We start from the raw sequence: 57671 nt of genomic DNA, 5'->3' as shown, positions 1-57671 counted from the left end.
GAAGCTGCTGGATGCCATCGAGGCCAGCAAGCGCCCGAGCCTGGCGCGCTTCATCTATGCCCTGGGCATCCCGGACGTGGGCGAGGAGACCGCCAAGGTGCTGGCCCGCTCGCTGGGCAGCCTGGCACGGGTGCAGCAGGCGTTGCCGCAGGTGCTGACGTACCTGCCGGACATTGGTCTGGAAGTGGCCTACGAGATCCACAACTTCTTTGAAGACGAACACAACTGCAAGGTCATCGAGCAGTTGCTCGCTTGCGGTATGCAGTTGCAGGACGAAGGCGAGTTGGCGGCAGAGTTCGCTGCGAGCACCACCCTGGCCGGGATGATCGCCAAGCTCGACATCCCTTCGGTCGGGCCCACCGGCGCGCAGAAGCTGGTCGCCAAGCTGGACAGCCTGGAAAAGATCATCGCCGCCGATGGCATCGACCTGCGCCAGGCACTGGCGGCGAAACAGGCCGAAGCCGTGCGCGAATTCTTCAAGGAGGAGGCCAACCAAAAGCTGGCCAGAGACATCGAAGCCCAGTTGCTGGCGTTCGGCATGCACTGGACCAGCCAGAAGAAGGTCGCCGAGGGCTTGCCCCTGGCTGGCCAGACCTGGGTGCTGACCGGCACGCTGGAGCGTATGAGCCGCGATATCGCCAAGGAGAAGCTGGAAAGCCTCGGCGCCAAGGTTGCCGGTTCGGTGTCGGGCAAGACACACTGCGTGGTCGCGGGCCCAGGCGCGGGCTCCAAATTGGCCAAGGCCAGTGAACTCGGGGTCAAGGTACTGGATGAGGATGCGTTCGTCGTGTTTCTGGGCGAGCAGGGCATTGCCATCTGATCGTCCAGGCCTGATCGCCGCCAGGCTCGGCGCCACCCCTGTGGAAGCCGGCTTGCCGGCGATGAGGCCAGGCCAGGCCCCTGGATCTGGACAAGTCATTGAGAAATGATGACTTTTTCTCCGGTTAAAGGTTGTAACTTCGCCCCAGACCGGTACAATGGCGCGGCTCGCTACTTGGCGAGCCGCGTAGTGGTGGCCCCATCGGTCCCCCCGCATTGATTACCCGTTAACCTGGTCAGGCCCGGAAGGGAGCAGCCATAGCGGGAACATCGAGTGCCGGGGTGTGGCTGGTGGGGCCGCCTCCATTTACGCCAGCCTCTCTCAAGAACCCCTCGCACTGCCCCCCTTTCAGATGTTCACTATTTTGCCAGTTCATGGCGCTTTAGCCTTTTCATCACCAGAATAACTGCCACAAGTCCAGCCAGCCCTAGCCCATGCCCATGCCCAAGGTAAACGGTATCAGGACCTGCCAGGGTGAACTCATTCTTGCTTTGCGCAGGTCTTCGTCGAGCGCTTCCAGTTCGCGTTGAAACCTGATCGCGCTTTCCTCGTTCAGGCGGGACATCGTCGTTCCTCATGTAATTCCATTGGGCTCGCGTCGCTTGGGTGGCTGGATCCCACGGGTATTTAAGAAAGGTCCTACTGCTATTTGACTGGTGTGGAAATATCCTACGCAACCTGTCGACGCCCGTCTGATTGTCCCTGGAAACCTCGCCCTATAGTCTTTTGCGGTCGCTGTCAGTTCAGCGATCGGGTGTGGAAGCCTGGGGTTCGGTTCTTGTCGTTATGACAGTTGTTCGCGGGAGGCCCTCGGGCCTGCCGGGTTCACCGTACCCCTGGTCTTCCACCCCGCGTACAACTGTCACCCTAAAGTGTGGAAGCGAATGGGTGCCCTCAATCCGGTACGGTGCTTTCATGAAAAAACTTGTCCCTGATCCACCACACACCTTCTAACTTCCTCCCGGCAAATCCCTCTCCCGCGCCATTAGCGACGGCATCGTGCCGATTGAATTCGTGATGATGAATGTCACCCATTACCTGATGTTCGCCTACAGCGACAGCCGGCGCGCGCTGGAGAGGATCGAGGATGAAGAGACGCGGCAGCAGCTGGAGCATGGATTGCGCGCGATGCAGATTGCCTGGGGGCAGGCGGATGCGGTGGCGATGGCGGTTGAGCGGCGGCGCTAGTTTTTCAGCGTTCGTACGCCCCATGAAGAAAGCCCCTACATCTATCCACCTTTGTAAAAAATAAGGTCATGCCTGCTGAAATAGGAGAGCAGGCATGGGAATGTGCAAACGGGATTTGACCATCGGTGTGCTGGTAACGGTGCTGTGGGGTTGCAACTACGGTGTGATCGAACTGGGCTTGAGCACGCTCGAACCCTCCGTCATGACACTGCTGCGTTTCACCCTCTGTGCGGTGCCGTTGGTATTCTTCATCAGGCGGCCGACGGGCGTTTCCATGGCGGTCATGGCGCTCTACGGCGTGCTGTTCGCAGTGGGGATCTGGTGGATGGTCAATTTTGCCATGTACCAGGGGCTTAGCCCCGGCATGGCCTCGGTCTTTCTGCAGTTCAGCGCATTTTTCACCATCCTGCTGAGTGCGGTCTTCCTGCGCGAGCGCATCACTGCCGCACACTTCTGGGGAATGGCGCTCGCGGCCTGTGGCCTGGGCATGATGCTGTTGTCGAGCAGCCAGTCGTCGACGGTGATAGGGCTATTTCTCGTGCTGCTCGCCGCGCTTGCCTGGGCATTTTGCAATCTGCTGATCAAGCTCAAGCGCCCTGGTGAGATGACGGCGTTCATCGTCTGGTCGAGCCTGTTCTCGCTGCCTTTCATCCTCGCCTTCATAGTCGTCTCGCAAGGCTGGAAGGCATTCGAAGGCCTTGGTCATGGCCTGGCGTGGGAGGCGCTGTTCTCCGTGCTGTTCCAGAGCCTGATCACCACCATTCTGGGTTATCGGGTCTGGAACAACCTGATGAAAAAGTATCCGGCTACCCAGGTCGCCCCTTTGTCGTTGCTGGTGCCGGTATCAGGGCTGGTCACCTCCTGCATGTTCTTCGGTGAAAGGCTGGGCGCGGGCCAGTGGTTGGCCATCGGCCTGATCTTGACGGGGATGATGGTATTTTTCGCTGGCCACTTGCTTCGGGGTATCGGGCGTCGGGTTGTGCGACTGCTTTGACGGAGTCTCCCGACGCCGTGGCAGTTATTCCCCAGGTTGTTGTGTAGTGACCTCATCAAAAACCGCCCTGGCACCGTAACGCTGCATGATCCGCGCGATCTCGCCAGACTGTTGCATGCGTACCAAAGCCCTGAGTATTCCCTGCGTCGGTATTGCCGGGTCGTTCCTCACCATGCACCCCAGCGCCTGCTCCTCTAGCACCGCCAGCACCTGCAGGCGCTGCTCGGCCGGCAGCCGCTGGTTGAACCACTGCAACGACAGCTCATTGCTGACCGCGTGCCGATAACGCCCTATTTGCAGCTTCTGCAGCGCCAACGCCTGGCTTCGGCTGTCCTCGCGGCGCAACTGCCCCTGCTCGAACAAAGGCTCCAGCGTCGTGTAGGTGTACCCCAGTACCGTGCCAATGGCCTGCCGCGGCAGTTGTTCCGGCCGGGTCGGGGCGTTGTCACCTGGCTGCCCGACCAGTACATCGCGCTGATGGAACAACGGTATGCTCCAGACAAAATGCCCTGGCCGGTCATTGAACCACTGCGTGCTCACATAGCAGCGCACGTCGATGTCGCCATTATCCATCGCCTGCTGCAGGCGCAGGCGGGCCAGCACGTGGTATTCGGGGCGGGCGCCGACTTCGCGAGCGATCCCTTGCATCAGGTCGAACAGCAGCCCTTCGACCGGCTGCTCGCCCTCGACGCGCACCAGCGGCATGCTCCAGCTTTCGGCGACGGAAAAGCGCAGCACCGGTGGATCGGCCAGGCTGCAAGAGGTCCACAGCAACAACAGGGCCAGCAGTCTTCGCAAAGCACATCCTCCATGAACAACGTGCGCCAGTTACTGAGCGTAGACGAACCATGCAGGGTGCAATTTCGGCCCCGCTCCGCTAGCATTAGCGATCTTCCGCTCGATCAGGCTGCGATGGTTTTTCGATGAGTTATCAGGTTCTTGCACGTAAATGGCGTCCGCGCTCGTTCCGCGAAATGGTCGGCCAGGCCCATGTGCTCAAGGCCTTGATCAATGCCTTGGACAACCAGCGCCTGCACCATGCCTACCTGTTCACCGGTACGCGGGGTGTGGGCAAGACCACCATTGCGCGAATCATCGCCAAGTGCCTCAACTGCGAGACCGGCATCACCTCCACGCCCTGTGGCACCTGCTCGGTGTGCCGGGAGATCGATGAAGGCCGTTTCGTCGACCTGATCGAGATCGACGCCGCCAGCCGTACCAAGGTCGAGGACACCCGCGAACTGCTCGACAACGTGCAGTATGCCCCCAGCCGCGGGCGCTTCAAGGTCTACCTGATCGACGAAGTGCACATGCTGTCCACGCACTCGTTCAACGCCTTGCTCAAGACACTGGAAGAGCCGCCACCCTACGTCAAGTTCATCCTCGCCACCACCGACCCGCAAAAGCTGCCGGCCACCATCCTTTCGCGCTGCTTGCAGTTCTCGCTGAAGAACATGAGCCCGGAGCGGGTGGTCGAACACCTGAGTCATGTGCTGGAGGCCGAGAACGTCCCGTTCGAGCCCGATGCGCTGTGGTTGCTTGGCCGTGCTGCCGATGGTTCGATGCGTGATGCCATGAGCCTCACCGACCAGGCTATCGCGTTCGGCGAGGGTAAGGTGCTGGCCGCCGATGTGCGGGCCATGCTCGGTAGCCTCGATCACGGCCAGGTCTATGGTGTGCTGCAGGCATTGCTGGAGGGGGATGCACGGGCGCTGCTGGAGGCGGTGCGCAACCTCGCCGAGCAGGGGCCGGACTGGAGTGGCGTGCTGGCCGAAATGCTCAATGTGCTGCACCGTGTCGCCATCGCCCAGGCGCTGCCCGAAGCGGTGGACAACGGCCAGGGTGATCGCGAGCGGGTGCTGGCGCTGGCGTCGGCGTTGCCTGCCGAGGATGTGCAGTTCTATTACCAGATGGGCCTGATCGGTCGCCGCGACCTGCCTTTGGCACCCGACCCGCGGGGCGGTTTCGAAATGGTCCTGCTGCGGATGCTGGCGTTCCGCCCGGCCGACAGCGACGATGCACCGAAACCGGTACTAAAGCCGGTGGGGATCAGCCAGGCCACAGCTGATCCTGCAACCCCGGTGGCAGCGCCTGCGGTGCTTCCCGGCGCGTCTGTCGTTGCTGCCCAAGCCCCCGCTGCAGTGGTGATGGCCCCGCAAGCCGAGCCTGCGGTCGTCGCCGAGGCGTTGTCGGCGGCGCCACCACAACCTGAGCCGAAGGCTGAGCTGGCAGAGCCAGAGCCCGAGCCCGAGCCCGAGCCCGAGCCGGCACCGGCACCGGAAGAGGAAGTCATCGACCTGCCCTGGGAGGAGCCTGCTGCACAGCCTGAGCCGCTGGCCGTTGAGCCCACACCTGCGCCGGCTGCCGCGCCACGGCCTGCAGTCGCCGAGCCGCAAGCTGCCCAGCCGGCCTATGATGCGCCGCCATTCGATCCGTCGGAGTACGCCTCGGTGGGCATGGAGCGTGATGACGAGCCGCCCATGGATGAGGATTATTACGGGGGCGAAAGCGACCCGGTGGGCTTCAGCTATCTGGACGAGCTGGTTGAGCACGTCCAGGAAGACGCCCCCATCGCTGCGCCCGAGCCGCTGCCGGCTGCCAAGCCCGCCACCGGCTTGGCCCTGCAATGGCTGGAATTATTCCCACAGTTGCCTGTGTCCGGTATGACAGGCAACATCGCCGCAAACTGCACGCTGATCGCTGCAGACGGTGACGATTGGCTGCTGCACCTTGACCCAGGCCAAGGCGCCTTGTTCAACGCCACCCAGCAACGGCGCTTGAATGACGCGCTCAACCAGCACCTGGGGCGCACGCTGAACCTGCGCATCGAGCTTATCCTGCCCGAGCAGGAAACCCCGGCCCAGGCAGCCTCGCGCAAGCGTGCCGAGCGCCAGCAGGACGCGGTGGCGTCGATCGAGCAGGATCCGTTGATCCAGCAGATGATCAAGCAGTTCGGTGCTACCGTGCGGCAGGATACTATTGAACCTGTAGCGGCCCTGGTCAGTCAGGGTCAGTAACGGATAACCATGCGGCCGCCCTGTGGCGGGCTGCATCACACGACCCAATCGAGGTATACCCCCATGATGAAAGGTGGCATGGCCGGCCTGATGAAGCAGGCCCAGCAGATGCAGGAAAAAATGGCCAAGATGCAGGAAGAGCTGGCCAACGCCGAAGTGACCGGCCAATCGGGTGGCGGCCTGGTCAGCGTGGTGATGACCGGTCGTCATGACGTCAAGCGCGTCAGCATCGATCAAAGCCTGATGTCGACGGATGAAGACGACAAGGAAGTGCTCGAAGACCTGATTGCTGCTGCGCTGAATGACGCCGTACGCAAGGTCGAGCAGAGCAGCCAGGAAAAAATGGGTGGCATGACTGCTGGCATGCAGCTGCCGCCGGGCTTCAAGATGCCGTTCTAAGGCGTTTGCTGTTCAAAAGCCGCCGTGGGGTTCCAAGGCGGCTTTTTTTGTGGTGTTGTTTACAGGGGCGTAGGGGTGTGGCCGTGCGCATGCCTGGATCGTTCTGGCGGCCTCAAGATGGAGCGCCGCTTGTGATGTGTGAGATTTGACGCTGTCACCCTGCGCCGGTATAAACCGCCTCTCATAGAATTATCAGGCCTTTCCCATGAGCTTCAGCCCCCTCATCCGCCAACTGATCGACGCCCTGCGCACGCTGCCGGGCGTTGGCCAGAAAACCGCCCAGCGCATGGCCCTGCAGTTGCTGGAACGCGACCGCAGCGGTGGTGTGCGCCTGGCCCAGGCGCTTACCCTGGCCATGGAAGGGGTTGGCCATTGCCGCCAGTGCCGCACGTTGACCGAGCAGGAGTTGTGCCCGCAATGCGCTGACCCGCGCCGCGACGATACCCAGCTGTGCGTGGTGGAGGGGCCGATGGATGTGTATGCGGTGGAGCAGACCGGTTATCGCGGTCGCTACTTCGTGCTCAAGGGGCACCTGTCGCCGCTCGATGGCCTGGGGCCTGATGCTATTGGCGTGCCGCAGTTGATGGCGCGGATCGAGGAGCAGGGCAGCTTCACCGAGGTGATCCTGGCCACCAACCCGACCGTGGAGGGTGAGGCAACCGCCCATTACATCGCCCAGTTGCTGGCCGAGAAGGGGCTGGTGGCCTCGCGGATTGCCCATGGCGTGCCGCTGGGCGGCGAGCTGGAGCTGGTCGATGGCGGCACCCTGGCGCATGCCTTTGCAGGGCGTAAGCCCATTGCGCTTTAAGAGCTGCAAGCTTCAAGCTGCAAGTAAAAGCAGGTCCGCGTACGCTTGTAGCTTGTGGCTTTGAGAGCTGCAAGCTGCAAGCTGCAAGTAAAAGCAGATCCGCGTTCGCTTGTAGCTTGTAGCTTGCGGCTTGCGGCTTGCGGCTTGCCGCTCAGTACTCGCTCAGGGAAAACTCGGTCAGGCAGAAGGTCGGCACACCCGCCGCCTGCAGTCGGCGCGAACCGTCCAGCTCAGGCAGGTCGATGATCGCCGCCGCCTCGAACACCTGGGCTCCGGTGCGGCGCACCAGGTTGGCTGCGGCCAGCAGGGTGCCGCCGGTGGCGATCAGGTCATCGAAGATCAGCACCGAATCGCCCTCGCACAGGCTGTCGGCATGCACCTCCAGGAAGGCCTCACCATACTCGGTCTGGTAACCCTCCGACAGCACATCAGCCGGCAGTTTGCCCTGCTTGCGGAACAGGATCAGCGGCTTGTTCAACTGGTGGGCGATGATCGAACCGATCAGAAAGCCACGGGCATCCATGGCGCCGATGTGGCTGAACTCCGCCTCTACATAACGTTCGATGAACTGGTCGGCGACATAACGCAGCCCGCGTGGCGACTGGAACAGCGGGGTGATGTCGCGGAAGATCACACCCGGCTTGGGGAAGTCCACTACCGGGCGGATCAGGGCTTTGAGGTCGAAGGCTTCGCTGTGCATTGTTGCAGGTATCCTGAAAAACGAATGCGCCAGTATACCTTTTTCAAGCAGCCTTTCAGGCCTCCATCGCACCACCGGCCAGCGCACACAACTGGATCGGATCAAGAATGTGCACTTCCTTGCCCTCGGCGCGCAGCAGGCCGTTCTGCTGGAAGCGGGTGAACACCCGCGACACGGTTTCAACGGCCAAGCCCAGGTAATTGCCGATTTCGTTGCGCGACATGCTCAGGCGGAACTGGTTGGCCGAATAGCCGCGGGCGCGGAAGCGTGCCGACAGGTTGACCAGGAAGGTGGCAATGCGCTCATCGGCGGTCTTTTTCGACAGCAACAGCATCATCTGCTGGTCGTCGCGGATTTCACGGCTCATCACCCGCATCAGCTGGCGGCGCAGCTGGGGGAGTTGCACAGACAGCTCATCGAGCCGCTCGAACGGGATTTCACAGACCGAGGTGGTTTCCTGCGCCTGAGCCGAGACCGGGTAGGCTTCAGTGTCCATGCCGGACAGCCCGACCAGTTCGCTGGGCAGATGGAAGCCGGTGATCTGCTCCTCACCGCTGTCGCTCAGGCTGAACGTCTTGAGGGCGCCGGAACGTACGGCGTAAACCGAGCCGAAATTGTCACCCTGTCGGAACAGAAACTCGCCTTTTTTCAGCGGGCGCCCGCGTTTGACGATTTCATCCAGTGCATCCATGTCTTCCAGGTTGAGCGAAAGAGGCAGGCACAGGGGTGCCAGGCTGCAATCCTTGCAATGGGCCTGGCCGTGGGCGCGCAGTTTGACTGGCTCGGACATTTGAATCGATCCTTGTGGGAAAGCACACATAAGTCGTAAGGGTAACCTACGGCATAGGGTGTAGGCCAGAGTGCGCGAGGATGATGCGCCTTGGCCGAACCCCAGCTGCATCATGCCGGGGGTCCGTTGTTGCCCATAGTGTGCCTGGCAAGCGGGCTTGTCCACACGGTCGAGGGTTCGCCTGGCTAGATCACTCGCGAAAAACGCTGACGGTCGTGCATCGCCAGGTACGCGTCGAACACCATGCAGACCGAGCGTGCCAGCAGGCGCCCGGCCGGCAGGATGCGGATGCCCTGTTCATCGAGGCGGATCAGGCCGTCCCGTTGCATGTTCAGCAGCGCTGGCCAAACGTCGTTGAAATAACCGCGAAAATCGATGGTGAAGGCGCTTTCGATGGGCTCGAAGTCGAGTTCGAAGTGGCAGATCAGTTGCTGGATCACTGCGCGTCGCACGCGGTCATCGTGATTGCACAGCAAGCCGCGCTGGGTGGCCAGCTGCGAGCCGGAGAGCGCGTCCTGATAGGTGATGAGGTCGCTGCTGTTCTGGCAGTACAGGTCGCCGATCTGGCTGATTGCCGAAACCCCCAGGCCGATCAGGTCGCAGTGGCCGTGGGTGGTGTAGCCCTGGAAGTTGCGCTGCAGGGTGCCTTCTTCCTGGGCGACGGCCAGCTCGTCGTCGGGCAGGGCGAAGTGGTCCATGCCGATGTAGCGATAGCCGGCGGTGGTGAGCTGCTCGATGGTGGCCCGGAGCATCTCCAGCTTGGCAGCCGGGGCCGGCAGGTCGTTGCTGTCGATACGCCGTTGCGGCATGAAGCGCTCAGGCAGGTGGGCATAGTTGAAGACCGAGATGCGGTCAGGCTGCAGGCGGATCACCTCCTCGATGGTACGGGCGAAGCCCTCCGGGGTCTGCTTGGGCAAGCCATAGATCAGGTCCAGGCTGACCGAGCGGAACTGCAAGGTGCGCGCCGCCTCGATCAGGGTGCGGGTCTGCTCCAGGCTCTGCAGGCGGTTGATCGCGCGCTGCACCGCAGGGTCCAGGTCCTGCACGCCGAGGCTCACTCGGTTGAAGCCCAGTTCGCGCAGCAGGCCCATGGTCGACCAGTCGGCCTCGCGCGGGTCCAGTTCGATGCCGTAGTCGCCGGAATCATCGTCCAGCAGGTTGAAGTGCTGGCGCAGGGTGGCCATCAGCTGGCGCAGTTCCACATGGCTGAGGAAGGTCGGCGTGCCGCCACCCAGATGCAGCTGTTCAACACGCTGTTTAGGGTCCAGGTGGCAGGCGATCAGCTGGATTTCATGTTCCAGGCGCTGCAGGTAGGGTGCGGCTCGGGCACGGTCCTTGGTGATCACCTTGTTGCAGGCGCAGTAGTAGCAGATGTTGGCGCAGAACGGCACATGCACGTACACAGACAGCGGGCGCACGGCCCGGCGGCTTTCGCGCAGGGCGTGGAGCAGGTCGAACGAGCCGACTTCGCTGTGCAGTTGCACCGCAGTCGGGTAGGAGGTGTAGCGCGGGCCGGCCAGATCGTAGCGGCGGATCAGGTCGGCATCCCAGCGTAGATCTTCGAGCATGTGGGCGGTCCCCGGAATGAGCAGCAGTGCCCCGGAGTCTATGGCCGTCTGTAGGAATCTGTGTTGATTTGTGTCAAGCGCTATGGGGGCCGCTGGGCAGCAGCCCGGTCAGTGCCCCATCAACCAATGCTGGTGCGGCCCCGGCAGGGTCCACAGGCCGAACAGGATGACCAGCAGGCCGCCTGCCATGCGTACGCTGCGCCGCCGCAACAGGGTGTTGACCCGCTCCGCCGCCAGCCCTGTGGCCAGCAGCACCGGCCAGGTACCCAGCCCGAATGCCAGCATCAGGGCCGCGCTGTACCCCGCGTTGCCTTGGCTGGCTGCCCACAGCAGGGTGCTGTACACCAGCCCGCACGGCAGCCAGCCCCACAGCGCGCCAAGCAGCAGGGCCCGGGGCAGGCTGGAGACCGGCAACAGGCGCGAAGCCACGGGCTGGATATGCCGCCACAGCCCCCGGCCCAGTGCTTCGATGCGTGTCAGCCCGCTCCACCACCCGGCCAGGTACAAGCCCATGGCGATCAGCAGCAACGCGGCCACCACCCGCAGTGCCAGGGCAGCAGGGCTGCTGGCTACGGCCCAGCCGGCCAGGCCCAGCAGCAGGCCGGCGCAGGCATAGCTGAGAACACGCCCGACGTTGTACGCCAGCAACAGACGCAGGCGCCGGCCGCGTTGCTCCGGCGGGATGGCCAGCGTCAGCGCGCCCATCAGGCCGCCGCACATGCCCAGGCAGTGGCCGCCGCCCAGCAGGCCGAGGACCAGCGCGGAGCCAAGCAGGGGAAGCAGGTCAGGCACGGGGTGGTTGGTCCTTGTCTTGCGGCTCGGCGGGCTCGGGGGTGACGGCAGCTTGGTGGCGGGGGTCCTGGTCGTCGAACAGGATGCTGTGGGCAGGGCTTTCAAGGTCGTCGTACTGGCCGCTGTCCACCGCCCAGAAAAAGATGTACACGGCGACGCCAACGAGCAGCAGGGCGGCCGGGATCATGACATAGAGGGCTGGCATGGGCGGCTCCTGATCAGGCAATGGCAGGTTGTGGGGCGCTGGCCCTGGCCGCCACGCCAGGCAGCCGGGTCAGGCGCAGGGCATTGAGGACCACGATCAGCGAGCTGACCGACATGCCGACAGCGGCCCATACCGGGGTGATCCAGCCGAGCGCGGCGAACGGCAGCATGAGGCCATTATACAGGGTCGCCCAAAGCAGGTTCTCAAGGATGTTGCGGCGGGTGCGGCGGGCCAGGTCGAAGGCATGTACCAGCGCTTGCAGGCGGTTGCTCAGCAGCACGGCATCGGCGCTGGTCTTGGCAAGGTCGGTGGCACTGCCCATGGCAATGCTGATATCAGCGGCGGCCAGCACCGGCACATCGTTGACCCCGTCACCCAGCATCAGCACCTTGCGCCCGGCGGTCTGCTGGGCCTTGAGCCGGTCCAGCTTGTCGTCCGGGCGCAGGCCGCCAATGGCCTGGTCGATACCCAGCTGGGCGGCCACCTCGGCGACCATCGGCGAGCTGTCGCCCGACAGCAGCAGGGTGCGCCAGCCACGCGCCTTGCATGCCGCCAGCAGGGCAGGGGCGTCATCGCGCAGGCGATCGTCCAGGCCGAACCAGGCCAGCGGGCCTTGGCGGTCGCCCAGCAGCAGCCATTGGCCGCGGGGTTCCGGTACAGGCGGGATTTCCGCGCCGCTGAGGGCGCAAACGAATGTGGGCTGGCCGATGCGCAGGCGCTGCCCGCCGACCAGCCCTTCCAGGCCCAGCCCGGGCACCGTTTGCACCTCGTCCGCGGGCTCGGCATTGCGGCCGAAGGCGCGGGCGATAGGGTGTTCGGAACGGTTTTCCAGGGCGGCGGCAAGCGCCAGGCAGCGGTCGGCGGCCACCGCGCCCAGCGGGCGAATGCTGCGCAGGGTCAGGCGGCCCTCGGTGAGCGTGCCGGTCTTGTCGAAAATGACCGTGTCGATCTGGTTGAGGCCTTCGAGCACGTGACCGCGGGTGACCAGCAGGCCGAGCTTGTGCAGCGTACCGGTGGCGGCGGTCAGTGCAGTAGGGGTGGCCAGCGAGAGCGCGCAGGGGCAGGTGGCTACCAGCATGGCCAGGACAATCCAGAACGCCCGTGTCGGGTCCAGGTGCCACCACCACAGGCCGATGACGATGGCGGCTACCAGGGTGAACAGCAAAAACCACTGCGATGCACGGTCGGCAATCTGGGCCAGGCGTGGCTTTTCGGTCTGCGCGCGTTCCAGCAGGCGGACGATGGCCGACAGTCGCGACGCTTGGCCGAGTGCTTCGATTTCCACGTTCAGCAGGCTTTCGACGTTCAGGGTGCCGCCGGTGACCCGATCGCCGACCCGCCGCGGTTGCGGCAGGTACTCACCGGTCAATAGCGACTCGTCGACGCTGGAACGGCCCTCGACAATGCGCCCGTCAGCCGGGATCACCGCACCGGGCAGCACCTGCACGGTGTCACCGCAGTGCAGTTCGCTGAGCAGGATGCGCTCGCTGCGGCCAAGGCTGTCCAGGCGCAGGCAAGAGGCCGGCAGCAGGTTGACCAGTTGCGCAGTGGCCGCCGCCGTGCGCTCTCGGGCGCGGCGTTCAAGGTAGCGGCCGGTGAGCAGGAACAGTGCGAACATGCCCACGGTGTCGAAATACAGCTCGCCACTGCCGGTAACGGCTGTCCAGATGCCGGCACCGAAGGCCAGGGCGATGGCCAGCGATACCGACACGTCCATGGTCAGGTGGCGGGTGCGCAGGTCGCGGGCAGCCCCTTTGAAGAACGGCGCGCAGCTGTAGAACACGATCGGGATGGTAAGAAACAGCGCCACCCAGCGCAGGATGGTGTGCAGCTCGGGCGACAGGTCGATGTTGAATTCCGGCCAGGTGGCCATGGTGGCCATCATTGCCTGGAACCACAGCAGCCCGGCCACGCCCAGCCTGCGCAGGGCACTTCGGTTTTCCCGGGCCAGTTGCTCGGCGGCCTGGTCGGGTTGGTAGGGGTGGGCGGCGTAGCCGATCTGGCGCAGCTCGGCCAGCAATCGCGAGAGCGGCAGGCGTTGGTCTTCCCAACTGAGCAGCAAACGGTGGTTGGACAGGTTAAGGCGTGCGTCGGCCACCCCGGGCAGGTTGCGCAAGTGCTTTTCGATCAGCCAGCCGCAGGCGGCGCAGCTGATGCCTTCGACCAGCAGGGTGGTTTCGGCCAGCTCGCCCTGGTGGTGGACGAAGGTTTTTTGCACGTCGCTACGGTCGTACAGGGTCAGTTCGTCCTGCAACTGCTTGGGCAGGGCCTCGGGGTTGGCGCTGTTTTCGCTGCGGTGCTGGTAGTAGTGTTCCAAACCACCGGCGACTATTGCCTCGGCCACGGCCTGGCAGCCGGGGCAGCAGAACTGCCGGGGCTGGCCAAGGACCATGGCGGTGAAGCGGCTGCCAGTGGGGACGGGCAGGGCGCAGTGGTAGCAGGGGGTGGGCTGGGTCATCACATCATTGCCTTGCATATTTGGCTGGCCGGCGCGTGGCTACAGGTGTTCAGCGCCCTGGATGGCTTCGTCACCCAGCTGCAAGGTCACACCGTGCGCCACCTTTTCCTCCTCGAACAAACGCCACACCTGGCCGTTTTCGCTACCCAGCAGTTCGACGAAGCGGCGCCCGTCGACCTTGTCTTCCAGTTGCCCCACATAGCGCCCCGCCTCGACCCGGCTCAGCAGCACCTTGCGGTCCTTCTCTGGCTGGGTGGGGGAAATCAGGTTCAGCTCCAGGCGCTTCGGGTCGCTGCTACCGGTCAGGCGCAGGTCCACTTCGCCCGTCAGTTCGTCCAGGTGCACGCTGGCCTGCAAACCCAGGTTGTGCGCCAGCAATTCACGGTCCAGCGAGCGGTTGATGCCTTTGCCGGCTTCGTAGTAGTTGTCGTTGACCAGGTTGTCCGGGTTGTTCACGGCAATGCTGACCATGGTCAGGCTCAGGCACACCGAGGTGGTGAGGATGCCGATAATGATCCAGGGCCAGAGGTGCTTGTACCAGGGGCTGGTGGCGGTGGCGGCAGGCATGGTTCGCGTTCTCTCTCAGCGGATCTGTGGGCCGATGAAGCGGCTCTTGGCTTGGACCTCGGCAGCGCTGTCATCGGCGCTTTTGAGGGTGAAGGTGATTTCGTTGGTGGTCGAAGGCAGTTTTTCGGGGGCGACCGACAACTGCACCGGCAGGCTGACGATATCGCCGGCGGCCACGCGGATTTCCCGCTGGCCTTCGAGCCGCAGGTCAGGCAGGCCGGCGGCGTCCAGCACGTAGACGTGGTCACGCTGGTCCTTGTTCATGACCTTGAGGCTGTACACGTTCTCGATCCGGCCCTGGGCGTTCTCGCGGTATAGCACGCGGTCCTTGCTGACGTCGAAGCCCACCAGCGAGCGGGTGGCGAAGGCGGTGGCCAAGGCGCCGATCATCACCACCAGCACCAGTGCGTAACCGATCAGCCTTGGGCGCAGCATGTGGGTTTTCTGCCCCGACAGGTTGTGCTCGGTGGTATAGCTGATCAGGCCCTTGGGGTAGTTCATCTTGTCCATGATGCTGTCGCACGCGTCGATGCAGGCAGCGCAGCCGATGCACTCGATCTGCAACCCATCGCGGATGTCGATGCCGGTGGGGCAGACCTGTACGCACATGGTGCAGTCGATGCAGTCGCCGAGGCCCTGGGCCTTGTAGTCCGTGTCCTTCTTGCGCGGGCCGCGGGTTTCGCCGCGGCGCGGGTCGTAGGAGACGATCAGTGTGTCCTTGTCGAACATCACGCTCTGGAAGCGGGCGTAGGGGCACATGTACACGCACACCTGCTCGCGCAGCCAGCCGGCGTTGCCGTAGGTGGCCAGGGTGAAGAAGCCGACCCAGAAGTAGGCCCAGCCATCGGCCTGGCCGGTGAAAAATTCGATGACCAGTTCGCGAATCGGCGAGAAGTAGCCGACGAAGGTCATGCCGGTGACGAAACCGATCAGCAGCCACAGGCTGTGCTTGGTGAATTTGCGCACGAACTTGTTGGCACTCATCGGGGCCCGGTCAAGCTTCATGCGCTGGTTGCGGTCGCCTTCGGTGACCTTTTCGCACCACATGAAGATCCATGTCCACACGCTTTGCGGGCAGGTGTAGCCGCACCACACGCGGCCGGCGTACACGGTGACGAAGAACAGGCCAAAGGCGGCGACTATCAGGATGCCCGAGAGCAGGATGAAGTCTTGCGGCCAGATGGTGGTGCCGAAGATGTAGAACTTGCGCTCAGGCAGGTTCCACCATACCGCCTGATGCCCGCCCCAGTTCAGCCACACCGTGCCGAAGTACAGAATGAACAGCGCCGCCCCGCCTACCATCCGCAACCTGCGGAACAGGCCGGTGAAGGCGCGGGTGTAGATTTTCTCGCGAGAGGCGTAGAGGTCGACGGAATCCTTCCCTTTGCTGGCAGGCGGGGTGACGTCATGTACCGGAATGTGCTTGCTCATCATCAAGTCCCACGGCAGTGGAGAAATGCCGCGGCCAGTGCGTGCCGGCCGCAGTCTCGCGCATTCTGCTAGCGCTGCGACCCATGATACGCCGCTGATGGCACGCCGGGGTCGATCTGCGACCTTTAGTCGCGTTGGTTTCGTGGTGTTTATCGTGGTAAGGCGGGTGTCAATTGATCCAGGTCATGCGGCGCTGAATCTACCGGCGCTATCGCCGGCTAGCCGGCCCACACAGCGGCCCCAGCGAACCTGAGTTCACGGGGTGACTGTGGCAGCCGGCGTGCCGGCGATAGCGCCAGTGCAGGCCTCACTCGGCCTTTTCAGGCTCCTGCCCTTGATGCGACAGGCTGTACACATAAGCCGCCAGCAGGTGCACTTTGTCATTGCCCTGCAGTTGCTCCTGCGCCGGCATCTGGCCCTGGCGGCCATAACGGATGGTCTGTTGCAATTGAGCGAAGCTCGAACCGTAGATGAATGCCTGCGGGTGGGTCAGGTTCGGCGCGCCCATGGCGGGTGTGCCCTTGCCTTCAGGGCCATGGCACGCCACGCAATTGGCGGCGAAGATCTTCTGCCCGTTCTCGACATCGGCCTTGGCCCCCTCGGGCAGGCTGCGGCCATCGAGCTTGCTGATCACGAAGGCTGAAACGTCGGCCACACCTTGCTCGCCAATCACTTGCGCCCATGCCGGCATCACGCCATGGCGGCCGCCCATGATGGTGGCCTTGATGGTCTCCGGCTCGCCACCCCAACGCCAGTCGTTGTCGGTGAGGTTGGGGAAGCCATAGGCGCCCTTGGCGTCGGAGCCGTGGCACACCGAGCAGTTGGAAGCGAACAGTCGCGCACCCATCTTCAGTGCCTGCGGCTGCTTGGCCACTTCCTCGATAGGCATGGCCGCGTACTTGGCGAAGATCGGCCCGAAGCGGGCATCGGCCTTGGCCATTTCCTTCTCCCACTCATGCACGCCGGTCCAGCCGGGCTGACCGTTGGTGAACTCGGTCTGCTTGTCGTTATCCAGGTACGAATACCCTGGCAGCACGCCTTTCCAGTTGCCCAGGCCCGGGTACAGCACCAGGTAGCCGAGGGCAAAGATGATGGTGCCGACGAACAGCCAGAACCACCATTTGGGCAGCGGGTTGTCGTATTCCTCGATGCCATCGAAGGCATGCCCGACGGTTTCGTCGGTGACCTCTTCGCGCTGGCCCTTGCGGGTCGACAGCAGCAGCCAGGTCAACGCGAAGATGGTGCCCAGGGTCAGGACGGTGACGTACAGACTCCAGAAGGTTGTCATTGTTGTTTGCTCCCAGAAGCGTTTGCTTGCGCTTGCTCGACGTGCGTTTTGGCCTCGGGGTCATCGGCGAACGGCAGTTGGGTCGCCTCGTCGAATTCCTGCTTGCGCCGTGGGTTGAATACCCACAGCGCCAGGCCCACGAAGGCCACCATCACCACGACGGTGCCCAGGCCGCGAATCATCCCGATATCCATCAGCGTCACCGTTTGCTTTTGATGATGGTGCCAAGACCCTGCAGGTACGCGACCAGTGCGTCCATTTCGGTCTTGCCCTTGACCGCGTCGCGGGCCCCGGCGATGTCGGCATCGGTGTACGGCGTGCCAAGGGTACGCAGCACTTCCAGCTTCTTCGCGGTGTCTTTGCCGTCGAGCGTGTTCTCCACCAGCCACGGGTAGGCCGGCATTTTCGACTCCGGCACTACGTTGCGCGGGTTGTACAGGTGTGCGCGGTGCCAGTCATCGGAGTAGCGCCCACCGACGCGGGCCAGGTCCGGGCCAGTGCGCTTGGAGCCCCACAGGAACGGGTGGTCCCACACGCTTTCACCCGCCACCGAGTAGTGGCCGTAGCGCTCGGTTTCGGCGCGGAACGGGCGGATCATCTGCGAGTGGCAGCCTACGCAACCTTCGCGGATGTAGATGTCGCGGCCTTCGACTTCCAGCGCGGTGCGCGGCTTCATGCCTTCGACGGGTTTGTTGGTGACGTCCTGGAAGAACAGCGGGACGATCTGGGTGAGGCCACCGACGCTCACGGCGATGACCATGAAGAAGGCCAGCAGGCCGATGTTCTTCTCGACAGCTTCATGCTTCATCAGTGGGCTCCCACAACGACGATCTTGGCGGCTTCATCCGCTTCTGCCGGGTTGGCGGCGCGTACGGTACGCAGCACGTTGTAAGCCATCAGCAGCATGCCGGAGGCGAAGAACGCACCGCCCAGTGCGCGGACGATGTAGCCCGGGTGGCTGGCCTGCAACGCTTCGACGAAGGAGTAGGTCAGCGTGCCGTCATCGTTGATGGCGCGCCACATCAGGCCTTGGGTGATGCCGTTGACCCACATCGAGGCGATGTACAGCACGGTGCCGATGGTCGCCAGCCAGAAGTGCGCGTTGATCAGGCCTACGCTGTGCATCTGTTCACGGCCATACAGGCGCGGGATCATGTGGTACACGGCGCCGATCGAGATCATCGCCACCCAGCCGAGCGCGCCGGCATGTACGTGGCCGATGGTCCAGTCGGTGTAGTGCGACAGCGAGTTCACGGTCTTGATGGCCATCATCGGGCCTTCGAAGGTGGACATGCCGTAGAACGCCAGGGATACCACGAGGAAGCGCAGGATCGGGTCGGTGCGCAGTTTGTGCCAGGCGCCGGACAGGGTCATCATGCCGTTGATCATGCCGCCCCAGCTCGGTGCCAGGAGGATGATCGACATCACCATGCCCAGCGATTGCGCCCAGTCGGGCAGCGCGGTGTAGTGCAGGTGGTGGGGGCCTGCCCAGATGTACAGGGTGATCAGCGCCCAGAAGTGGACGATCGACAGGCGATACGAGTAGATGGGCCGCTCGGCCTGCTTGGGCACGAAGTAGTACATCATCCCCAGAAAGCCGGTGGTGAGGAAGAAGCCCACGGCGTTATGGCCGTACCACCACTGGATCATGGCATCGGTGGCGCCGGAGTAGGCCGAGTACGACTTGAACAGGCTCACCGGCAGCGAGATGTGGTTGACGATGTGCAGCATCGCGGTAACCACGATGAAGGCGCCGTAGAACCAGTTGCCGACGTAGATGTGCTTGGTCTTGCGCTTGACGATGGTGCCGAAGAACACCAGCCCGTAGGTGACCCAGACGATGGCCAGCAGGATCGCCAGTGGCCACTCGAGCTCGGCGTATTCCTTGGTGGTGGTGTAGCCCATCGGCAAGGTGATCAGCGCGCCGACGATGACGGCCTGCCAACCCCAGAAGGTGAAGGCGGCCATGCTGTCGGAGATCAGCCGGGTTTGGCAGGTTCGCTGCACCACGTAGTAGCTGGTGCCGAACAACGCACAGCCGCCGAAGGCGAAGATAACCAGGTTGGTGTGCAAGGGGCGCAGGCGGCCGAAGCTGGTCCAGGGCAGGTCCAGGTTCAGTTGCGGCCACACCAGCTGCGAGGCGATGAAAACGCCCAGGCCCATGCCAAGGATCCCCCAGACCACCGTCATGATGGCGAACTGGCGGACGACCTTATAGTTATAAGCAGTCGGACTGATTGCTGTGCTCATTCTAAGGTTCCACGGTTTTGGTGTTCTTGTTGGTTGAAAAATCGGCGCCAGTATCGATAACCGCCAGGGTTATGGCAACGCAAGGAGCCCTGCGCCGACCCGTGTCCGGGCCCTTTTGCCGGTGTCCCGCGGCAGTAGGGTCTGGGCGATTGTACACAAATAAATATTTGTAATGTGTACCGTTTTTCGCCTTTTTCTGATCGATCGGTCAAGCTTTTTTTGCGGGCGGTGTCAGGCGATGCACCGCGTCTGCTGCGCTGGATCGACAGCGAAGGCAACTGTGCCAACAAGCTTAGTTCTGTTCGGAGGGGGTGCAAGGCGGGCGCGGGGCGGGGAATGCCGGGGCCGCTTGGCGGCCCCGGGGGTGTTACTTGGCAGTCACGGTTTCAGTCATACCACCCTGTGAAAGGCTGTACACATAAGCGGCCAGCAGATGCACCTTGTCATTGCCCTGAATTTCCGCCTGGGCGGGCATCTGCCCTTGGCGGCCATAGCGAATGGTCTGCTGCAGCTGGGCAAAGCTCGAACCGTAGATGAACGCCTGCGGATGGTTCAAGTTTGGCGCGCCCATGGCCGGGGTGCCATTGCCCTCGGGCCCGTGGCAGGCCACGCAGTTGCCGGCGAAGATCTCCTTGCCCCTGGCCACATCAGCCTTGGCCCCTTCCGGCAGGCTGCGGCCATCGAGGTTCGTCAGCACGTAGGCGGCTACATCCGCCACGCCCTGTTCGCCGATCACCTCAGCCCAGGCCGGCATCACGCCGTGGCGTCCATTCATGATCGACGCCTTGATGGTGTCGGGCTCGCCACCCCAGCGCCAGTCGTTGTCGGTCAGGTTGGGAAAACCATAGGCGCCTTTGGCATCCGAGCCGTGGCACACCGAGCAGTTGGAGGCGAACAGGCGGCCGCCCATCTTCAAGGCCTGCGGGTCCTTGGCCACTTCCTCGACCGGCATGGCGGCGTACTTGGCGAAGATCGGGCCAAACCGGGCGTCGGCCTTGTCCATTTCTTTCTGCCATTCGTTCGCGCCGGTCCAACCGTTCTCGTAGCCGGGCAGAACGCCCTTCCAGTTGCCCAGGCCTGGGTAGAGAATCAGGTAGCCAACGGCGAACACCAGGGTGCCGACGAACAACCAGAACCACCACTTGGGCAGCGGATTGTCGTACTCCTCGATGCCGTCGAAGCTGTGCCCCATGGTCTGGTCGGTGGTGTTGCTGCTCTGGCCCTTGCGGGTCGACAGCAGCAGCCAGGTCAGGCCGATCAGGCTGCCGATGGTCAGTACGCAGATGTACGTACTCCAGAAGGTAGTCATTGGGGATTACTCCTCATGCCAGTGTCCTGCCCGGCAGGGGGCAGGCGGTCGTCGACGAAGGGCAGCAGGCGCGCTTCGGCGAAATCATGGTCGCGGCGGCGGTTGAAAACCCACAGCGACAGGCCGATGAAGGCAATCATCACCACCAGGGTGCCCACGCCACGGATCATGCCGATATCCATTTCCATCGCTCTTACCTCTTGTTCTTGATCGCGGTGCCGAGCACCTGCAGGTAGGCGACCAGGGCGTCCATCTCGGTCTTGCCCTTGACCGCATCACGCGCACCGGCAATGTCCTGGTCGGTGTACGGCACCCCCAGCGTGCGCAGGGTGCGCATCTTGGTGTCGGTGTGGCTGTTGTCGACCTGCTGGCCGACCAGCCATGGGTAGGACGGCATCTTCGACTCCGGTACCACGTTGCGCGGGTTGTACAGGTGCGCGCGGTGCCAGTCGTCGGAGTAGCGCCCACCGACCCGGGCCAGGTCCGGGCCGGTGCGTTTGGAGCCCCACAGGAACGGGTGGTCCCACACGCTTTCACCCGCGACCGAGTAGTGGCCGTAGCGCTCGGTCTCGGCGCGGAATGGGCGGATCATCTGTGAGTGGCAGCCCACGCAACCTTCGCGGATGTAGATGTCGCGGCCTTCAAGCTGCAGCGCGGTGTAAGGCTTCATGCCTTCGACCGGCTTGTTGGTGACGTCCTGGAAGAACAGCGGGACGATTTGGGTCAGGCCGCCGATGCTGACGGCGAACACCATCAACAGGGCCAGCAGGCCAACGTTTTTCTCGATGACTTCATGTTTCATCAGGCAAGTCTCCTCAGGCCAGCTGGGCGTTGGCAGGGGCGGCCTCGGCGGCCGGTGCACGGAGGGTGCGCCAGGTGTTCCAGGCCATCAGGAACATGCCACTGAGGAAGATCGCGCCACCGACGAAACGCACGATGAAGCCCGGGTGGCTGGCCACCAGGGTTTCCACGAACGAGTAGGTGAGCGTGCCGTCGCTGTTCACCGCGCGCCACATCAGGCCCTGGGCGATGCCGTTGACCCACATCGAGGCGATGTACAGCACGGTGCCGATGGTGGCCAGCCAGAAGTGCGCGTTGATTAGGCCGATGCTGTACATGCGTGCCTTGCCGAAGACTTGCGGGATGGTGTGGTAAAGCGCGCCGATCGAGATCATCGCCACCCAGCCGAGGGCGCCGGCATGCACGTGGCCGATGGTCCAGTCGGTGTAGTGGGACAGGGCGTTGACCGTCTTGATGGCCATCATCGGGCCTTCGAAGGTGGACATGCCGTAGAACGCCAGGGACACCACGAGAAAGCGCAGGATCGGGTCGCTGCGCAGTTTGTGCCAGGCACCGGACAGGGTCATCATGCCGTTGATCATGCCGCCCCAGCTGGGGGCCAGCAGGATCAGCGACATCACCATGCCCAGCGACTGCGCCCAGTCGGGCAGCGCGGTGTAGTGCAGGTGATGGGGGCCTGCCCAGATGTACAGGGTGATCAGCGCCCAGAAGTGCACGATCGACAGACGATAGGAATACACCGGGCGCTCGGCCTGCTTGGGCACGTAGTAGTACATCATCCCCAGGAAGCCTGCAGTGAGGAAGAAGCCCACGGCGTTGTGGCCGTACCACCACTGCACCATGGCGTCGGTGGCCCCCGCGTAGACTGAGTACGACTTGGTCAGGCTGACCGGCAGCTCCAGGTTGTTGATGATGTGCAGCATGGCCACGGTCAGGATGAAGGCGCCGAAGAACCAGTTGCCGACGTAGATATGCTTGGTGGTGCGCTTGATCAGGGTCCCGAAGAACACGATGGCGTAGCAGACCCAGACAACCGTGATCAGGATGTCGATCGGCCATTCCAGCTCGGCATATTCCTTGGAGCTGGTGTAACCCAGCGGCAGGGTGATGGCCGCCAGCAGGATGACCAGTTGCCAGCCCCAGAAGGTGAACGCGGCCAGGCCGGGTGCGAACAGGGTGGTCTGGCAGGTGCGTTGCACCGAATAATAGGAGGTGGCGAACAGTGCGCAGCCGCCGAACGCGAAGATCACCGCATTGGTATGCAGTGGGCGCAGGCGGCCGAAGCTGGTCCAGGGGAGGTCGAAATTCAGGGAAGGCCAGGCGAGCTGGGCGGCGATGAAGACGCCGAGCCCCATCCCGACGATTCCCCACACCACCGTCATGATGGCGAATTGGCGGACCACCTTATAGTTATAGGCGGTACTGCTGGTTGTGTTCATGTATGGGTTCCCATCCACGGTTATTGGCAGGCTTTACAGCGAGGCAAGCATGATTAATGGGCAACGTGCCGGTATTGACGGGGATCAATGGGCGAAGATCGGAAATGTCCCAGGCTTGCACTGCAATCCGCCGCACACGCTGCAAGATGGCAGTGCGGCGGCGTGCCTGATCCTGGCCCATGGCGCTGGCGCGCCAATGGACAGCGGGTTCATGGACGAAATGGCGCAAAGGCTGGCGGCGCTTGGCGTCGGGGTGGTTCGCTTCGAGTTCCCCTACATGGCCGAGCGCAGGGCAGGGGGTGGCAAGCGGCCACCCAATCCACAGAAGGTGCTGCTCGAATGCTGGCGCGAGGTGTACCGGCAGGTGCGACCTTTGGTCACGGGCAAGCTGGCGATTGGCGGCAAGTCAATGGGCGGGCGCATGGCCAGCCTGCTGGCTGACGAGTTGGGTGCTGACGCGCTGGTGTGCCTGGGTTATCCGTTCTATGCCGTGGGCAAACCGGAAAAACCGAGGGTCGAGCATTTGGCGGGCTTGCAGACGCCGACGTTGATCGTGCAGGGCGAGCGGGATGCGCTGGGTAATCGTGAGGCGGTGCAGGGGTATGCGCTGTCACCGTCGATCAAGGTCAGCTGGCTGGCGGCAGGCGACCATGACCTGAAGCCGCTGAAAGCCTCGGGGTTCAGCCATGAGCAGCATTTGCAGGCGGCGGCTGAGCAGGTTGCGGAGTTTCTGTTGCGATAGCGTTGCCACCATCGCCGGCAAGCTGGCCCACTGGGTTTGCGCTGGGCTTGAGAGCAGCGTGGTACCTGTGGGAGCCGGCTTGCCGGCGATGAGGCCGGTGCAGGCAGCGCTTAGTCGCGGTACTCGCACAGGTAGGCAGTGTCTACCGCTACCTTGAGCTGGAACTTGCTGTCGGCAGCCACATTGAACTTGTCGCCAGCGTTGAAGGTTTCCCAGTTGTCGCTGCCCGGCAGCTTGACGGTCAGCGCACCGGAAACCACGTGCATGATTTCGCGCTTGGCGGTGCCGAATTCGTATTCGCCCGGTGCCATGACACCGACGGTGGCCGGGCCTTCAGTGCCTTCGAAGGCGATCGACTTGACGGTACCATCGAAGTACTCGTTGACCTTGAACATGGGGCGACTCCTGAAAAAGAGGGATGAAAAAGGGCTGGCCAGTATGCCCAAGCCCATCCGCCTCGTCATCTGCTTTCAGGTGGCCTGCGCTCAAATGCCCGGCAGGCTCAAGGGCAAGAGCCGCGCGGTATTGCGGGCATCCTCCAGCGCCCGGTGCTGTTGCCCGCAAAAGTGCATGCCGGCCAGTTGCAGGGCACCGTTCAGACCCATCGGGCGCTGCAGGTGACGAGCCTTGGCGAAGCGCTGCTTGAGGTTGATATGCGGCAGGCTGTGCAACAGGCTGTCGAGCTCATGTTGCTGCCATTCCTGAAGCAATTGCTGGCGATCGTAATCACCCCAGCTGACCCAGGCCTGCAATTGCCCACGGTGGTGCCCCAGCCAGCGCTCGAAACGCGCCCATACCTCGGGAAATGGCGCCGCGCTGTCCACGCTGGCCTGGCTGATATGAGTCAGTTCACGGCAGAACGGCGTCAGTTGCGGCCGCCGCCTGGGCCGCACGAAGCGCTGGAAGTGGTCCACTTCGCGGCCTTCACGGGTCACCAGGCTGGCGCCGATTTCAATGATTTCCATCTCCGTCACCGGCCAGCCACCGTCGTCGGTGGTGGCTTCCAGGTCGATTACCAACCAGTGGCCCATACCAGGCTCCCTCGCCATACATGCCAGAGCAGCGTAGCCAATGTCCGGCGTCACGGCATCCCCTGGCAAAATGCCCTCACTTTGGCATAACCAGCAGTTGTGCCTTGCCAGGAAAACGCCTAGCTTAAGCGCATCCAGGTATGAACCGTTATGAGTGTCCGTCTTGACTCCAGCGCCCGGCCTGAAGGCTTTGACCACCCTGTTGATGCTGGCCGCTGTATGGCTGGCGGCACCGGTCTGGGCAGCCGACGCCATCAAGGTGAAGATCGGTGCCGCGCATTTTCCGCCTTATACGGTGCGCCCCGAGCAGGGCGCGGACACCGGGTTGCTGCCGCAACTGGTCGACGCGTTGAACCGCCTGCAGCAAGACTATCGCTTCGTGCTGGTGCCCACATCGATTCAGCGGCGCTTTGGCGATTTCCAGCAAGGCCGCACCGACATGGCCATCTTCGAGAACCCGCAGTGGGGCTGGCAGCGAATACCCCATCAGGCGGTGGACATGGGCCTGGAAGATGCCGAGGTGTTCGTGGCCAAGCAGGTCGATGGCCGTGACCAACGCTATTTCGATGACCTTGCCGGCAAGCGCCTGGCGCTGTTCAACGGTTACCACTATGCATTCGCCCGTTTCAACCCGGACCCCAACTACCTGCGCAAGGCCTACAACGCCACGCTGACCTATTCGCACGACAGCAACCTGCTGATGGTGCAGGCTGGCCGCGCCGACATCGCGCTGGTGACGCGCTCGTACCTCAGTGATTTCCTGGCGCGCAACCCGGCCAGCCAGGGCCAGCTGATCGCCTCCACGCGCATCGATCAGGTCTACCATCACTATGCGCTGCTGCGCCCCGGTGCGCCGATCAGCGACGCGCAGTTGGCCGCGTTGCTGCGCCGCCTGCGTGATACCGGCGAGCTGACCCGCATCTTCCAGCCTTACCAGATCACCGTCCAAGCCCCCCACGACTAAATTCCCCGATTGCAATGACGTTTTCAGAAGCGAGCCTTCAATTCATTTCTGTGAGCCCTGACCATGCCTTTCGATGCCGCTTCGCAGCCCTTGTCACAGCCCCGCTGGCGTAGCCTCAGCGCTGAAGAGGGCGATCTGTGCCTGAGCCTGACCCTGGAGGGCCGCCCGCTGATCCAGGTGCGCCTGGCGCCAGCCGCTACCCTGGCGGTGCATGTTGAACGCCTGTGCCCCGAGCGCCCGGAGCAGGCCCTGTGGGCCGCCTGTTATTGGTTGTTGTCGCGTGACCCAGCCTGCCAGCGCCTTGCCTGGCACCTGCCGCAGGCTGTCCCTGAGGCCCTCGCCAGTGGCCTGTTGCTCAGCACGCAACAGCCAGGCGTGTACCTGTGCGAGCGCTCCATGTTCTGGCAGTTGCCACAGCCCTGGCTGGCGCAGCCGGTCAAGGGCGCATACCCGCAACAGATGCAGCTCAGCGATGGCAAGCGCCACCCGCGCCGGGCACCCAAGCCCCGTGGCGAGGTGTATCGGCGCTTCGATGCGCGCCTGGGCAGCTGGGTGTCGCTGCGCACCCTGGAGATCGACCAGGACCTGGAGCGCTTCAATCGTTGGCAGAACGATCCGCGTGTGGAGCAGTTCTGGCAGGAGGGCGGGTCGCTGGAGCAGCATCGGGAGTACCTGGCCAAGCTGCAAGCCGACCCGCACACCGTGACCTTGATCGGCTGCTTCGACGATCAGCCATTTGCCTACTTCGAGGCTTATTGGGCCAAGGAAGACCGCATCGCGCCGTTCTACCAGGCCGACGACTACGACCGTGGCATCCATATGCTGGTGGGTGAGCAGGCGCATCGGGGGCCGCACAAGGTCGCCAGTTGGCTGTCGGCGCTGGTGCACTACCTGTTTCTGGATGACCCGCGCACTCAGCGGGTGGTGGCCGAGCCCCGTGCCGACAACGGCAAGATGATCGGCTACATGCAGGACCAGTGCTTCCACTGCGACAAGGAATTCGACTTCCCGCACAAACGTGCAGCGTTGATGATCCTGGGTCGGGAGCGGTTCTTCGACCGCTGCAGCCTCGCTTAGGGGCTGGAGCGGCAAGCTTCAAGCTTCAAGCTGCAAGAGAAAAGCGGGTCGGCGCTGATCCATCTTGCAGCTTGCAGCTTGCAGCTTGCCGCTGGGTCAGGCCTGGCGGCTGGCGGTCTTGCGGCAGTGCACCAGCGCATCACGGATCATGAAGTTGACCAGCGTCGGCGACACGCCCAGCTCCTTGGCGATGTCTTTTTGCGGCACACCGTGCAAACGGTACATCTCGAAAGCGTAACGGGTGCGCTGGGGCAGCTCGTTCAGCGCCTCGGCAATGTGCTCGAGGGCCGCCAGGTTGATGTGCGTCGCCTCGGGCGACGCGTTCTGGATGACCACGTTCAAGCCTTCCTCCTCGCTGCCCGAATACTTCAGCTCCATCGCCTGTTTGCGGTAATGGTCGATGGCCAGGTTGCGCACGATCTGGAACAGGTAGCTCAGCTGCGCCTTGAACGACGAGGTGATCTGCGGGGCGGCGCCGAGCCGGAAGAACGCGTCCTGCACCACGTCTTCGGCGCGTGAGCGGCAGCCGGTGATGCGCGCCGCGATCTTGACCAGGATGCTGCGATTGGCGACGAATGCCTGGAGTAATGGTGAATCGCACTTACTTGTGGATAGTTGTTCCGCCATGGAAATCACCTTGTCACAGAGAGGAATAGGAGCACCCCGCACAGGGAAGCTTCCTACGACGTGCGACAAACTATGCAGAATGATAATGATTGTCAAATACGAAAGTTAATGAGTATCTATTAGTTTCAGTTCTAAGCCGGCGAGCGTGACGCGGTTCACCTTTCGCTGCGTACAAAGCCGCCTCATCCCGGTAATTTCTTCCCTCGCCCGTCCGTTCCCCTCTGTACATCCGGCCGCCGAACGCTGCCCGCCGACCTTGCGCGGGCAACCGGCCCGACTTACCCAGACACTGGCAGGAACACCCCATGACGGACGCCTTCGAACTCCCGCTCTCGCTGGTCCAGGCCCTGGCGCAACGCGCCGCACAGACCCCGGACCGCATCGCCTTGCGCTTCTTGGCCGATGCTCCAGGCGAGCAGGCCGTGCTCAGCTATCGCGACCTGGACCTGCGCGCGCGCACCATCGCCGCCGCCTTGCAGAGCCGCGCCGCGTTCGGTGACCGTGCCGTGTTGCTGTTCCCCAGCGGCCCCGATTACGTGGCGGCGTTCTTTGGCTGCCTGTATGCAGGCGTGATTGCCGTGCCGGCCTATCCGCCGGAGTCTTCGCGCCAGCATCATCAGGAGCGCCTGCTGTCGATCATCGACGATGCCGAGCCGCGCCTGCTGCTGACTGTGGCAGCGCTGCATGAGGTTTTGCAGGGCCTGCCCGCCCTGGCCGCCGACAACGCCCCCGAACTGCTGGCGGTGGATGGCCTGGACCCAACGTTGGCGAGTGCCTGGCGCGAACCGGCGCTGGCTGGCGACGACATCGCCTTTCTCCAGTACACCTCCGGTTCCACCGCGCTGCCCAAGGGCGTGCAGGTCAGCCACGGCAACCTGGTGGCCAACGAGCAATTGATCCGCCACGGCTTCGGCATCGACCTCAACCCCGACGATGTGATCGTCAGCTGGTTGCCGCTGTACCACGACATGGGCCTGATCGGCGGGCTGCTGCAGCCGATTTTCAGCGGCGTGCCCTGCGTGCTGATGTCGCCAGGTTATTTCCTCGCACGGCCGCAACGCTGGTTGCAGGCGATCAGCGAATACGGCGGGACCATCAGCGGCGGGCCGGACTTTGCCTACCGCCTGTGCAGCGAACGGGTCAGTGAGGCGGCCCTGGCCGGCCTGGACTTGAGCCGCTGGCGTGTGGCCTATTCCGGCTCCGAGCCCATCCGCCAGGACAGCCTGGAGACCTTCGCCGAAAAATTCGCCCCCTGTGGTTTCACGCCCAGCAGCTTCTTCGCCAGCTATGGCCTGGCCGAAGCCACCCTGTTCGTCAGCGGCAGCCGCCGTGGCCAGGGCATCGGTGCGCTGGAGCTCGACGCCGAAGCGTTTGCCGCCAACCGCGCCGAACCCGGCAAGGGCAGCGTGCTGATGAGCTGCGGCTACCCGCAACCCGGCCATGCGGTGCGTATCGTCGAGCCGCAGCGCCTGCAAGTGCTGGAGGACAACCGGGTGGGCGAGATCTGGGCCGGTGGCCCCAGCATCGCCCTGGGCTACTGGCGCAATCCCGAGGCCAGCGCCCGCACCTTCGTCGCCATGGACGGCCAGACCTGGTTGCGGACTGGCGACCTGGGCTTCATGCGCGACGGCGAAGTGTTCGTCACTGGGCGCCTGAAGGACATGCTCATCGTGCGCGGCCAGAACCTGTACCCGCAGGACCTGGAAAAAACCCTGGAGCGCGAAGTCGAGCTGCTGCGCAAGGGCCGCGTCGCGGTGTTCGCCGTCGACGATCAGGGCGAGGAGGGCATCGGCGTGGCGGTGGAAGTCAGCCGCAACGTGCAGAAGGCGGTCACGCCCGAGGCGCTGATCAAGACCTTGCGCCAGGTCATCGCCGATGCCTGCCGCCAGGCGCCGGCGGTGGTTCTGTTGCTCAACCCGGGCGCGCTGCCGAAGACCTCCAGCGGCAAGCTGCAACGTTCGGCGTGCCGCCTGCGCATGAATGACGGCAGCCTGGATTGCTACGCGCGTTTCCCGAACGCTACCGAAGCGGCCGAGACCGCTGCAGCCGGTGATGGCCTGCAGGGCCGCATCGCCGGCGTCTGGCGCGAGATTCTCAACGCCGAAGCGGTCGCCGCCGACGACCATTTCCTGCTGCTGGGCGGTAACTCCATTGCCGCCACCCAGGTCACCGCGCGCCTGGCCGATGAGCTGGGTATCTCGCTGAACCTGCGCACTTTGTTCGAAGCGCCGACCCTGGCCGACTACAGCGCCGCTGTGGCGGCGATCATCGCCCAGGGCGGTGGTGGCGCGGCAGCTGTCGCGGCCCTCGACCGTGGCCAGGCCCTGGCGCAGTCGCTGGCGCAAAACCGCCTGTGGTTGCTGTGGCAACTGGAGCCGCACTCGGCGGCCTACAACATTCCCGCCGGCCTGCACCTGCGCGGCGAGCTGCACCAGGCCGCGCTGGAAGGCGCGTTCCAGGCGCTGGTGCAGCGCCACGAAGCACTGCGCACCGTGTTCAGCGAAGCAGATGGCCAGGCCCTGCAGCACATCCTGCCCGAGCAGCCTTTCAATCTGCAGCGCCTGGACCTGCAAGGGCTGACGGCCAGCGAAGTGGCCGAGCGCCGCGAAGCCGAAGCCCAGCAACCGTTCGATCTGACCCAAGGGCCACTGCTGCGTGTGACCCTGGCGCAGCTGGGCGATGAAGATCATCAACTGTGGGTGACCTTGCACCACATCGTCGCCGATGGCTGGTCGCTGAATATCCTGCTCGACGAGTTCGCCAAACTGTATGCGGCCCGCTGCCAGGGTCTGCAAGCCGCGCTGGCGCCGCTGCCGCTGGGGTACGCCGACTACGGCAGCTGGCAGCGCCAATGGCTGGCCGACGGCGAAAGCGCCCGTCAACTGGACTACTGGAAGGCACAGCTGGGCGGGACGCTGCCGGTGCTCGACCTGCACCCCGACCGGCCGCGTTCCACCCAACAGACTCGCCGCGCCGCACGCTTGAGCCTCAAGGTACCGGCTGCGCTCAGCGACGCCCTAAAGGGCCTGGCCCGCGAACAGCAAGCCAGCCTGTTCATGGTCTTGCTGGCCGCCTGGCAAGGCCTGCTGCACCGCTACACCGGCCAGGCGGAAATCCGCGTCGGCGTGCCGAACGCCAACCGCCCTCGCCAGGAAACCCAGGGCATGGTCGGCTTCTTCATCAACACCCAGGTACTGCGTGCGCAACTCGATGGCCGCCTGCCATTCAGCGCACTGCTGGCCCAGGTGCGCCAGGCCACCCTGGATGCCCAGGCCCACCAGGACCTGCCGTTCGAGCAACTGCTCGAAGCGCTGCCCGAGGCCCGTGAACAAGGCCTGTTCCAGGTGATGTTCAACCACCAGCAGCGCGACCTCTCGGCCTTGCGCCGCCTGCCGGGCCTGCTGGCAGAAGAGTTGCCATGGCACAGCCGCGAAGCCAAGTTCGACCTGCAGCTGCACAGCGAGGAAGACCACCAGGGCCGCCTGAGCCTGGCCTTCGACTATGCCTCCGAGCTGTTTGCCGAGGGCACTGTGAAGCGCCTGTCCCAGCACCTGCTGGCGCTGCTCGAACAGGTGTGCGCACAACCGCAGCTGGCCGTGGGCGACGTCGACTTGCTGGACGAGCAAGGCCGCCAGCAACTGTTGGCCTGGGGCCAGGCTCCGGCGCCGGTGCCGCAGCGTCTGGTGGTCGAGCAGCTCAACGAACAAGCGCGCCTGACGCCCGAGCGCACTGCGCTGGCCTGGCAAGGCGGCAGCCTTGACTACGCCGAACTGCATCAGCAGGCCAACCGCCTGGCCCATTACCTGCGCGACAAGGGCGTTGGCCCCGACACCTGCGTGGCCATCGCCGTCGAGCGCTCGCCGCAACTGCTGGTTGGCCTGCTGGCCATCCTCAAGGCGGGTGGCGCCTATGTGCCGCTGGACGTCGACTACCCCGCCGAGCGCCTGGCTTACATGCTGCGCGATTGCCAGGCCAGCCTGTTGTTGAGCAACAGCGCCATGCTCGCCAGCTTGCCGCAGGTCGACGGCGTCAGCGCCATCGCCCTCGACCAGCTGCACCTGGACAGCTGGCCCAGCCAAGCGCCGGGCCTGCACCTGCACGGCGACAACCTCGCCTACGTGATTTATACCTCCGGCTCCACTGGCCAGCCCAAAGGCGTGGGCAATACCCACGCGGCCCTGGCCGAGCGCCTGCAGTGGATGCAGGCCACCTACGCGCTGGATGACAGCGACGTGCTGATGCAGAAGGCGCCGATCAGCTTCGATGTGTCGGTGTGGGAGTGCTTCTGGCCGCTGATCACCGGCTGCAAACTGGTGCTCGCAGGCCCCGGTGAACACCGCGACCCGCAACGTATCGCCGCACTGGTGCAGGCGCATCAGGTCACCACGCTGCACTTTGTGCCGCCGCTGTTGCAGGTGTTCGTGCAAGAGCCGCTGGCCGCAGGCTGCACCAGCCTGCGCCGGTTGTACTCTGGTGGCGAAGCGCTGCCGGCTAACCTGCGTGACCGCGTGCTGCAACTGCTGCCGCAGGTGCAGCTGCACAACCGCTACGGCCCGACCGAAACCGCCATCAACGTCACCCACTGGCACTGCCAGGCCGAGGACGGCCAGCGTTCGCCCATCGGTCGCCCGCTGGGCAACGTGATCTGCCGCGTGCTGGATGCCGACCTGCAGCTGGCTGCGCCAGGCGTACCGGGTGAGTTGTACCTCGGTGGCGCGGGCCTGGCCCGCGGCTACCTGGGCCGCCCAGGCCTGACCGCCGAGCGCTTCGTGCCCCAGGCCGATGGCAACGGCGAGCGCCTGTACCGCAGTGGCGACCGTGCCCGCTGGCAGGCACAAGCCCTGGAGTACCTCGGCCGTCTGGATCAGCAAGTGAAGGTGCGGGGCTTTCGCGTCGAACCGGAAGAAGTTCAGGCCTGCCTGCTCAGCCAGCCGGGTGTCGAACAGGCGCTGGTGCTGATTCACCAGGACGCTGTCGGGGCGCAACTGGTCGGCTACTACAGCGGCTCGGCCCAGGCTGAAACGCTGCTGGCCAACCTGGCCGAGCGCCTGCCGGCCTACATGGTGCCGGCGCAGTTGATCGCGCTTGAACACATGCCGCTGGGCCCCAGCGGCAAAGTCGACCGCAAGGCCCTGCCGGCACCGGCCTGGCAGCAGCGTGAACATGTCGAACCGCAAACGGCGCTCGAACAGGAGGTCGTGGCGATCTGGCGTGAAGTGCTCAACCTGCCGCGCATCGGCCTGCACGACGACTTCTTCGCCCTCGGTGGCCACTCGTTGCTGGCCACCCAGATCGTCTCACGCACCCGCCAGGCGTGCGACGTCGAGCTGCCGCTGAAAGTGTTGTTCGAGGCCAGCGAACTGGGCACCTTCTGCGCCGAGATCGCCCGTATCCGCGATGCCGGTGAACGCAACCTGCAAGGCGAGATCACCCGCGTCGACCGCCGCCAGGCCGTGCCGCTGTCGTATTCGCAACAGCGCATGTGGTTCCTCTGGCAAATGGAGCCGGACAGCCCGGCCTACAACGTCGGCGGCATGGCGCGCCTGCGCGGCACATTGCATGTGGATGCCTTCGAGCGTGCGCTGCAGGCGTTGATCGTGCGCCACGAAACCCTCCGCACCACGTTCCCCGCCATCGACGGTGTGCCGTACCAGTGCGTGGCCGCTGACAGCGCCGTGCACCTGGACTGGCAGGATCTCAGCAGTTTGCCAGCAGCCCTGCGCGAACAGCGCCTGGAGCAATTGGCCGAGGCCCAGGCGCACCAGCCGTTCGACCTGGAGCGTGGCCCACTGCTGCGCGCCTGCCTGGTCAAGGCCGCGGAGCGCGAGCACTATTTCGTGCTCACCCTGCACCACATCGTCACCGAAGGTTGGGCCATGGACATCTTCGCCCGCGAACTGGGCGAGCTGTACGAAGCGTTCGTCGATGAGCGCGAGTCGCCGCTGACGCCGTTGCCAGTGCAGTACCTGGACTACAGCGTGTGGCAGCGGCAGTGGCTGGAAAGCGGCGAAGGGGCGCGTCAACTGGCCTACTGGAAAGCCCGCCTGGGCGATGAGCACCCGGTGCTGGCCCTGCCGGCAGACCGGCCACGCCCGGCTGTGCAAAGCCACCGTGGCGAGCTGTACCGCTTCGATCTGGACCCGGCCCTGGTGGCCCGCGTGCATGCCTTCAACAGCCAGCGCGGCTTGACCCTGTTCATGACCATGACCGCCACCCTGGCCGCCTTGCTCCACCGCTACAGCGGCCAGCGTGACCTGCGCATCGGCGCGCCCGTGGCCAACCGCATCCGCCCCGAAAGCGAAGGGCTGATCGGCGCCTTCCTCAACACCCAAGTGCTGCGCTGCGAGGTGGACGGGCAGATGAGCGTAGCCGCCTTGCTCGACCAGGTGCGCCAGGCCGCCATCGAAGGCCAGTCGCACCAGGACCTGCCATTCGACCAGTTGGTCGAAGCCCTGCAGCCACCGCGCAGCAGTGCCTACAACCCGCTGTTCCAGGTGATGTGCAACGTGCAGCGCTGGGCCTTCCAGCAAAGCCGCGAGCTGGCCGGCATGCAGGTGGATTATCTGGTCAACGACGCCAGCGCCACCAAGTTCGACCTGTATCTGGAAGTCACCGACCTCGACGGCCGCCTGGGTTGCTGCCTGACCTACAGCCGCGACCTGTTCGACGAGCCGCGCATCGCGCGCATGGCCGAGCACTGGCAGCAACTGCTGACTGGCCTGCTCGACGACCCCGAGCAGCGCCTTTGCGAACTGCCAATGCTGGCCGACGCCGAGCGGCAGGTGATGATCGGTCAGCTGCAAGGCGAACATCACTATGCCCTCGACCAGACCCTGCACGGCCTGTTCGCCGCCCAGGCCGCGCGCACCCCGCAGGCCGGCGCGCTGACCTTTGCCGGCCAGCACCTGAGCTATGCCGAACTCGACCAGCAGGCCAACCGCCTGGCCCGTGCCCTGCGCGAGCGTGGCGTCGGCCCGCAGGTGCGCGTGGGCCTGGCCCTGGAGCGTTCGCTGGAAATGGTCGTTGGCCTGTTGGCCATCCTCAAGGCCGGCGGCGCCTATGTGCCGCTCGATCCGGAATACCCGCTCGACCGCCTGCGCTACATGATCGAGGACAGCCGCATCGGCCTGCTGCTGAGCCAGCGCGCGCTGCTCCAAACCCTGGGCGAGTTGCCAGGCGGGGTGGCCAGCTGGAGCCTGGAGGACGATGCCGCAAGCCTGTGCGCCTACAGCGATGCGCCGCTAGACAACCTCAACCTGCCGCAACACCCGGCCTACCTGATCTACACCTCCGGCTCCACCGGCAAGCCCAAGGGCGTGGTGGTCAGCCACGGTGAAATCGCCATGCATTGCCAGGCGGTGATCAGCGCGTTCGGCATGCGCAGCGACGACTGCGAATTGCACTTCTACTCGATCAACTTCGACGCGGCCAGCGAACGCCTTTTGGTGCCATTGCTGTGCGGCGCGCGCGTGGTGCTGCGTGCCCAGGGCCAATGGGGCGCCGAAGAGATCTGCCAGCTGGTGCGTGAGCAGCAGGTCAGTGTCCTTGGCTTCACCCCAAGCTACGGCAGCCAGCTGGCCCAATACCTCGCCTCGCAGGGCGAGCCACTGCCGGTGCGCCTGGTGATCACCGGCGGCGAAGCGCTGACCGGCGAGCACCTGGCGCGCATCCGCCAGGCCTTCGCCCCGCAGCAGTTCATCAACGCCTATGGCCCGACCGAAACCGTGGTCATGCCGCTGGCCTGCGTGGCGCCCGACACACTGCCCGCCGACGCTGGTAGCGTGCCCATCGGCCGGGTGATCGGCGCCCGCAGCGCCTACATCCTCGACGAGGACCTGGCATTGCTGCCACAGGGCGGCATCGGTGAGCTGTACGTCGGTGGTGCCGGCCTGGCCCAGGGTTACCACGATCGTCCGGGCCTCAGTGCCGAGCGCTTCGTCGCCGACCCGTTCAGCCCTGACGGTGGGCGCCTGTACCGCACGGGTGACCTGGTTCGCCTGCGCGCCGACGGTCTGGTGGAGTACATCGGCCGTGCCGACCAGCAGGTGAAAATTCGCGGCTTCCGCATCGAGCTCGGCGAAATCGAAAGCCGCTTGCAGGCGCATGCCGATGTCGACGAGGCCGTGGTCCTCGCGCTCGACCTGCCCGGTGGCAAGCAACTGGTGGGCTACCTGGTGTGCAAGCAGGCCAGTGTCGACAGCGAGGCCCAGGCCCAGCTGCGCGAAGCGGTCAAGGCCGACGCCCGCCAGCATCTGCCGGATTACATGGTACCGGCGCACCTGGTGCTGCTCGCCAGCCTGCCGTTGATGGGCAACGGCAAGCTCGACCGCCGCGCCCTGCCGATGCCCGACCTGGAGCAGGCGCGCCAGCACTATCAGGCGCCGGCCAACGAGCTGGAGGAACAACTGGCGCAGATCTGGTGCGAAGTGCTCAACGTCTCCCGCGTGGGTGTACAGGACAACTTCTTCGAACTCGGCGGCGACTCGATTCTGTCCATTCAAGTGGTCAGCCGGGCGCGTCAGCTGGGCCTGCAGTTCACCCCCCGCGACCTGTTCCAGCACCAGACCATCCAGACCCTGGCCGCCGTGGTTGGCCGCAGCGAGATAGCGAACATCATCGAACAGGGCCAACGCCAGGGTCACAGCGGCCTGACGCCGATCCAGCAGTGGTTCTTCGACAGTGAGGTGGCCCAACCGCACCACTGGAACCAGGCGGTGTTGCTCCAGGCGCGGGTGCCGTTGGACAGCGCCCTGCTGGAGCGAGCCCTGGCTGCATTGCTGGCGCACCACGACAGCTTGCGCCTGCGCTTTACCCAGGCCGATGGCCGCTGGCAGGGCGAATACGCCGAATCGCCTGGCGAGCAGTTGCTATGGACTGCCACGGTGGCCGATTTCAACGACTGCCAGGCGCTTTACACCGACGTACAACGCAGCCTGGACCTGGAACACGGGCCATTGCTGCGGGCCTTGCTGGTCAGTGACGGGCAGGGCGCCCAGCGACTGTTGCTGGCGGTCCATCACCTGGTGGTCGATGGGGTGTCGTGGCGCGTGCTGCTCGAAGACCTGCAGGCGCTGTACCGTGGTCAGCCGCTGGCGGCCAAGACCCACGCCATGGCCGACTGGGCCGCGCGCCTGGCAAGCTATGCCGGCAGCGATTCGCTGCGCGACGAGCTCGGCTGGTGGCAGGACCAACTGGGCCATGTGCGCCATGAGCTGCCATGTGATCACCCGCAGGGCGGCAACCTGCACCGGCATGCCGATACCCTGGCCATCGCCCTGGATGTGGAGCAGACCCGTCAGTTGTTGCAGCAGGCCCCCGCGGCGTACCACACCCAGGTCAACGACCTGCTGCTGACTGCCCTGGCGCGCACCCTGTGCCACTGGACCGGTGACGACGAGGTGCTGGTGCAGCTCGAAGGCCATGGCCGTGACGGGCTGTTCGAAGACATGGACCTGACCCGCAGCGTGGGCTGGTTCACCAGTGCCTACCCGCTGCGCCTGAACCCTCAGGCGGGTAACGACGACCGCGCACGGGCCACCTCGATCAAACGCATCAAGGAACAGCTGCGCGAGGTGCCGCACAAAGGCCAGGGCTTCGGCGTGCTGCGTTACCTGGCTGATGACGCCGGGCGCGAACGCATGGCCGCGCTGCCGCAAGCTCGCATCACCTTCAATTACCTCGGCCAGTTCGACCAGCAGTTCGACAGTGCGGCGCTGTTCCAGCCGCTGGATGCCCCTGCCGGCCTGGCCCACGACCTCGACGCGCCGCTGCCGAACTGGCTGAGCGTCGACGGCCAGGTCTATGGCGGTGCCTTGCAGTTGCGCTGGACTTATAGTCGCGAGCGTTTCGACCAGCAGACCATTGCGCGTCTGGCCGATGCCTATCGCCACGAACTGCTGGCACTGGTTGGCCACTGCCTGGCCGAGGGTACGGGCAGCTTCACGCCCTCGGACTTCCCGCTGGCGCACCTGACCCAGGAACAGATCGACGCGCTGCCGGTTCCGGCTGGCGAAATCGAAGACGTCTACCCGCTGACCCCAATGCAGGAGGGCCTGCTGCTGCATACCCTGCTGGAGCCGGGTACCGGCATCTACTACATGCAGGACCGTTACCGCATCAACAGCGCCCTCGACCCGCAGCGTTTCGCCCAGGCCTGGCAGGCGGTGGTGGCGCGCCACGAGGCACTGCGAGCATCGTTCAGCTGGAATGCCGGCGAAGCGATGCTGCAGATCATTCACAAGCCGGGTAACACGCCTGTCGACTATCAGGACTGGCGCGGCCTCGACGAGGCGGCCCAGGAGCAGCGGCTGCAAGCACTGCACAAGCAGGAACGCGAGGCTGGCTTCGAGCTGCTGCGCCAGGCGCCGTTCCACCTGCGCCTGGTGCGGGTGGACGATGAGCGTTACTGGTTCATGATGAGCAACCACCACATCCTCATCGATGCCTGGTGCCGTTCGCTGTTGATGAACGATTTCTTCGAGCTTTACCAGGCCCTTGGCGAAGGCCGCCAGGCCCAGCTGCCGGCGCCGCCACGCTACCGCGACTACATCGGCTGGCTGCAACGCCAGGACCTGGACGAAGCACGAGGCTGGTGGCAGGCCAACCTGGCCGGCTTCGAGCGCGCCACGGCGATCCCAAGCGACCGCCCGCTGCGTAATGACCATGCCGGTGACGGCATGGTGGTCGGTGACTGCTACACCCGCCTGGCGGTGAGTGACGGCGTGCGCCTGCGCGAACTGGCCCAGGCTCACCAACTGACCATCAACACCTTCGCCCAGGCGGCCTGGGCCCTGGTGCTTGCCCGCTACAGCGGCGAGCGCGACGTCGCCTTTGGCGTGACCGTGGCCGGTCGGCCGGTGAGCATGCCGCAGATGCAACGCACCGTTGGCCTGTTCATCAACAGTATCGCCCTGCGTGTGCAATTGCCCGAACCGGGCCAGCGTTGCAGCGTGCGCCAGTGGCTGCAAGGCCTGCTGGAGCGCAACATGGAGCTGCGCGAATACGAATACCTGCCTTTGGTGACGATTCAGGAATGCAGCGAACTGCCCAAAGGTCAGCCACTGTTCAACAGCCTGTTCGTGTTCGAGAACGCCCCGGTGGAAACCGCCGTGCTCGACCACGCCCAGCACCTCAACGCCAGCTCCGACTCGGGCCGTACTCACACCAACTTCCCGTTGACGGCGGTGTGCTACCCGGGCGATGACCTTGGCCTGCACCTGTCGTTCGACCAGCGCTACTTCGACCATTCGACCGTCGAACGTCTGCTGGCCGAGTTCAAGCGCCTGTTGCTGGCGTTGGTGCAAGGTTTCGAGGGCGAGGTCAGCGAACTGCCACTGCTGGGTGAAGAAGAGCAGCGCTTCCTGCTCGATGACTGCAACCGTACCGAACATGCCTACGCCCTGGAGCAGAGCTACGTCGCGCAGTTCGAGGCACAGGTCGCCGCACACCCCGAGCGCACGGTGGCCCGCTGCCTCGAGGCGAGCTACGACTACGCCGGCCTGAACCTGGCAGCCAACCGCCTGGGCCATGCGCTGGTCGCTGCGGGCGCAGGCATCGATCAGCCGATCGCACTGCTTGCCGAGCGGGGCCTGCCACTGCTGGGCATGATCATCGGCAGCTTCAAGGCCGGTGCCGGTTACCTGCCGCTGGACCCCGGCCTGCCGTCGGCGCGCCTGCAGCGCATCGTCGAGCTCAGCCGCACGCCGGTGCTGGTGTGCAGCGCGGCCTGTGCCGAGCAGGCGCGCCTGTTGCTGGACGAGCTGGCGGGTGGGGCACGGCCACGCCTGCTGGTGTGGGAAGAGGTACAGGCGAGCAGCGTCGCCAGCCATGACCCAGGGATTCACAGCAGGCCGGACAACCTGGCCTATGTGATCTACACCTCAGGCTCCACAGGCCTGCCCAAAGGCGTGATGGTCGAGCAGCGCGGCATGCTCAACAACCAGCTGAGCAAGGTCCCTTACCTGGCGCTGAACGAGCATGACGTGATTGCCCAGACCGCCTCGCAAAGCTTCGATATCTCGGTCTGGCAATTCCTTGCCGCGCCATTGTTCGGTGCCAGGGTCGAGATCGTGCCAAACGCCATCGCCCACGACCCGCAAGGCCTGCTGGCCCATGTGCAGGCCACCGGCATCACCATGCTGGAAAGCGTACCCTCGCTGATCCAGGGCATGCTGGCCAACGATCACCAGGCGCTGGACGGCCTGCGCTGGATGTTGCCGACCGGCGAAGCCATGCCGCCTGAGCTGGCCGCGCAATGGCTGCAGCGCTATCCCCACATCGGCCTGGTCAATGCCTACGGCCCGGCCGAGTGCTCCGATGACGTGGCATTCTTTTGCGTCGACCTGGCCTCAACGCGCGGCAGCTACCTGCCGATCGGTACGCCAACCGACAACAACCGCCTGTACCTGTACGGCGAGGATCAAACCCTGGTGCCGTTGGGCGCGGTGGGCGAGCTGTGCGTTGCCGGTACCGGCGTGGGCCGTGGCTATGTCGGCGACCCGGTGCGCACCGCCCTGGCCTTCATCCCGCACCCGCACGGTGCGCCGGGCGAGCGCCTGTACCGCACGGGTGACCTGGCGCGGCAGCGCCCCGATGGCGTGCTCGAATACGTCGGACGTATCGACCACCAGGTGAAGATCCGCGGTTACCGGATCGAACTGGGTGAAATCGAAGCCCGCCTGCACGAGCAGGCCGAAATCCGCGACGCCGCCGTGGGTGTGCAGGACGGTGTCAACGGCAAGCACCTGGTCGGATACCTGGTGGCGCACCAGGGCGTCAGCGCCGATGCCACGCTGCTGGAGCAGGTCAAGCAACGCCTGCGTGCCGACTTGCCGGAATACATGGTGCCGCTGCACTGGGGCTGGTTCGATAGCCTGCCGCACAACGCCAACGGCAAGCTCGACCGCAAGGCGTTGCCGGCCATCGACATCGGCGGCCAGCATGGCCAGGCCTACGTGGCGCCACGCGACGAACTGGAGGAGGTGCTCGCCGGTATCTGGGCCGACGTGCTCAAGGCCGAGCGGGTAGGGATGCACGACAACTTCTTCGAACTGGGCGGGCATTCGCTTCTGGCTACGCAGATTGCCTCGCGGGTGCAGAAGCAGCTGCGGCTGAACGTGCCGCTGCGGGCGATGTTCGAGTGCAGTACGGTCGAGGAGCTGGCTGAATATGTGCGTGGGCTGCAGGGCAGTGCGCTGGACGAAGGCAAGGTGGATAGGTTGAGTGATCTGATGGCGGAGCTGGAGGGGTTGTGACCGGTACGGATTGACCCGTAGCGGCCTCTTAGCGGGGAGATCACCTTCTACAGGTCTGCGTTGTATTACCTACAACGGCGGGCTTGTGGGAGTTGATTTACCCGCCAAGAAGGCGCGGCGACGATCCAGTAGCGAGTGTGGTTCGGGAGGCGTTCTTCATTGTTTTCAAGGGGAGTGTTGATGGCCGTATAGCCAATGAGCTGAGTGCATAGCATCAGTACGAGTTTGGTGTTCTTGGCTCGCTGAGTGGGTGAGTTCGGTGTTTGAATTTTTTGGTGTGGAGGTACTTCAAAGTTTAGTATTTCATAGTTGTAGGTTCTTATTGTTTTCATTTCTTCTCGGGTAGCAATTCAAGTCCTGTGGCTGAAGCCAGCGAGGCTGAAGACCAAGCTTGTGCCAAGAGTTGCTGTTGGGGTGGCAGATGTCAACGGGGTTGAATTGACCTGGGGTGACCTAAAAACAGGCGGTGGTTTATTGAGGCTTCAAGCTGTAAGAAAGTTGCTTAGGTGATTTCCTACAGTGCTGGGTGAGGAGGGGCTGGTCTGGCCGCTTCTTTAAGTGTTCCGGTAGTTTTTCCTAAAGAGGCGTAATACTTTTCGCTTTGTTCTGAGAATTGATCGCGATGCGTTTATGTCGTTTTTTTTGAAATGAGTGTTTCGTGATGTTTTCGGTTGGCAACACATTAGCCGAGTGCACCGTGAGGTGCCTTGCCCTGTGCCCCACTTTTGAAATTGAGCGCCGCGCGGGCGGCGCTCGAAAACACTGGATCGGCGAGGTTAGCGCTTGCCGAGAATTTTCCCCAATGCCTCCGGCCGTGGTGCCCCTTGCTGGCTCTGCAGGTTGCCCTGCTCATCCTGATAGAAGATCGCCGGCGTGGCCTGCAAGCCCATTTCTTCCATCAAGGCCAGGTTCGCCGCCAGTTTCTGCTGCACCGCCTCTGGCACCTTGTCCAGCGCTTTCAGGGTACTGGCCTTGCCTGCTTTCTCATGCTGCTCCAGCGCTTTGGCCGGGTCTTTGGCGGCCAGCAGTGCCGCCGACTTGCCCGGGCTGTCCTCGCGGATGATGCCGACCATGATATGGCGCAGCTGCACCTTGCCTGATTCCACCCATGGCCGCGCCTGCTGCCAGAACATGTTGCAGTACGGGCAGTTCGGGTCGCTGAACAGGTAGACCTTGCGCGGTGCATCCGCCTTACCGTCAGCGATCCAGCTGGTTTTTTCCAGTTTCGCCCAGATGGCCTTGGACATAGGCCCGTACACCAGCTTTTCCAGGGGTTCGGCACTGAGGTCCTGGCCCTGTTCGTCAAACAGGCTGCCGATCAGCACATGCTTGCCATCGGGCGTGAGGTACAGGGCGATGCCGTTGTTCTGGTACTCGGCGGCGTAACCGCGCAGGCCATTGGGTGCATCGAAGCTGCCTTTGATCACGGCACCCTTGGCTTGCAGTTGCTCGATTGCCTTGGGCAGCGTTTCGGCCTGCGCCAGCGGGGCGGCCAGCAGGGCCAGGGACAGGGGCAGCAGTGCAGTCATTCGCATGTCATTTTCCTTGTGCGGCAGGGGCGGGCGCGGCGGCCCGTTCGAAAGGTTCCAAGGCACGGTGCAGGCTGGCCCGGGACAGCTCGCCCAGGTGGCTGCCGATCAGCCGCCCGTTGGCGTCGTAGAACAGGGTGGTGGGCAGGGCCATCGAACCGACTCGCTGGGCCAGAATACCGGTGCCGTCGAACAGCACATGGGTCAGGCTCAGTCCCGTGGTGGCGAGGAAGGTGCTGACGTTTTCCGGCGTCTCGCCTTGGTTGACGAACAGGAACGTCACATGAGGGTACTCACCCTGGGCGTGTTGCAGCACCGGCATTTCCCGGCGGCACGGTGGGCACCAGGTCGCCCAGATGTTGATCACCAGCGGCTTGCCGCGATAGCTGTGCAGCGCGACCGATTGCCCGCTGGCATTGCGCAGGCTCAGCTCTGGCAGCTCGGTGCCCTTGCTGTACAGATGGCTGCCAAGGCTGGCCAGGCCCCAGAACAGCGCGCCACTGAACAGCGCCCAGCCCAGCGGGCGACGCAGCCCGGGGTGGCGCCAACCTTGCCACAGGCTGGCGAGCACGACGCCGGTCAGCCCCGACCAGAGCAGGAAACCACCGTCGCGGATGTCGATCACCTGCACCAGGTCATCGCGGTACATCGGCCAGTAGGCCAGCACGAAGCCCAGGCGAGCGCACAGCAGGCCGATCAAGAACAGGTTGAACAGCGCCGACTCCGGGCTTTCGCCGCCACGCCGGGCCACCCACCAGCCGACCACGCTGGCGATCCCCAGGGCGGCGAGCATCAACAGATGATTGAGGGCCATGGTCAGGGGCCCCAGGGTTACCGTCAGCATCAGCCTTGGCTCCTGGTCTGGGCCCAATGTTGCAGGAAGGCGGCCGCATCCACCTCGCCGGTGATGCGCCGCGCGCGGCGTTCTTCGCCTTCCGGGCCGAGCCAGAGGATACTGGGCGGGCCGGGTACCTGGTAGCGCTGCAGCAGGGCACGGCTGGCGGGGGCATCGGCGGTCACGTCCAGGCGCAGCAGGCGCACGCCGGCCAGGCTGGCTTGCACGTCGTCACGGGCAAACACCTTTTTTTCCATCACTTTGCACGATACGCACCAGTCGGCGTAGTAATCGACCATCACCCATTGGCCACGGGCTTTGGCCGCATCGAGCTCGCGTTGCAGGTCCTCCGGGCGGCTGACGGTGACGAACTTATCTTCGCCGTGCTCAGTGGCCGAAGGTGCGGGCCCGCCGGCAAATGGGCGCAACGGCTGCCAGAGGTCATCGCCCCCGGCAGCAGCGCCTATCAGCAGCAGGCCGCCCCACAAGGCGCCCAGCAACGGTACGGCGCGCAAGGCAGGCAGACGCTGCAGGGCCGGCCAGGCCGCCCAGCCCAGTGCAATCAGCCAAGCGCCGCTCAAGGCCAGCAGCAGCGGTGCGGCGAGCAGGCTGCGGACGGTGTACAGGGCCATGGCCAGGAACACGAAGCCGAACACCCCCTTGACCCGCTCCATCCAGGCGCCCGGGCGGGGCAGGTAACGGTTGCCCAAGGTGACCAGCAACAGCAAGGGCACCCCCATGCCCAGGCCAAGGCTGAACAGCACCAGCGCGCCTTGCAGCACATCGCCACTCTGCGCGATGTAAAGCAGGGCGCCGGCCAGCGGCGCGGTCATGCACGGCCCGAGCAGCAGGCCCGACAGGGCCCCCAGAAGCGCCGCACCGTAGAGGTTGCCGCCACGGGTGCTTTGCCCGGCACGGTCCAGGCGATCACGCAGGGCGGCTGGCAATTGCAATTCGAAAGCGCCGAACATCGGCAGGGCAAGTATCACGAACAGCGCCGCCAGGCTGCCCAACAGCCAAGGCTGCTGCAACCAGGCTTGCAGGCTGGCGCCAAGCAGCGCTGCAACCACGCCGAGCCCTGCATAGACCAGCGCCATGCTCAGCACGTAGACCCCGGCCAGCACCCAGCCACGGCGTGCGCTGGCGCCGTTGCCCATGACCAGGCCGGCCAGGATCGGCAGCATCGGCAGCGAGCAAGGGGTAAAAGCCAGCAGCAGGCCAAGGCCGAAGAACGCCAGCAGGCTCCAGAGAAGGCTGGCGCTCTGCAGGCCGCTGGCCAGGGCTTGGTCGCTGGCCTGGTCGGTGGCAGGCGCGGCGCTGCCGCCCAGGTCGATGACAGTGGTTTGCGGCGGGTAGCACAGGCCGGCGTCGGCGCAGCCTTGCCAGCCCAGGCGCAACTGGCCTTCGGCGTTGGCGGGGAGCAGCAGTTCGAGTTGCTCGCGGTACACCGCGCTGTCGCCGAAGAATTCATCGTGATGGTTGAGGGCTGGCGGCAGTTGCGGGTGCTGCTCGACGGGCAGGCCATCGAACTTCAGGCGCTTCTGGTAGAGGTAGTAACCCTGTTTGATCTGGAAATGAAGGCGCATCTGGCCGTCGGCCTGGCGGTCGTGGGTCAGGACGAACGCCTGGTTCACCGGCAGGAAATCGGGTTTTACCGCGAACGGGTTGGCCTGCAGCGGGCCGGCCACAAGGAATGTGAGGAAGAGCAGGAGGACGCGCATGTCTTCGCCTTGGCAGAGTTGAACGGGGCCATGCTGGCCTGAGCCGATTAACCCAAAGTTAACCTGTGGCCGTGTTCGTACGCGAGCAATGTGGACATACCGCGACATACTGTCTGCTTGACTTTGCCAAAACCTATTTGAGTGCTGTAAAGTTGACGTGAAAGTCAGTTTTTGTGGGCGTCCTGCGTGGGCGGTCACATCCTTCCGCGTTTCCAGCACAAGAATCAAAAGATGGGCAGGCAGCGGCCTGCCCAGAGGATCAAGCATGTCCAACCGTGATATTTCCCGGCGCTCCTTCCTGCAAGGTGGCCTGATCGCCGGTGTCGGCGTGAGCATGGCGCCGCTCGGCAGCCAGGCCTTCGCCGCGCTGATGGAGGACCGTGTCACCACGTCGCCGCAGAAGTGGATGAACCACGACGGCAAGGCGCGTTTCCGTAACGACGCGTTGTCCAAGGTCTGTGGCAACAAAGTCTTTGCCCGCGACATCCGCGCCAAGGACATGCCCGGCTGGCCCGAGCAGCAAGGGCATGCCATGTTGCTCAAGACCACCAAGGCCGACCGCATCTACGCCGGTTTCGACCTCGGCCTGCTCGGCGCCGAGCTGCAGCCGGACCGCATCGTCACCGCCGCCGACCTGGAAAAGGACGGTATCGCCTGGCCCGAAGCCCATTCGCCTGACCCGCTGCTGCCACCTGGCAAGGTGCCGATGTTCATTGGCCACCCGGTGGCGATCCTGATCTGGAACGACTTCGAGCGCTTCCGCCAGGCCAAGCGCAAGCTGCAGTTCAACGACAAGGCGATCCGCTACGGCGCCCAGGCCCCGTTGTACCAGCGTGACCCTTACGGCAGCTTCCGTTTCGTGCGCGTCGGCGGCGCCACGCCGTTCGACGAGGACGAGTTCTCCAGCCTGAAGAACAGCATGCTGTTCCCGACCATCCTCAACCGTAAACCGGTGTGGTCCAAGCAGCCCAACCAGCACGGCGACCTCACCGAGCAGGGCCTGTTCTACGCCCAGCGGATCGGTGAGCAACTGGACAACCCGCCGGCAGACTGGCTGGTGTTCGATGAGCGCTACAAGACGCCTTCCATCGAGCCGGCGGCGCTCGAGCCCGACAACGGCAATGGCTGGTACGACGCCGGCACCGGTACGCTGCACTTCGTGGTCGCCACCCAGTGCCCGTTCGAAGTGGCGCAGGACTGCGTGCACATGATCAAGCCCTCGCGCTTCGCCCTCAACCACCTCAACATGCACCCGGGTTACACCGTGGGCTATGGCTCCAAAGACAACAACATCTTCGTCTTCTACGCCGCAGTTGCCGCGCTGTATGGCGCCGGTGTGCCGATCCGCCTGGCCAACGACCGCTATGAGCAGTTCCAGAGCGGCATCAAGCGCCATGCCTTCGACATCCGCTATCAACTGGCCGTGGACAAGAAGGACAACAGCTTCAAGATCTTTCGCGCCGACATGAGCTGTGATGGCGGTGGCCGCATCAACTACAGCCCGTCGGTGGCTGCGGTTGGCGCTACGGCGGCGCAGTCGATCTACTACATGCCGCAGAACGACCTGTCCGTCACGGCCTACCACTCGCGTGGCGTCGAGGCCGGCTCCATGCGCGGCTACGGCACCTTGCAGACCATGGCCGCCACCGAAATGATGGTCGACGAAGTGGCGGGGCGCCTGGGCGTCGATGCCATCGACCTGCGCCGCGCCAACGCGCTCAAATCGGGTATGAAGAACACCCAGGGCGCGGTCCCGGCAGGTGCCCTGCGCCTGCACGAGATCCTCGACAAGGCCGCCGCCCACGACTGGTGGCGCAACCGTGACGCACGCAAGCGCGAGATGGACGCCAAAGACAAGGACCACTGGTACGGCGTCGGTTTCGCCATCTGCCAGAAGGACTTCGGCACCGGTTCCGAAGCGCCGATGGCCAGCGTCGAGTTCACCGCCGATGGCCGCATCAGCCTGCGCCACATCGGTACCGAGCTGGGCACCGGCATGTCCACTTCCCAGGCTCTGGTGGTCAGCGACTTCCTCGGCCGTTCGGCTGACGAGGTGAAGACCGCAGTGACCGAGTGGCCTGAACTGCAACTGGCCACCAGCGGTAACCCGTACCTGATCAGCCAGGCCGAGCAGGACGCGGCGCTGCGCAACCCGCGCTGGGTCGGCAAGCTGGCATCGCCGTCGTCGGCGACCAACTCGGCGTTCTATTTCAGCCACGCCACCCGCGAAGCGGCGCGCGTGCTGTTCAATCATGGCCTTTGGCCGGCGGCCATGGCCCTGTGGCGTCAAGGCCCGTTCGGTGGGCAGGCCAACCCCTTGGTGGTGCGCCGCGAGAACGCGGTGTGGGTCAACGGTGAACTGACCGGCAATGGCCTGGCGCCGATCCCGTTCGCCGAGCTTGCGAAGAAAGCCCACGAAATGGGCCTGGTCACCGGCGTCAGCGTGCACGGTTTCAACCGTTGGAGCTGGGCAGAGGCCGACTTCGTCATCGACGGCGTGCGCGAGCGTTTCCCGCTCGATGCCGTGGCCGTGAAATACGGCGACGGTGCGCCGAACGCCAAGAAAGCGCAGATGAGCAGCAACGGCTACCACTTGCTCGACCGGCAGAACGCCGCCTACCCGGCCACCCAGTTGAACAACGCCATGGTCACCTACTACAGCCCGGTGGCCACCATCGTCGAAATCAAAGTGAACAAGGGCACCCATGAGGTGCAGGTCCTCAACCATCACAGCTGGGTCGAGTGCGGCCGTGTGCTGGTGCCGGAGCTGGTCAAGGGCCAGCTCGAAGGCGGCATCGCCATGGGCATTGGCCATGCGCTGACCGAAGAGATGCCGTTGCATGAGGGTGGCCCGGGGGAGGGCGACTGGAACTTCAACCGCTATCGCCTGCCGCATGCCAAGGACGTGGCGGTCTGGAAGCAGACCTCCGAGATTCTCCCGCCCTTGTCGCCCACCGACCCGTCCAAGGGCATTGCCGAGGTGGTGATGATCCCGGTGGTCGGCGCCATCGGCAACGCCGTGGCCCATGCCATCGGCAAGCGTGTGCGTGACCTTCCGATTACTCCAGCCCGCATCAAGGAGGCCCTCAATGGCTAACCGTCCGCTTCAACTGACCCTCAACGGTCAACCTGTCGGTCCGGTCGAGGTCCCCGACGACCTGGCGATGATCGACTACCTGCACGAACACCAGAACCTCACCGGCTCGCGCCTGGGCTGCGGCCAGGGTATCTGCCATGCCTGCGTCGTGATCGTCGACAACCCGGATGGCACCAGTGAAGAAGTGCGTACCTGCATCACCGGTGCCCATTACTTCACCGGCAAGAAGGTCCGTACTATCGAAAGCCATGCCAAGCAGGACGAGGCCGGCAACTTCACGCTCAACCCCATCCAGCAGAAGTTCGTCGACCTGTTCGCGTTCCAGTGCAGCTACTGCGCACCGGGCTTCGTCAACGCGGCCACCGTGCTGGTGGAAAATGCCCAGCGTCAGCCGGTGAAGAAGAGCGAGCTGGAGGACCGTATCGAAGAGAGCCTGGGGCACCACATCTGCCGTTGCACGGGCTACGTGCGTTACTACGACGCCACCCGTACGGTCCTCAACGACCTCGGCCTGGTCAAGGAGGGTTGAGCATGGCGTTCGTACGTTCCAGCCTGGCGCTGGCGCTTGGCCTCGCCGTATCGATGGCGGCCCAGGCCGATGACCCGGCACAGATCAAGCGCGGCGAATACCTCGCCCGTGCCGCCGACTGCATGGCCTGCCACACCGCCGAAGGCGGCGCGCCCTATGCTGGCGGCCTGCCGATTCACTCACCGTTCGGCACCATCTATGGCACCAACATCACCCCGGACAAAGCGTACGGTATCGGCAATTACACCGCCGACGAATTCTTTGCGGCCGTCACCGAGGGCAAGCGCAAGGACGGCGCCAACCTGTACCCGGCCATGCCCTACACCTCGTACCACCTGATCTCCCGGGAAGACTCCGATGCGATCCTGGCGTACCTGATGACCGTGCCGCCGATCAACCGCCCGGCCCCGCAGACCAAGCTCAGCTTCCCGTTCAACGTGCGCATGGGCCTGTCGGGCTGGAACATGCTGTACGGCAAGAGTGTGCAGCTACAGCCCACCGAAGGTAAAAGCCCGGCATGGCAGCGCGGGCAGTACATGGTCGAAGTCATGGGCCACTGCGGCGAGTGCCATACCCCGCGTAACCCGATTGGTGCGCTGCAGCAGGACCAGCGCCTGACCGGCGGGCTGCTCAATGGCTACCTGGCACCGAGCCTGCTGGCCAAGGACCTTGCCGACCGTGGCTGGACCCAGCCCGACCTCACCACCTTCCTCAAGCACGGTATCAGCGCCCAGGGCAGCATGTTCAACGAGATGTACCCGGTGGTGCACCACAGCACCCAGCACCTCGAGGACGCCGACCTGGCTGCCATGGCCACCTATTTGTTGGGTGAACAGCCGCCGCCTGCCAAGGTCATACAGGAAGTCCCCCTGGACCAGCTCAGCGACAGCGCCAAGCGCGGCCGCCAGCAATACCTCAATGTCTGCGCCGGTTGCCACGGTGTCGACGGCGAAGGCAAGCCGCATATCGCGGTGGCAATGCAGGGCAACACGGTGCTGCGTCAGGGGGATTCACGCAACCTGGTCAAGGCCATCCTCGACGGTATCCGTGAGCAGCAATTCACAGGTTTCGAGCGCATGCAGCCGATGCCGGGCTTTGCCGACAAGCTCAGTGATGAGCAGGTCACGGATATGGTCAATTACCTGCGTCAGGCCTGGGGCGGATTGCCAGGTGATTTGAGCGTACAACAGCTTGCTGAGCTGAAGGCGGAGTAATACGTGCAACATCTTGATCTGCAGGTTGTACACCAGGCGATGCAGTGGTCGGGTAACGGCCAGCGGGTCTGGTTGTGCACGGTGCTGGCCACTTACGGTTCGGCGCCGCGCGCGCCGGGCTCGCTGCTGGCGGTGAATGAGGCAGGGCAGTGGGTGGGCTCGCTGTCGGGCGGCTGCGTCGAGGACGACTTCCTCGAGCGCGTGGCCCTGGGCGAGTTCCCCGAGCCGGTCGCGATCGTGCGCTATGGCGATGGCAGCGACCGGCGTTCGAGCATTCGCCTGCCGTGTGGCGGGGTGCTGGAGGTGCTGGTGGAAAACCTGCCGGCCGATTGCGACGTGCAGGCGCATCTGCGCGCCTTGGCAAGTGCGCTGCAGGGCCAGCGGCGGCTTCTGCGCGAGGTGAGCCTACCCGACGGCACGCGCCGGCTCAGCGACGACACGTGCCAGGGCCCAAGGGTCGAACGCGCTGCCACCCGTGTGCGCCTGCGTGTGGGCGCCGCTCAGCGGCTGCTGTTGGCGGGGTATTCCAGCGTTGCGCAGTATTGCGCCGAGTTCGGCAAGGGGCTGGGGTTTGAAGTCATCCTCTGCGAGCCGCGCAGCGAGGTGCTCGAAGGCGTGGTGCTGCACGGCATCGAAGTGCGCCGCGAGTTGCCGTCGGAATTCATCGCCAACGGTGGTTGCCATGCCGACACGGCAGTGGTTGCCTTGACCCATGATCCCAAAATCGATGACTTGGCCATGCTTGAAGCAGTACGTACCGAGGCGTTTTACATTGGCGTCATGGGTTCCAAGGCCACCTCCGACAAACGTCGCGAACGCCTGCAGCGCATCGGTGGCCTGGGCAGTGGCGAGTTGGCGCGCATCCACGCACCGATCGGCCTCAACCTGGGCAGCAAGACCCCCGCAGAGATCGCCCTGGCAGTGCTGGCCGATATCCTGCGCATGCGTAACGGCATCGAGCGGGCGGCGCTGTGAGCATCGTCGCGCTGGTGCTGGCGGCGGGCAGCAGCGTGCGTTTCGGTGGCGACAAGCGCCGGGCCACGTTGGCCGATGGGCGCAGCTTGCTGGTGCATAGCGTCGAGCGTGCCTGTTCGGTATTCAGCGATGTTCGCGTGGTACTGCGTGAGGGAGAGCGCGGCGCGGATCTGGGTTTACCGGGCCAATGCCGGGTCATTGCCAGCCCGGATGCCGGGTTGGGGATGGGGCATAGCCTGGCGGCCGGGGCTGCCTCGTTGATCGACAGTGAGGCACAGGCGGTGGCGGTGCTGTTGGGCGATATGCCCTGGATCGCTCAGGCAACGTTGGGCCAGCTTGCCGCGGTGGCCGATTTGTCCAGGATCGTCTTGCCAGAACATGACGGACAACAGGGGCACCCGGTGTTGTTCGGGCGCGATTTCTGGCCGGCGCTTTCACGCCTGACGGGTGATGAGGGCGCGCGCTCGGTGCTGAAGGCGCACCCGGCGAGTTGCATCAGGCTTGCAGTGCAGGATGCCGGAGTGTTGCAGGACGTGGACCGGCCCGAAGCCGTCAACCGCTGAGCACGTCGTTCTGCCTATTCATTTTCTTCTTCCTCTTCGTCGAGGTCATACGGCTGAAGGTCAGCCAGTTGCGCGAGCAGACTCAAATGCACTTCGGCATCCAGTCGCTGAAGGCGCTCCGGCTCGGCAGAGCCTCCCAGCATCAGGGCAGGTACGAAACCGTACATCTCGCCGGCCTCCAGATCGCCCAATGCTTTTCTGGCCTCGTCGAAAAGCCCCAGGCCGATGTTTTCGGTCATGGCCCGCATGAGCAAGCTTTGGATTTTGTTGTCCCGTTCTTCGCTGTTGGCGCTTGGCACACTCAGGAAGTACCGGCAATGGTAGGCCGCAATGGTCAGCAGCGAGCCGGTGTTTTCACCCCACAGGTACAACTCGCCGAAAGCGCTGTGGGCAATGAGGTGGTAGGTGTCGTGGGTGGTGCCACCCAGCCAGGCATCGACTACGGATTCGTATTCACGTGGGTTTACCAGCCAGAAAAGGCCACTGCCGTAGCCGCACCAACCGTGTTCTTTCCAGTAGTCGAGGAGTTGGTTGGGGAGTTTGTCTTTGTAATGATCGAGGGCGGATTGAGGAACGGGTTGGTGGCCCGTACGGTCGCCGAAGGTTTCGAGGAAGATAGAGAAGACTACGTTCATTGTTTTATTCCTTTTTAGTTATGCTGGGTATGGCAAAATTCCGGTATTACACGGTGGGGCGGAGGGCATAAGGTCTGATGGCTGTGCCAAGTGGGTTTCATTGGTCGTAACCTTGAAGGCTTGTAATTTTTGATAGTAAGAGCAGGTGCTCTACGGCTTTAAGTTTCGCAAGATGTTCAAGTGTGTTAGGGCCGCCCAGCATTACGGCTGGAACAAAACCGTACATTTCGTCCGGTGCGAGAGGGCCGAGCCTGTGATAGGCAGGTTCGAACAAGTCACCGTAATTGTTAGAGTCTTTGCTTATGGATAAAAGGAATGCAGGAAAGCCTTTATCAAGCTGTTCGCCGGTGTATACGGATGTACGGGTCACATACCGTGAAAGAATGCTGCTTATTTTTAGTGAGGCCCCGGTTTCCTCTCCCCAGAAGTAAAGGTCGCCGAAAGCGCTACGTGCAATGAGATGATAGTTGTCATATTTCGCAAATTTTGTGTTTTCTAACCAAGCGTTGACGACGCAGTCGTACTCTTGGGGATTGACCAGCCAGAAAATACCTTTGCCAAAACCACACTGGCCATGTTGAGACCAGTAATCAAGAAGTTGATGGGGTAATCTCCCTGCGTATAGGTCAATGCTCGCATTTGTAACCGGAAACTGACAAATAGGGGGGCCGAGTTTTTCAATGAATCTGCTAAATAATCTGTCCATCATCATCTCTTGATAGGTTAGCATTTGTGTAGTTTTACATTCATGAATGTGGTGCTTCGCATTGATTCAGGCACTGATTCAGCGGCGATGGCGAGGTTGTGAATCTTGTTTTTCCATTGTGGGCCAATGGTGGAGTTGACCTGTCTGTCACCAAAGTCAGTGATGGCGTCTTTACCGCCGGCAACCAGGTCGGGATTGTGTAAGGCTGCAATGGTTGACATCTCTGATTTGGCTTTTTTGATTGCAATGTTCTCGGCCTCAATAAAATCGTGGTCTTCCAAAAGCTCCTCGAGAAAACGATTTATAAAAGCATCCTCTTGATCTCTTCGGGCCTGCTTGGCGTTTGCCGGATTTCTTAAAATCGGGTCAGCAATATTCTTCAAGAATTCATCGACCGTTAAACGGTTCATTCCCCTTTCCTGACCTCCCAGTTGCCGCTCGAACTCTCCAGTTTTTGAGGTGGGTAGCTTACCTGTCTTGAAACACTCTACATTGTGCAAAGCCATAATGGCGGCTTTACCTACAGTGTGGTCTTTGTCCTTGTTGTCCGGTCGGCCCGTTTGTAAAGGCTGTTGATCATCGAGTGCCCCCTTACGCCGCTCCGGCACCTGCAAATCCGGCCGGTTCTTCAGCCCTTCTTCATGCTTGAGCATCCATTGCCCAAGCCGCGCCCCCTTGCTGCTGGCCGCCATCTCCTGCGCCAGCACCCGGGCATCGCCCCGACCGCGTGTGAGGTACGAAACCATTGCCCCCAATAGCAGAACCACCACTTCCACATGGCCCAAGGCAATGTGATGGGCCGCCCTGGAAATTGCATGCGGATCATCCCGCCCGAAAGGGTTAAGGCTTTCGTCCCGTGTGCCCTCCCAGGCGATGCGGATACCATCGATGTAGTACTCGCCGATCCGGGGCAAACCATCGATAAAGAACTCGGCAATGGAGGCAAGTCCCAGTGCGCCCAGGATCCAGCCACTGACCTTGAGGCCCACTGTCGCGCCAGTGCCGGCCAAGGGGATGGCCCCTGCACCGGCGCCGAATGCCCCGATCCCGGCGCCAATCGCGCCGCCGGTTAACGTGCTGCCGACAACGATCATCGCCATCTGCCTGACGACGATCAGCAGTTCGTCAATGATGACGGCGATGTTCAGGTCGGCGAAGCGCTGGCGCAGCATGTGCGCGGCCTGCCATTCGGCCTGGTTGAAGGCAGACTGCACCGCCCTGAGTCGGCGTAGGTTGAGTGACAGTGAAGCCACTGGCTGGTTAGGGTGGGTGCGGAAATGGGCGCCTCCCTGATAGCCCACTTTATCGATGACCCGTGACTCGATCTCGTGCCATGACGGCACCAGGTGGCTCAGAAACATGTGTGTCTCCCTGACAGCGCTGTGCAGGGGAAATCACATCATGGTTTGGAAGTAATCATTTCCGTGGTTCTTGTAGGAAAAGTCTTTATCGTCTTCGAATGGAGATGATCATGGTGCAAAAAGACCGATGCCCCTGCCTGAGCTCACCGGCCTTGAACGGCATGCCCACCATGGCGCGAAAAAGGCCCATAATTCCCCGTTAATCCCTTCATAGTGCAATGCCAGCCACACCACTGCGGGAGCCCCCACCATGCACGTTCTGCTCTGCGAGGACGACGACCTGATCGCCAGCGGCATCTGCGCCGGCCTCACTGCCCAAGGCTTGACCGTCGACCGCGTAGCCAACGCCGCTGCCGCCCGGGCCATGCTCCAGGCGGCGCAGTTCGATGTGATGATCCTTGACCTCGGCCTGCCCGACGAAGACGGCCTCAAACTGTTGCGCCGCCTGCGTCAGCAGGGCATCGACCTGCCGGTGCTGGTGCTCACCGCCCGCGATGCGGTCACTGACCGGGTCGACGGCCTGCAGGCCGGTGCCGACGACTACCTGCTCAAGCCCTTCGACCTGCGCGAGCTGGCCGCGCGCCTGCACACCTTGCTGCGGCGGGTCGCGGGGCGGGCGGTGAACGTGATCGAGCATGGCCCGCTGCGCTACGACCCCAGCAGCTGCGAAGCGACCCTGGCCGGTCAGCCGGTCGACCTGTCGCGGCGTGAGCAGGCCTTGCTCCAGGCCCTGCTGCAGAACCCTGGCCGGGTGCTGTCCAGCGAGCAGCTCAAGGACTGCGTGTACGGCTTCAGTGACGAGGTCGAAAGCAACGCCCTCAACGTGCATATCCATCACCTGCGCCGCAAGCTTGGCAACAGCATCGTCGAGACCGTGCGCGGCCTGGGTTACCGCCTTGGCCCGGCGCAGGCGCCAGAGGAAGCCGCATCATGAGCCTGCGGGTGCGCCTGAGCCTGATTCTGGGCAGTGCGTTCATCATCATCTGGGTGCTCGCGGCTGCCTGGATGCTGCGCGACCTGCGCCAGCAGATGATGTTCTCCCTCGACCAGCGCCTGGTGGCGTCAGCGCGCATGGTCGCGGGGCTGATCGATCAATTGCCCAAGCCTCTGAGCGCCAAGGGCGAAGAGGCGCATTTTTCAGCCGACCAGTTCACCGTGCCCGACGGCATGGCCTGCCAGGTCAGCTCGCTGCGCGGCGAGATCCTTGCCAGCAACCACAAGCATGATGGGGGCATGGACGATGAACAGAGCGGCTTCCGCGACCAGACCATCGACGGCGCGCTGTGGCGTACCTTCACCTACAACCATGGCGATGTGCGCATCACCACTGCCGACCGCCACATGGAGCGCGAGGCGCTCAACCAGTCCATCCTGCTGGCCGCCTCGGCGCCGGTGCTGATGGCCTTGCTCGGCAGCCTGGGGCTTGTGTGGATCGGCCTGGGCAAAGGCCTGGAGCCGCTCAATCGCATGCGTGACGCCTTGCGCAGGCGGCGAGCCGACAGCGTGGAGCCGTTGCAGGTGGCGGGCTTGCCCAGTGAGTTGCAACCCTTGCTCGACACCCAGAACCAGCTGTTTCTGCGCATCGCCCAGACCCTGGAGCGCGAACGCCGGCTGACCGACGACGCCGCGCATGAACTGCGCAGCCCGCTGACGGCGATCAAGACCCACCTGCAGGTGGCCCGCATGACCGATGGCGCAGTGCGCGAGCAGGCGCTGGAGCATGCAGAACAGGGCACCGACCGCATGCACCGGACCCTGGAACAACTGCTGCTGCTGGCGCGGGTCGAAGGCAGCCTGTCGTTCGAGGATGGCGTGCAGTGCAGCGCCGAACAGGTCGCCCGGCAGGCGGTGCAGGATGCCGGTGGGGGTGATAACCGGCGCATCGTCCTGCGCCTGCCGGAGGAGGCCACGCGCATCTACCTCGGTATGCCGGCACCGCTGGCGGTGGCGGCGCTGCGCAACTTGCTGGACAACGCCTTGCGCCATGGCGGTGACTCGGAAGTGGAACTGGAGGTGCAGATGGCCGATGGGCAGATTGGCTTCATGGTGCGCGACCATGGGCCTGGTATTGCCGCTGATGACCTGCAGCACTTGACCGAGCGTTTCTGGCGCAACGGCCAGAGCGGTGGCTGCGGGCTGGGGTTGGCGATCGTCCAGGCGATCGTGCAGCGCTGTGCCGGCAGCTTGCGCTTCGACAGCCAGAGCGATGGCTTGCGGGTGGTGCTGCAAGTGCCGGCGCGCTCGGGCGCTTGATCTGCGCCGGCTGTGCCGGCGATGGGCTGCGCAGCAGCCCTGAGCACGCTAACGGTCTGACATTTGCCGCGCAGTCCAGAGCAGCGCTACGGTCGGCGTGGGCGCCGGCTTGCCGGCGACTGGGCAGCACAGGCCACAAAAAATCCCACAACAAGCGCTAAATCCTCCTCCCAGCCAAGCGTTTTCCAAGCGACAACTACCCGCACATTCGCTTGCTTGCGAGGATTTACCCATGTCGACCGCTTCCAGCCTTGCCCAGGTCCTGCCGGCCAGCGCGCCGCAACCGCTGTACGAGTTCACCGAGTCGCCCCTGCTGCAACGCCAGCAGCGACAGGAATCCAACGCCCGCAGCTATCCGCGGCGTATCCCGTTGGCGCTCAAGCGCGCCCGTGGCATCCATGTCGAAGATGTCGAGGGCAGGCAGTTCATCGACTGCCTGGCTGGCGCCGGTACCTTGGCCCTGGGCCATAACCACCCGGTGGTGATCGAGGCCATCCAGCGTGTCCTGGCCGATGAAATCCCCTTGCACACACTCGACCTGACCACGCCGGTCAAGGACCGCTTCGTTCAGGACCTGTTCGGCATCCTGCCCGAAGCGCTGCGCCGTGAAGCCAAGGTGCAGTTCTGTGGCCCGACCGGGACCGACGCCGTGGAGGCGGCGCTCAAGCTGGTACGCAGCGCCACCGGGCGCAGCACCGTGCTGGCCTTCCAGGGCGCCTACCATGGCATGAGTCAGGGCGCGCTGAGCCTGATGGGCAGTCATGGCCCCAAGCAACCGCTGGGTGCCTTGCTGGCCAACGGGGTGCAGTTCATGCCGTACCCCTACGATTACCGCTGCCCGTTCGGCCTGGGTGGCGAAGCCGGGGTCAAGGCCAATCTGCATTACCTGGAAAACCTGCTGCTGGACCCTGAAAGCGGCGTGCCGCTGCCCGCTGCCGTGATCCTGGAGGTGGTGCAGGGCGAAGGCGGGGTGATACCTGCCGATGTCGAATGGCTCAAGGGGGTGCGGCGCATCACCGAGCAGGCCGGCGTGGCACTGATCGTCGATGAGATTCAAAGCGGTTTTGCCCGTACCGGGCGGATGTTCGCCTTCGAACACGCCGGCATCGTGCCCGATGTGGTCACCCTGTCCAAGGCCATTGGCGGCAGCCTGCCGCTGGCGGTGGTGGTGTACCGCGACTGGCTCGACACCTGGAAGCCGGGCGCCCATGCCGGCACGTTCCGTGGTAACCAGATGGCCATGGCCGCGGGTTCGGCGGTGATCAACTACCTGGTCGAGCATCGCCTGGCCGAGCATGCCGAGGCCATGGGCCGGCGCCTGCGTGATCACCTGCAGCGGCTGCAACGCGACTATCCACAGTTGGGCGATATCCGTGGGCGTGGCCTGATGCTCGGGGTCGAGCTGGTCGATGTGCAGGGCCAGCGCGACGTGCTGGGCCACCCGCCGGCCAATCGCGAACTGGCACCCAAGGTGCAGCGCGAATGCCTCAAACGCGGGCTCATTCTGGAGCTGGGTGGGCGCCACGGTGCGGTGGTGCGCTTCCTGCCGCCGCTGATCATCACTGCGCAGCAGGTCGATGAGGTGGCGCAGCGCTTTGCCCAGGCCCTGGCTGCGGCGGTCTGACCCCTGAGGGGCGCGCTGCGCCCCATTTCTCGGCAAGCCCGCTTTCACTTGAACTGGCGGGGCATGCCCGCCGCGTTCGCTACCGCTTACCAGCCGCGCCCGGAGTTGACC

46 protein-coding genes and 1 other RNA gene (2 of these 47 cut by a window edge) are annotated in these 57671 nt (G+C 64.0%); 19 read left to right on the top strand and 28 right to left on the bottom strand.

Annotation, left to right across the window (positions count from 1 at the left end; translation table 11 throughout):
- Window positions 1-820, top strand: the final stretch of a protein-coding gene (ligA, locus tag JNA92_RS09855; RefSeq protein ID WP_241804509.1) for an NAD-dependent DNA ligase LigA. The gene continues 1511 nt to the left of window position 1, outside the view; the window shows 820 of its 2331 coding nt (coding positions 1512-2331); the start codon falls outside the window, past its left edge; it ends in the stop codon at window positions 818-820.
- A gap of 199 nt (window positions 821-1019) precedes the next feature.
- Window positions 1020-1116: signal recognition particle sRNA small type (ffs, locus tag JNA92_RS09850), an RNA gene on the top strand.
- 131 nt (window positions 1117-1247) lie between these two features.
- Here the strand turns inward: ffs and JNA92_RS09845 are convergent.
- Entirely contained in the window at window positions 1248-1385 is a 138-nt protein-coding gene (locus JNA92_RS09845; protein ID WP_241804508.1) for a hypothetical protein, read from the bottom strand.
- 434 nt (window positions 1386-1819) lie between these two features.
- On the opposite strand from JNA92_RS09845, the gene JNA92_RS09840 reads away from it, so the two are divergent.
- Window positions 1820-2008 (top strand): hypothetical protein, encoded by a 189-nt coding sequence (locus JNA92_RS09840; protein WP_241804507.1) that lies wholly within the window; start codon window positions 1820-1822, stop codon window positions 2006-2008.
- Between the two features lie 94 nt (window positions 2009-2102).
- Complete coding sequence (locus JNA92_RS09835; RefSeq protein ID WP_241804506.1) at window positions 2103-3002, top strand: EamA family transporter; 900 nt, start codon at window positions 2103-2105, stop codon at window positions 3000-3002.
- A gap of 24 nt (window positions 3003-3026) precedes the next feature.
- Here the strand turns inward: JNA92_RS09835 and JNA92_RS09830 are convergent, their stop codons facing one another.
- The gene (locus JNA92_RS09830) at window positions 3027-3800 is read right to left on the bottom strand and encodes a substrate-binding periplasmic protein (RefSeq protein ID WP_241804505.1); all 774 of its coding nucleotides are present in this window, start codon (window positions 3798-3800) and stop codon (window positions 3027-3029) included.
- Window positions 3801-3925: 125 nt separating this feature from the next.
- Between JNA92_RS09830 and dnaX the strand changes: the two genes are divergently transcribed.
- From dnaX to recR, 3 genes are all read left to right on the top strand, one after another.
- Window positions 3926-6019 carry a DNA polymerase III subunit gamma/tau gene (dnaX, locus tag JNA92_RS09825; RefSeq protein WP_241804504.1) on the top strand — a complete coding sequence of 698 codons (2094 nt, stop codon included), beginning with the start codon at window positions 3926-3928 and terminating at the stop codon, window positions 6017-6019.
- A gap of 63 nt (window positions 6020-6082) precedes the next feature.
- Window positions 6083-6418 carry a YbaB/EbfC family nucleoid-associated protein gene (locus tag JNA92_RS09820; protein ID WP_008093501.1) on the top strand — a complete coding sequence of 112 codons (336 nt, stop codon included), beginning with the start codon at window positions 6083-6085 and terminating at the stop codon, window positions 6416-6418.
- Window positions 6419-6623: 205 nt separating this feature from the next.
- Window positions 6624-7226 (top strand): recombination mediator RecR, encoded by a 603-nt coding sequence (recR, locus tag JNA92_RS09815; RefSeq protein ID WP_241804503.1) that lies wholly within the window; start codon window positions 6624-6626, stop codon window positions 7224-7226.
- Window positions 7227-7377: 151 nt separating this feature from the next.
- On the opposite strand, the gene JNA92_RS09810 is transcribed toward recR, so the two are convergent.
- From JNA92_RS09810 to ccoN (JNA92_RS09735), 16 genes are all read right to left on the bottom strand, one after another.
- A complete protein-coding gene (locus tag JNA92_RS09810) occupies window positions 7378-7926 on the bottom strand; it encodes an adenine phosphoribosyltransferase (protein ID WP_003254303.1) in 549 nt (182 codons plus the stop codon).
- Window positions 7927-7981: 55 nt separating this feature from the next.
- Window positions 7982-8716, bottom strand: coding sequence for a Crp/Fnr family transcriptional regulator FnrA (gene fnrA, locus JNA92_RS09805; RefSeq protein WP_012315416.1), 735 nt, complete (start codon window positions 8714-8716; stop codon window positions 7982-7984).
- Between the two features lie 185 nt (window positions 8717-8901).
- Entirely contained in the window at window positions 8902-10284 is a 1383-nt protein-coding gene (gene hemN / locus JNA92_RS09800; protein ID WP_241804502.1) for an oxygen-independent coproporphyrinogen III oxidase, read from the bottom strand.
- A gap of 108 nt (window positions 10285-10392) precedes the next feature.
- Window positions 10393-11076 carry a sulfite exporter TauE/SafE family protein gene (locus JNA92_RS09795; protein WP_241804501.1) on the bottom strand — a complete coding sequence of 228 codons (684 nt, stop codon included), beginning with the start codon at window positions 11074-11076 and terminating at the stop codon, window positions 10393-10395.
- Window positions 11069-11281, bottom strand: a complete 213-nt coding sequence (ccoS, locus tag JNA92_RS09790) for a cbb3-type cytochrome oxidase assembly protein CcoS (protein WP_241804500.1) — start codon at window positions 11279-11281, stop codon at window positions 11069-11071. Before ccoS ends, JNA92_RS09795 begins: the two co-directional genes overlap by 8 nt.
- 13 nt (window positions 11282-11294) lie before the next feature.
- On the bottom strand, window positions 11295-13739 hold the full coding sequence (locus tag JNA92_RS09785) for a heavy metal translocating P-type ATPase (protein ID WP_241804499.1): 2445 nt from the start codon (window positions 13737-13739) through the stop codon (window positions 11295-11297).
- A 39-nt stretch (window positions 13740-13778) separates the two neighbouring features.
- Window positions 13779-14306, bottom strand: coding sequence for a FixH family protein (locus JNA92_RS09780; protein ID WP_241804498.1), 528 nt, complete (start codon window positions 14304-14306; stop codon window positions 13779-13781).
- A 15-nt stretch (window positions 14307-14321) separates the two neighbouring features.
- Entirely contained in the window at window positions 14322-15737 is a 1416-nt protein-coding gene (ccoG, locus tag JNA92_RS09775) for a cytochrome c oxidase accessory protein CcoG (RefSeq protein WP_241804497.1), read from the bottom strand.
- Between the two features lie 307 nt (window positions 15738-16044).
- Window positions 16045-17025 (bottom strand): cytochrome-c oxidase, cbb3-type subunit III, encoded by a 981-nt coding sequence (ccoP, locus tag JNA92_RS09770; RefSeq protein WP_241804496.1) that lies wholly within the window; start codon window positions 17023-17025, stop codon window positions 16045-16047.
- Window positions 17022-17219: a cbb3-type cytochrome oxidase subunit 3 gene (locus JNA92_RS09765; protein ID WP_241804495.1), complete on the bottom strand. Its 198-nt coding sequence runs from the start codon at window positions 17217-17219 to the stop codon at window positions 17022-17024. The genes ccoP (JNA92_RS09770) and JNA92_RS09765 overlap by 4 nt, the downstream gene beginning before the upstream one ends.
- A 5-nt stretch (window positions 17220-17224) precedes the next feature.
- On the bottom strand, window positions 17225-17833 hold the full coding sequence (ccoO, locus tag JNA92_RS09760; protein WP_012315407.1) for a cytochrome-c oxidase, cbb3-type subunit II: 609 nt from the start codon (window positions 17831-17833) through the stop codon (window positions 17225-17227).
- The gene (gene ccoN, locus JNA92_RS09755; protein ID WP_241804494.1) at window positions 17833-19275 is read right to left on the bottom strand and encodes a cytochrome-c oxidase, cbb3-type subunit I; all 1443 of its coding nucleotides are present in this window, start codon (window positions 19273-19275) and stop codon (window positions 17833-17835) included. Before ccoN (JNA92_RS09755) ends, ccoO (JNA92_RS09760) begins: the two co-directional genes overlap by 1 nt.
- Before the next feature lie 367 nt (window positions 19276-19642).
- Complete coding sequence (ccoP, locus tag JNA92_RS09750) at window positions 19643-20584, bottom strand: cytochrome-c oxidase, cbb3-type subunit III (protein WP_241804493.1); 942 nt, start codon at window positions 20582-20584, stop codon at window positions 19643-19645.
- Window positions 20581-20772: a cbb3-type cytochrome oxidase subunit 3 gene (locus tag JNA92_RS09745; protein ID WP_012315404.1), complete on the bottom strand. Its 192-nt coding sequence runs from the start codon at window positions 20770-20772 to the stop codon at window positions 20581-20583. The genes ccoP (JNA92_RS09750) and JNA92_RS09745 overlap by 4 nt, the downstream gene beginning before the upstream one ends.
- A gap of 5 nt (window positions 20773-20777) precedes the next feature.
- A complete protein-coding gene (gene ccoO / locus JNA92_RS09740; protein ID WP_241804492.1) occupies window positions 20778-21386 on the bottom strand; it encodes a cytochrome-c oxidase, cbb3-type subunit II in 609 nt (202 codons plus the stop codon).
- A 13-nt stretch (window positions 21387-21399) separates the two neighbouring features.
- Window positions 21400-22824, bottom strand: coding sequence for a cytochrome-c oxidase, cbb3-type subunit I (ccoN, locus tag JNA92_RS09735; protein WP_241804491.1), 1425 nt, complete (start codon window positions 22822-22824; stop codon window positions 21400-21402).
- Window positions 22825-22873: 49 nt separating this feature from the next.
- Here ccoN (JNA92_RS09735) and JNA92_RS09730 point away from each other — a divergent pair, with 49 nt between their 5' ends.
- Entirely contained in the window at window positions 22874-23566 is a 693-nt protein-coding gene (locus tag JNA92_RS09730) for an alpha/beta family hydrolase (protein ID WP_241804490.1), read from the top strand.
- A gap of 110 nt (window positions 23567-23676) precedes the next feature.
- Here JNA92_RS09730 and JNA92_RS09725 read toward each other — a convergent pair whose 3' ends face one another.
- Window positions 23677-23961, bottom strand: a complete 285-nt coding sequence (locus tag JNA92_RS09725; protein ID WP_012315400.1) for a pyrimidine/purine nucleoside phosphorylase — start codon at window positions 23959-23961, stop codon at window positions 23677-23679.
- Window positions 23962-24051: 90 nt separating this feature from the next.
- Window positions 24052-24597: an exonuclease domain-containing protein gene (locus JNA92_RS09720; protein ID WP_241804489.1), complete on the bottom strand. Its 546-nt coding sequence runs from the start codon at window positions 24595-24597 to the stop codon at window positions 24052-24054.
- A 163-nt stretch (window positions 24598-24760) separates the two neighbouring features.
- On the opposite strand from JNA92_RS09720, the gene JNA92_RS09715 reads away from it, so the two are divergent.
- Together JNA92_RS09715 and JNA92_RS09710 are read left to right on the top strand one after the other, a co-directional pair.
- Entirely contained in the window at window positions 24761-25561 is an 801-nt protein-coding gene (locus JNA92_RS09715; protein ID WP_241804488.1) for a substrate-binding periplasmic protein, read from the top strand.
- 63 nt (window positions 25562-25624) lie between these two features.
- Window positions 25625-26638 carry a GNAT family N-acetyltransferase gene (locus JNA92_RS09710; RefSeq protein ID WP_241804487.1) on the top strand — a complete coding sequence of 338 codons (1014 nt, stop codon included), beginning with the start codon at window positions 25625-25627 and terminating at the stop codon, window positions 26636-26638.
- Between the two features lie 96 nt (window positions 26639-26734).
- Here JNA92_RS09710 and JNA92_RS09705 read toward each other — a convergent pair whose 3' ends face one another.
- Window positions 26735-27265 carry an RNA polymerase factor sigma-70 gene (locus JNA92_RS09705; protein WP_241804486.1) on the bottom strand — a complete coding sequence of 177 codons (531 nt, stop codon included), beginning with the start codon at window positions 27263-27265 and terminating at the stop codon, window positions 26735-26737.
- A 305-nt stretch (window positions 27266-27570) separates the two neighbouring features.
- Here JNA92_RS09705 and JNA92_RS09700 point away from each other — a divergent pair, with 305 nt between their 5' ends.
- Complete coding sequence (locus JNA92_RS09700) at window positions 27571-40518, top strand: non-ribosomal peptide synthetase (protein WP_241804485.1); 12948 nt, start codon at window positions 27571-27573, stop codon at window positions 40516-40518.
- A gap of 776 nt (window positions 40519-41294) precedes the next feature.
- Here the strand turns inward: JNA92_RS09700 and dsbG are convergent.
- Genes dsbG through dsbD form a run of 3 tightly spaced genes read right to left on the bottom strand, consistent with a single transcriptional unit; the run spans window position 41295 to window position 44603 of the window.
- The gene (dsbG, locus tag JNA92_RS09695; protein WP_241804484.1) at window positions 41295-42053 is read right to left on the bottom strand and encodes a thiol:disulfide interchange protein DsbG; all 759 of its coding nucleotides are present in this window, start codon (window positions 42051-42053) and stop codon (window positions 41295-41297) included.
- Window position 42054: 1 nt separating this feature from the next.
- On the bottom strand, window positions 42055-42891 hold the full coding sequence (locus JNA92_RS09690; RefSeq protein WP_241804483.1) for a TlpA family protein disulfide reductase: 837 nt from the start codon (window positions 42889-42891) through the stop codon (window positions 42055-42057).
- On the bottom strand, window positions 42891-44603 hold the full coding sequence (gene dsbD / locus JNA92_RS09685; protein ID WP_241804482.1) for a protein-disulfide reductase DsbD: 1713 nt from the start codon (window positions 44601-44603) through the stop codon (window positions 42891-42893). The genes JNA92_RS09690 and dsbD overlap by 1 nt, the downstream gene beginning before the upstream one ends.
- 265 nt (window positions 44604-44868) lie before the next feature.
- On the opposite strand from dsbD, the gene JNA92_RS09680 reads away from it, so the two are divergent.
- From JNA92_RS09680 to JNA92_RS09660, 5 genes are read left to right on the top strand one after another with little or no spacing between them, the layout of a single operon-like run.
- The gene (locus JNA92_RS09680; protein WP_241804481.1) at window positions 44869-47700 is read left to right on the top strand and encodes a xanthine dehydrogenase family protein molybdopterin-binding subunit; all 2832 of its coding nucleotides are present in this window, start codon (window positions 44869-44871) and stop codon (window positions 47698-47700) included.
- Complete coding sequence (locus tag JNA92_RS09675) at window positions 47693-48229, top strand: (2Fe-2S)-binding protein (RefSeq protein WP_241804480.1); 537 nt, start codon at window positions 47693-47695, stop codon at window positions 48227-48229. Before JNA92_RS09680 ends, JNA92_RS09675 begins: the two co-directional genes overlap by 8 nt.
- Window positions 48230-48231: 2 nt before the next feature.
- A complete protein-coding gene (locus JNA92_RS09670) occupies window positions 48232-49443 on the top strand; it encodes a cytochrome c (protein ID WP_431312458.1) in 1212 nt (403 codons plus the stop codon).
- A gap of 3 nt (window positions 49444-49446) precedes the next feature.
- Window positions 49447-50418, top strand: coding sequence for an XdhC family protein (locus JNA92_RS09665; protein WP_241804479.1), 972 nt, complete (start codon window positions 49447-49449; stop codon window positions 50416-50418).
- Entirely contained in the window at window positions 50415-50981 is a 567-nt protein-coding gene (locus JNA92_RS09660) for a nucleotidyltransferase family protein (protein ID WP_241804478.1), read from the top strand. The genes JNA92_RS09665 and JNA92_RS09660 overlap by 4 nt, the downstream gene beginning before the upstream one ends.
- 14 nt (window positions 50982-50995) lie before the next feature.
- On the opposite strand, the gene JNA92_RS09655 is transcribed toward JNA92_RS09660, so the two are convergent.
- The 3 genes from JNA92_RS09655 to JNA92_RS09645 form a co-directional block, all read right to left on the bottom strand.
- Window positions 50996-51616 (bottom strand): GAD-like domain-containing protein, encoded by a 621-nt coding sequence (locus tag JNA92_RS09655; RefSeq protein ID WP_241804477.1) that lies wholly within the window; start codon window positions 51614-51616, stop codon window positions 50996-50998.
- Window positions 51617-51713: 97 nt separating this feature from the next.
- Complete coding sequence (locus JNA92_RS09650; protein ID WP_241804476.1) at window positions 51714-52322, bottom strand: GAD-like domain-containing protein; 609 nt, start codon at window positions 52320-52322, stop codon at window positions 51714-51716.
- Between the two features lie 17 nt (window positions 52323-52339).
- Window positions 52340-53683 carry a DUF6861 domain-containing protein gene (locus tag JNA92_RS09645; protein ID WP_241804475.1) on the bottom strand — a complete coding sequence of 448 codons (1344 nt, stop codon included), beginning with the start codon at window positions 53681-53683 and terminating at the stop codon, window positions 52340-52342.
- A gap of 250 nt (window positions 53684-53933) precedes the next feature.
- Between JNA92_RS09645 and JNA92_RS09640 the strand changes: the two genes are divergently transcribed.
- From JNA92_RS09640 to JNA92_RS09630, 3 genes are all read left to right on the top strand, one after another.
- On the top strand, window positions 53934-54617 hold the full coding sequence (locus JNA92_RS09640; protein WP_016393078.1) for a response regulator: 684 nt from the start codon (window positions 53934-53936) through the stop codon (window positions 54615-54617).
- A complete protein-coding gene (locus tag JNA92_RS09635) occupies window positions 54614-55936 on the top strand; it encodes an ATP-binding protein (RefSeq protein WP_241804474.1) in 1323 nt (440 codons plus the stop codon). The genes JNA92_RS09640 and JNA92_RS09635 overlap by 4 nt, the downstream gene beginning before the upstream one ends.
- Window positions 55937-56168: 232 nt before the next feature.
- Entirely contained in the window at window positions 56169-57560 is a 1392-nt protein-coding gene (locus JNA92_RS09630) for an aspartate aminotransferase family protein (RefSeq protein ID WP_241804473.1), read from the top strand.
- 86 nt (window positions 57561-57646) lie between these two features.
- Here JNA92_RS09630 and JNA92_RS09625 read toward each other — a convergent pair whose 3' ends face one another.
- On the bottom strand, window positions 57647-57671 hold the 3' portion of the coding sequence (locus JNA92_RS09625; protein WP_241804472.1) for a cupin-like domain-containing protein. Its footprint extends 1106 nt past the window's final position; only the last 25 of its 1131 coding nucleotides appear in the window; its start codon lies beyond the right edge, outside the window; it ends in the stop codon at window positions 57647-57649.

Source organism: Pseudomonas putida (assembly GCF_022627325.1).
GTDB classification, from domain to species: Bacteria; Pseudomonadota; Gammaproteobacteria; order Pseudomonadales; family Pseudomonadaceae; genus Aquipseudomonas; species Aquipseudomonas putida_X.
The sequence above is the reverse complement of the archived record's forward strand: the minus strand, read 5'-3'. Positions and strand labels throughout refer to the sequence as shown.

Coding starts and splice junctions, on each gene's coding strand:
- ccoP (WP_241804493.1), bottom strand. CDS start 20,584: ATGACTACCTTCTGGAGTACGTACATCTGCGTACTGACCATCGGCAGC.
- ccoS (WP_241804500.1), bottom strand. CDS start 11,281: ATGCCAGCCCTCTATGTCATGATCCCGGCCGCCCTGCTGCTCGTTGGC.
- JNA92_RS09670 (WP_431312458.1), top strand. CDS start 48,232: ATGGCGTTCGTACGTTCCAGCCTGGCGCTGGCGCTTGGCCTCGCCGTA.
- ccoP (WP_241804496.1), bottom strand. CDS start 17,025: ATGACAACCTTCTGGAGTCTGTACGTCACCGTCCTGACCCTGGGCACC.
- JNA92_RS09780 (WP_241804498.1), bottom strand. CDS start 14,306: ATGCCTGCCGCCACCGCCACCAGCCCCTGGTACAAGCACCTCTGGCCC.
- JNA92_RS09705 (WP_241804486.1), bottom strand. CDS start 27,265: ATGGCGGAACAACTATCCACAAGTAAGTGCGATTCACCATTACTCCAG.
- ccoO (WP_241804492.1), bottom strand. CDS start 21,386: ATGAAACATGAAGTCATCGAGAAAAACGTTGGCCTGCTGGCCCTGTTG.
- JNA92_RS09785 (WP_241804499.1), bottom strand. CDS start 13,739: ATGACCCAGCCCACCCCCTGCTACCACTGCGCCCTGCCCGTCCCCACT.
- JNA92_RS09640 (WP_016393078.1), top strand. CDS start 53,934: ATGCACGTTCTGCTCTGCGAGGACGACGACCTGATCGCCAGCGGCATC.
- JNA92_RS09630 (WP_241804473.1), top strand. CDS start 56,169: ATGTCGACCGCTTCCAGCCTTGCCCAGGTCCTGCCGGCCAGCGCGCCG.
- dnaX (WP_241804504.1), top strand. CDS start 3,926: ATGAGTTATCAGGTTCTTGCACGTAAATGGCGTCCGCGCTCGTTCCGC.
- JNA92_RS09680 (WP_241804481.1), top strand. CDS start 44,869: ATGTCCAACCGTGATATTTCCCGGCGCTCCTTCCTGCAAGGTGGCCTG.
- JNA92_RS09730 (WP_241804490.1), top strand. CDS start 22,874: ATGATTAATGGGCAACGTGCCGGTATTGACGGGGATCAATGGGCGAAG.
- JNA92_RS09700 (WP_241804485.1), top strand. CDS start 27,571: ATGACGGACGCCTTCGAACTCCCGCTCTCGCTGGTCCAGGCCCTGGCG.
- dsbG (WP_241804484.1), bottom strand. CDS start 42,053: ATGCGAATGACTGCACTGCTGCCCCTGTCCCTGGCCCTGCTGGCCGCC.
- JNA92_RS09725 (WP_012315400.1), bottom strand. CDS start 23,961: ATGTTCAAGGTCAACGAGTACTTCGATGGTACCGTCAAGTCGATCGCC.
- JNA92_RS09765 (WP_241804495.1), bottom strand. CDS start 17,219: ATGGATATCGGGATGATTCGCGGCCTGGGCACCGTCGTGGTGATGGTG.
- ccoO (WP_012315407.1), bottom strand. CDS start 17,833: ATGAAGCATGAAGCTGTCGAGAAGAACATCGGCCTGCTGGCCTTCTTC.
- JNA92_RS09835 (WP_241804506.1), top strand. CDS start 2,103: ATGGGAATGTGCAAACGGGATTTGACCATCGGTGTGCTGGTAACGGTG.
- JNA92_RS09845 (WP_241804508.1), bottom strand. CDS start 1,385: ATGTCCCGCCTGAACGAGGAAAGCGCGATCAGGTTTCAACGCGAACTG.
- JNA92_RS09650 (WP_241804476.1), bottom strand. CDS start 52,322: ATGGACAGATTATTTAGCAGATTCATTGAAAAACTCGGCCCCCCTATT.
- JNA92_RS09820 (WP_008093501.1), top strand. CDS start 6,083: ATGATGAAAGGTGGCATGGCCGGCCTGATGAAGCAGGCCCAGCAGATG.
- JNA92_RS09655 (WP_241804477.1), bottom strand. CDS start 51,616: ATGAACGTAGTCTTCTCTATCTTCCTCGAAACCTTCGGCGACCGTACG.
- fnrA (WP_012315416.1), bottom strand. CDS start 8,716: ATGTCCGAGCCAGTCAAACTGCGCGCCCACGGCCAGGCCCATTGCAAG.
- ccoG (WP_241804497.1), bottom strand. CDS start 15,737: ATGAGCAAGCACATTCCGGTACATGACGTCACCCCGCCTGCCAGCAAA.
- ccoN (WP_241804494.1), bottom strand. CDS start 19,275: ATGAGCACAGCAATCAGTCCGACTGCTTATAACTATAAGGTCGTCCGC.
- JNA92_RS09810 (WP_003254303.1), bottom strand. CDS start 7,926: ATGCACAGCGAAGCCTTCGACCTCAAAGCCCTGATCCGCCCGGTAGTG.
- JNA92_RS09745 (WP_012315404.1), bottom strand. CDS start 20,772: ATGGAAATGGATATCGGCATGATCCGTGGCGTGGGCACCCTGGTGGTG.
- JNA92_RS09710 (WP_241804487.1), top strand. CDS start 25,625: ATGCCTTTCGATGCCGCTTCGCAGCCCTTGTCACAGCCCCGCTGGCGT.
- JNA92_RS09645 (WP_241804475.1), bottom strand. CDS start 53,683: ATGTTTCTGAGCCACCTGGTGCCGTCATGGCACGAGATCGAGTCACGG.
- JNA92_RS09690 (WP_241804483.1), bottom strand. CDS start 42,891: ATGCTGACGGTAACCCTGGGGCCCCTGACCATGGCCCTCAATCATCTG.
- hemN (WP_241804502.1), bottom strand. CDS start 10,284: ATGCTCGAAGATCTACGCTGGGATGCCGACCTGATCCGCCGCTACGAT.
- JNA92_RS09635 (WP_241804474.1), top strand. CDS start 54,614: ATGAGCCTGCGGGTGCGCCTGAGCCTGATTCTGGGCAGTGCGTTCATC.
- JNA92_RS09720 (WP_241804489.1), bottom strand. CDS start 24,597: ATGGGCCACTGGTTGGTAATCGACCTGGAAGCCACCACCGACGACGGT.
- ccoN (WP_241804491.1), bottom strand. CDS start 22,824: ATGAACACAACCAGCAGTACCGCCTATAACTATAAGGTGGTCCGCCAA.
- dsbD (WP_241804482.1), bottom strand. CDS start 44,603: ATGCGCGTCCTCCTGCTCTTCCTCACATTCCTTGTGGCCGGCCCGCTG.
- recR (WP_241804503.1), top strand. CDS start 6,624: ATGAGCTTCAGCCCCCTCATCCGCCAACTGATCGACGCCCTGCGCACG.
- JNA92_RS09675 (WP_241804480.1), top strand. CDS start 47,693: ATGGCTAACCGTCCGCTTCAACTGACCCTCAACGGTCAACCTGTCGGT.